The 56917-nt window shown below is 63.5% G+C and carries 51 protein-coding genes (1 of these 51 only partly in view); 16 read left to right on the top strand and 35 right to left on the bottom strand.

Annotation, left to right across the window (positions count from 1 at the left end; translation table 11 throughout):
* Window positions 1–10 precede the first annotated feature (10 nt).
* The 13 genes from AC56QX_RS17060 to AC56QX_RS17000 all read right to left on the bottom strand — a co-directional run bounded on the left by AC56QX_RS17060 (window position 11) and on the right by AC56QX_RS17000 (window position 17233).
* The gene (locus tag AC56QX_RS17060; RefSeq protein ID WP_497117556.1) at window positions 11–730 is read right to left on the bottom strand and encodes an outer membrane protein; all 720 of its coding nucleotides are present in this window, start codon (window positions 728–730) and stop codon (window positions 11–13) included.
* A 77-nt stretch (window positions 731–807) separates the two neighbouring features.
* Window positions 808–1512 (bottom strand): outer membrane protein, encoded by a 705-nt coding sequence (locus AC56QX_RS17055; protein WP_497117554.1) that lies wholly within the window; start codon window positions 1510–1512, stop codon window positions 808–810.
* Window positions 1513–1715: 203 nt separating this feature from the next.
* Complete coding sequence (locus AC56QX_RS17050) at window positions 1716–2675, bottom strand: AraC family transcriptional regulator (protein WP_497117553.1); 960 nt, start codon at window positions 2673–2675, stop codon at window positions 1716–1718.
* Between the two features lie 307 nt (window positions 2676–2982).
* Complete coding sequence (locus AC56QX_RS17045) at window positions 2983–3864, bottom strand: EamA family transporter (RefSeq protein WP_497117552.1); 882 nt, start codon at window positions 3862–3864, stop codon at window positions 2983–2985.
* A gap of 184 nt (window positions 3865–4048) precedes the next feature.
* Window positions 4049–5131 (bottom strand): sensor histidine kinase, encoded by a 1083-nt coding sequence (locus AC56QX_RS17040; RefSeq protein WP_497117551.1) that lies wholly within the window; start codon window positions 5129–5131, stop codon window positions 4049–4051.
* Between the two features lie 106 nt (window positions 5132–5237).
* On the bottom strand, window positions 5238–5924 hold the full coding sequence (locus AC56QX_RS17035) for an aspartyl/asparaginyl beta-hydroxylase domain-containing protein (protein ID WP_497117549.1): 687 nt from the start codon (window positions 5922–5924) through the stop codon (window positions 5238–5240).
* Between the two features lie 58 nt (window positions 5925–5982).
* Window positions 5983–7476 carry an efflux transporter outer membrane subunit gene (locus tag AC56QX_RS17030; protein WP_497117547.1) on the bottom strand — a complete coding sequence of 498 codons (1494 nt, stop codon included), beginning with the start codon at window positions 7474–7476 and terminating at the stop codon, window positions 5983–5985.
* 11 nt (window positions 7477–7487) lie between these two features.
* On the bottom strand, window positions 7488–10643 hold the full coding sequence (locus AC56QX_RS17025; protein ID WP_497117545.1) for an efflux RND transporter permease subunit: 3156 nt from the start codon (window positions 10641–10643) through the stop codon (window positions 7488–7490).
* 3 nt (window positions 10644–10646) lie between these two features.
* Window positions 10647–11930 carry an efflux RND transporter periplasmic adaptor subunit gene (locus AC56QX_RS17020; RefSeq protein WP_497117544.1) on the bottom strand — a complete coding sequence of 428 codons (1284 nt, stop codon included), beginning with the start codon at window positions 11928–11930 and terminating at the stop codon, window positions 10647–10649.
* Window positions 11914–15063: an efflux RND transporter permease subunit gene (locus tag AC56QX_RS17015; RefSeq protein WP_497117542.1), complete on the bottom strand. Its 3150-nt coding sequence runs from the start codon at window positions 15061–15063 to the stop codon at window positions 11914–11916. Before AC56QX_RS17015 ends, AC56QX_RS17020 begins: the two co-directional genes overlap by 17 nt.
* Complete coding sequence (locus AC56QX_RS17010; protein WP_497117540.1) at window positions 15060–16214, bottom strand: efflux RND transporter periplasmic adaptor subunit; 1155 nt, start codon at window positions 16212–16214, stop codon at window positions 15060–15062. The genes AC56QX_RS17015 and AC56QX_RS17010 overlap by 4 nt, the downstream gene beginning before the upstream one ends.
* Entirely contained in the window at window positions 16195–16407 is a 213-nt protein-coding gene (locus AC56QX_RS17005; RefSeq protein ID WP_497117539.1) for a hypothetical protein, read from the bottom strand. Before AC56QX_RS17005 ends, AC56QX_RS17010 begins: the two co-directional genes overlap by 20 nt.
* A 124-nt stretch (window positions 16408–16531) precedes the next feature.
* The gene (locus tag AC56QX_RS17000) at window positions 16532–17233 is read right to left on the bottom strand and encodes a hypothetical protein (protein ID WP_497117537.1); all 702 of its coding nucleotides are present in this window, start codon (window positions 17231–17233) and stop codon (window positions 16532–16534) included.
* A 208-nt stretch (window positions 17234–17441) separates the two neighbouring features.
* Here AC56QX_RS17000 and AC56QX_RS16995 point away from each other — a divergent pair, with 208 nt between their 5' ends.
* From AC56QX_RS16995 to AC56QX_RS16970, 6 genes are all read left to right on the top strand, one after another.
* Window positions 17442–18167, top strand: coding sequence for a response regulator (locus tag AC56QX_RS16995; RefSeq protein ID WP_497117536.1), 726 nt, complete (start codon window positions 17442–17444; stop codon window positions 18165–18167).
* Window positions 18164–19408, top strand: coding sequence for an ATP-binding protein (locus AC56QX_RS16990; RefSeq protein WP_497117534.1), 1245 nt, complete (start codon window positions 18164–18166; stop codon window positions 19406–19408). Before AC56QX_RS16995 ends, AC56QX_RS16990 begins: the two co-directional genes overlap by 4 nt.
* Before the next feature lie 578 nt (window positions 19409–19986).
* The gene (locus AC56QX_RS16985; RefSeq protein WP_497117532.1) at window positions 19987–21144 is read left to right on the top strand and encodes an acyltransferase family protein; all 1158 of its coding nucleotides are present in this window, start codon (window positions 19987–19989) and stop codon (window positions 21142–21144) included.
* Window positions 21141–22247: a glycosyltransferase family 2 protein gene (locus tag AC56QX_RS16980; RefSeq protein WP_497117530.1), complete on the top strand. Its 1107-nt coding sequence runs from the start codon at window positions 21141–21143 to the stop codon at window positions 22245–22247. The genes AC56QX_RS16985 and AC56QX_RS16980 overlap by 4 nt, the downstream gene beginning before the upstream one ends.
* Window positions 22248–22251: 4 nt before the next feature.
* Window positions 22252–23289 (top strand): glycosyltransferase family 2 protein, encoded by a 1038-nt coding sequence (locus AC56QX_RS16975; protein WP_497117529.1) that lies wholly within the window; start codon window positions 22252–22254, stop codon window positions 23287–23289.
* A complete protein-coding gene (locus AC56QX_RS16970; RefSeq protein ID WP_497117527.1) occupies window positions 23289–25073 on the top strand; it encodes an ABC transporter ATP-binding protein in 1785 nt (594 codons plus the stop codon). The genes AC56QX_RS16975 and AC56QX_RS16970 overlap by 1 nt, the downstream gene beginning before the upstream one ends.
* A 338-nt stretch (window positions 25074–25411) precedes the next feature.
* Here AC56QX_RS16970 and AC56QX_RS16965 read toward each other — a convergent pair whose 3' ends face one another.
* The 8 genes from AC56QX_RS16965 to AC56QX_RS16930 form a co-directional block, all read right to left on the bottom strand.
* Window positions 25412–26857 (bottom strand): coiled-coil domain-containing protein, encoded by a 1446-nt coding sequence (locus AC56QX_RS16965; RefSeq protein WP_497117526.1) that lies wholly within the window; start codon window positions 26855–26857, stop codon window positions 25412–25414.
* 331 nt (window positions 26858–27188) lie between these two features.
* Window positions 27189–27461 (bottom strand): cell division topological specificity factor MinE, encoded by a 273-nt coding sequence (gene minE, locus AC56QX_RS16960; RefSeq protein WP_497117525.1) that lies wholly within the window; start codon window positions 27459–27461, stop codon window positions 27189–27191.
* Window positions 27458–28273 (bottom strand): septum site-determining protein MinD, encoded by an 816-nt coding sequence (minD, locus tag AC56QX_RS16955; RefSeq protein WP_497117524.1) that lies wholly within the window; start codon window positions 28271–28273, stop codon window positions 27458–27460. The genes minE and minD overlap by 4 nt, the downstream gene beginning before the upstream one ends.
* Window positions 28274–28342: 69 nt before the next feature.
* Entirely contained in the window at window positions 28343–29176 is an 834-nt protein-coding gene (minC, locus tag AC56QX_RS16950) for a septum site-determining protein MinC (RefSeq protein WP_497117522.1), read from the bottom strand.
* Between the two features lie 202 nt (window positions 29177–29378).
* Window positions 29379–34535 (bottom strand): phosphorylase family protein, encoded by a 5157-nt coding sequence (locus tag AC56QX_RS16945; protein ID WP_497117521.1) that lies wholly within the window; start codon window positions 34533–34535, stop codon window positions 29379–29381.
* A gap of 80 nt (window positions 34536–34615) precedes the next feature.
* On the bottom strand, window positions 34616–35218 hold the full coding sequence (ribA, locus tag AC56QX_RS16940) for a GTP cyclohydrolase II RibA (RefSeq protein WP_497117518.1): 603 nt from the start codon (window positions 35216–35218) through the stop codon (window positions 34616–34618).
* Window positions 35205–35711, bottom strand: coding sequence for a DUF4231 domain-containing protein (locus AC56QX_RS16935; RefSeq protein WP_497117508.1), 507 nt, complete (start codon window positions 35709–35711; stop codon window positions 35205–35207). The genes ribA and AC56QX_RS16935 overlap by 14 nt, the downstream gene beginning before the upstream one ends.
* A 175-nt stretch (window positions 35712–35886) precedes the next feature.
* On the bottom strand, window positions 35887–36222 hold the full coding sequence (locus AC56QX_RS16930; protein ID WP_497117506.1) for a hypothetical protein: 336 nt from the start codon (window positions 36220–36222) through the stop codon (window positions 35887–35889).
* Between the two features lie 220 nt (window positions 36223–36442).
* Between AC56QX_RS16930 and AC56QX_RS16925 the strand changes: the two genes are divergently transcribed.
* The 4 genes from AC56QX_RS16925 to AC56QX_RS16910 all read left to right on the top strand — a co-directional run bounded on the left by AC56QX_RS16925 (window position 36443) and on the right by AC56QX_RS16910 (window position 38744).
* Window positions 36443–36883, top strand: a complete 441-nt coding sequence (locus AC56QX_RS16925; protein ID WP_497117504.1) for a VOC family protein — start codon at window positions 36443–36445, stop codon at window positions 36881–36883.
* A 262-nt stretch (window positions 36884–37145) separates the two neighbouring features.
* Window positions 37146–37670, top strand: a complete 525-nt coding sequence (locus tag AC56QX_RS16920) for a hypothetical protein (RefSeq protein ID WP_497117502.1) — start codon at window positions 37146–37148, stop codon at window positions 37668–37670.
* Window positions 37671–37684: 14 nt separating this feature from the next.
* Window positions 37685–38098 (top strand): phage holin family protein, encoded by a 414-nt coding sequence (locus AC56QX_RS16915; RefSeq protein WP_497117501.1) that lies wholly within the window; start codon window positions 37685–37687, stop codon window positions 38096–38098.
* Entirely contained in the window at window positions 38079–38744 is a 666-nt protein-coding gene (locus AC56QX_RS16910; protein ID WP_497117499.1) for a hypothetical protein, read from the top strand. The genes AC56QX_RS16915 and AC56QX_RS16910 overlap by 20 nt, the downstream gene beginning before the upstream one ends.
* 134 nt (window positions 38745–38878) lie before the next feature.
* On the opposite strand, the gene AC56QX_RS16905 is transcribed toward AC56QX_RS16910, so the two are convergent.
* A complete protein-coding gene (locus tag AC56QX_RS16905; protein ID WP_497117497.1) occupies window positions 38879–39643 on the bottom strand; it encodes a phytochelatin synthase family protein in 765 nt (254 codons plus the stop codon).
* Window positions 39644–39905: 262 nt separating this feature from the next.
* Between AC56QX_RS16905 and AC56QX_RS16900 the strand changes: the two genes are divergently transcribed.
* Window positions 39906–40859, top strand: coding sequence for a DMT family transporter (locus tag AC56QX_RS16900; RefSeq protein WP_497117495.1), 954 nt, complete (start codon window positions 39906–39908; stop codon window positions 40857–40859).
* Between the two features lie 91 nt (window positions 40860–40950).
* On the opposite strand, the gene AC56QX_RS16895 is transcribed toward AC56QX_RS16900, so the two are convergent.
* The 8 genes from AC56QX_RS16895 to AC56QX_RS16860 form a co-directional block, all read right to left on the bottom strand.
* The gene (locus AC56QX_RS16895) at window positions 40951–41100 is read right to left on the bottom strand and encodes a hypothetical protein (RefSeq protein WP_140708733.1); all 150 of its coding nucleotides are present in this window, start codon (window positions 41098–41100) and stop codon (window positions 40951–40953) included.
* 24 nt (window positions 41101–41124) lie between these two features.
* Entirely contained in the window at window positions 41125–41448 is a 324-nt protein-coding gene (locus tag AC56QX_RS16890) for a DUF2934 domain-containing protein (protein ID WP_497117493.1), read from the bottom strand.
* 110 nt (window positions 41449–41558) lie between these two features.
* The gene (locus AC56QX_RS16885; RefSeq protein ID WP_497117491.1) at window positions 41559–42158 is read right to left on the bottom strand and encodes a BA14K family protein; all 600 of its coding nucleotides are present in this window, start codon (window positions 42156–42158) and stop codon (window positions 41559–41561) included.
* A 126-nt stretch (window positions 42159–42284) separates the two neighbouring features.
* Entirely contained in the window at window positions 42285–42806 is a 522-nt protein-coding gene (locus AC56QX_RS16880) for a DoxX family protein (protein ID WP_497117489.1), read from the bottom strand.
* A 189-nt stretch (window positions 42807–42995) separates the two neighbouring features.
* Window positions 42996–43475, bottom strand: coding sequence for a tetratricopeptide repeat protein (locus AC56QX_RS16875; RefSeq protein WP_497117487.1), 480 nt, complete (start codon window positions 43473–43475; stop codon window positions 42996–42998).
* A gap of 31 nt (window positions 43476–43506) precedes the next feature.
* Window positions 43507–44478, bottom strand: a complete 972-nt coding sequence (locus tag AC56QX_RS16870) for an MBL fold metallo-hydrolase (RefSeq protein ID WP_497117485.1) — start codon at window positions 44476–44478, stop codon at window positions 43507–43509.
* A 142-nt stretch (window positions 44479–44620) separates the two neighbouring features.
* Complete coding sequence (locus AC56QX_RS16865) at window positions 44621–44842, bottom strand: DUF680 domain-containing protein (RefSeq protein ID WP_497117483.1); 222 nt, start codon at window positions 44840–44842, stop codon at window positions 44621–44623.
* A 48-nt stretch (window positions 44843–44890) separates the two neighbouring features.
* Entirely contained in the window at window positions 44891–45139 is a 249-nt protein-coding gene (locus AC56QX_RS16860; protein ID WP_497117481.1) for a DUF680 domain-containing protein, read from the bottom strand.
* Window positions 45140–45564: 425 nt separating this feature from the next.
* On the opposite strand from AC56QX_RS16860, the gene AC56QX_RS16855 reads away from it, so the two are divergent.
* From AC56QX_RS16855 to AC56QX_RS16845, 3 genes are read left to right on the top strand one after another with little or no spacing between them, the layout of a single operon-like run.
* Window positions 45565–49677, top strand: coding sequence for a Pls/PosA family non-ribosomal peptide synthetase (locus AC56QX_RS16855; protein WP_497117479.1), 4113 nt, complete (start codon window positions 45565–45567; stop codon window positions 49675–49677).
* Complete coding sequence (locus AC56QX_RS16850; protein WP_497117478.1) at window positions 49674–50135, top strand: GNAT family N-acetyltransferase; 462 nt, start codon at window positions 49674–49676, stop codon at window positions 50133–50135. The genes AC56QX_RS16855 and AC56QX_RS16850 overlap by 4 nt, the downstream gene beginning before the upstream one ends.
* Window positions 50132–50770: a 4'-phosphopantetheinyl transferase family protein gene (locus AC56QX_RS16845; RefSeq protein WP_497117476.1), complete on the top strand. Its 639-nt coding sequence runs from the start codon at window positions 50132–50134 to the stop codon at window positions 50768–50770. The genes AC56QX_RS16850 and AC56QX_RS16845 overlap by 4 nt, the downstream gene beginning before the upstream one ends.
* A 9-nt stretch (window positions 50771–50779) precedes the next feature.
* Here the strand turns inward: AC56QX_RS16845 and AC56QX_RS16840 are convergent, their stop codons facing one another.
* Both AC56QX_RS16840 and AC56QX_RS16835 read right to left on the bottom strand, forming a co-directional pair.
* The gene (locus AC56QX_RS16840; protein ID WP_497117474.1) at window positions 50780–51880 is read right to left on the bottom strand and encodes a KamA family radical SAM protein; all 1101 of its coding nucleotides are present in this window, start codon (window positions 51878–51880) and stop codon (window positions 50780–50782) included.
* Window positions 51881–52020: 140 nt separating this feature from the next.
* Window positions 52021–53067, bottom strand: a complete 1047-nt coding sequence (locus AC56QX_RS16835; protein ID WP_497117472.1) for an SDR family oxidoreductase — start codon at window positions 53065–53067, stop codon at window positions 52021–52023.
* A gap of 75 nt (window positions 53068–53142) precedes the next feature.
* Between AC56QX_RS16835 and AC56QX_RS16830 the strand changes: the two genes are divergently transcribed.
* The gene (locus tag AC56QX_RS16830) at window positions 53143–54138 is read left to right on the top strand and encodes an AraC family transcriptional regulator (protein WP_497117470.1); all 996 of its coding nucleotides are present in this window, start codon (window positions 53143–53145) and stop codon (window positions 54136–54138) included.
* A gap of 420 nt (window positions 54139–54558) precedes the next feature.
* On the opposite strand, the gene AC56QX_RS16825 is transcribed toward AC56QX_RS16830, so the two are convergent.
* From AC56QX_RS16825 to AC56QX_RS16815, 3 genes are read right to left on the bottom strand one after another with little or no spacing between them, the layout of a single operon-like run.
* Window positions 54559–54771, bottom strand: a complete 213-nt coding sequence (locus tag AC56QX_RS16825; RefSeq protein ID WP_497117468.1) for a tautomerase family protein — start codon at window positions 54769–54771, stop codon at window positions 54559–54561.
* A gap of 31 nt (window positions 54772–54802) precedes the next feature.
* Complete coding sequence (locus AC56QX_RS16820; RefSeq protein ID WP_497117787.1) at window positions 54803–55696, bottom strand: SDR family oxidoreductase; 894 nt, start codon at window positions 55694–55696, stop codon at window positions 54803–54805.
* Between the two features lie 8 nt (window positions 55697–55704).
* On the bottom strand, window positions 55705–56442 hold the full coding sequence (locus tag AC56QX_RS16815; RefSeq protein WP_497117466.1) for an SDR family oxidoreductase: 738 nt from the start codon (window positions 56440–56442) through the stop codon (window positions 55705–55707).
* Window positions 56443–56545: 103 nt separating this feature from the next.
* Here AC56QX_RS16815 and AC56QX_RS16810 point away from each other — a divergent pair, with 103 nt between their 5' ends.
* Window positions 56546–56917 carry the start of a LysR family transcriptional regulator gene (locus tag AC56QX_RS16810; protein ID WP_497117464.1) on the top strand. 522 nt of this gene lie beyond the right edge of the window, so the window shows 372 of its 894 coding nt (coding positions 1–372); it begins with the start codon at window positions 56546–56548; its stop codon lies beyond the right edge, outside the window.

The following is a 56917-nucleotide window of genomic DNA, read 5'->3' as shown; positions in this document are numbered from 1 at the left end:
GCTCAAACGGTCAGAACTTATAGGCGACACCGATCCGCAGATCATGCGTCGTCAGCTCGATCGCATCCGGATTGAGGGGGGCGCCATTGAAGGTCGCGTGGCGCAGCGAGGTGTGGCTGCCGAAATCGGCAAACCGGTATTCGCCGCGAACCACCCAATTGTCGGTGACGGCATATTCTGCGCCGGCCCCCAGCGTATAGCCCGTGACCGTGTCCTTGACGTCGGCGTAAGGTGTACTGCCGGGAAGATCGACCGTGGTGTGCTTGTAGGATGCCACCGCCAGGCCGCCGGTGACAAAGGGCAGCCACCGATCCATCGCGTAACCAGCTCTCAGGCGCAGCGAGCCGACCGAATCCAGCTTGAGCACACCGCCGACCGTGGGATCGTCGACCCCGAGCGCCTGATACAGCGTGGTGTCCTTCACGCTTGCAAAGACGTAGTCGCCCTCGATACCCAGAACCAGCCCGCTGTCGAACTGATGGTTGAAGCCGGCATACAGTCCGCCGAAGCCACCGGACGGACTGTAACCCCAGCCGTAATTGTCGAAGCTGTCCGGCGCAAAGGTCTGCCCGACCCTTGCATTTCCCCAGGCATATCCGGCCTGTGCGCCAATATAGGCGCCGGACCAGCTGTAGGTGGCGCCGACAGGCAAGACCGCATTGGTATCCGCCGCGCATGCCATGCCGACAGGTGCGAAAAAGACCGCCATGGCGAGAAGAATGGTTTTCATCGTTTGTCTGCTGCCTCGAAACATCGCGTTTCCCCGCGCGCAAAAGGCCAGCGCGGGGTATTGCTCGGCCTGGCGGATCAGAACTTGTAGCTGAGCCCGACCCGGACATCGTGCGTCTGGAGATCGACGCTCGTCTCCGTCGGCAGACCGGCTGCCAACGAGAGGTCCTGGCTGCCGAAATCGGAGTAGCGATATTCGGCCCGCGCGATCCATCTGTCGGTGAAGGCATGCTCGATGCCGGCTCCAACGGTCCAGCCGACATGGCTCTCGTCGTGGAACGGTATTTCACCGCCAGCGCCGGCGCTGATCGCGGTCACTTCATATTTGGCCGCGGCCACGCCGGCGGTGATGTAGGGCAAGGTCCGGTCGAACGCATAGCCCGCCCGCAGCCGTGCCGATCCCTGCCATTTGAGTTCGCTCTTGAGCAATGTGGTGACGCCACCGCCGCCCGTGTCGACAGGTGTCAGTCCGTCGGCATTGCTGTAGGCGATGTCAGCCTCGGCGCCGATCACAAAGCTGTTCGCCATCTGGTAATTGGCACCGATATGGATGCCGCCGACAAAACCGTCCGGATCAAGCGGCACGTTGAGGTCGGATCCGCCGCCAAAGCCGCCGCCGGCGATGAAGAGATTGGATTTTCCAGCCACGTAACCGACGTCGACGCCGGCATAGAGGCCGGACCAGTCGTAGCCGGAAACGGGCGATGCCTCAGTGATATCTGCCGCGCACGCCATGCCGATCGGCGCGAGGATGAAGGCCGTAGCGAGTAGGATCGTTTTCATTGTTTGTCTGCCGCCCCAAGGGTTGTGGTCCCCGCCGCGAAAATGCCCCGCGGCGATCGAGCACCCGGTGTTGCATTGTCAGCCGGTGACGTCTTGGGCCGGGCCGCACTGGAATTGTCCTGGACGGCGATACAGCGCTTTCCTGATCGGTGTGGCGATTCAGCCGCAGTTGATTTGGCGTTCGACGGCACTGGGGCGCGAGACTACCTGGCGCTACTCGGCGTCGAGCCGAAACGGCGGCGGAAGCAGCGATTGAAATAGGACACGTCGGAGAAGCCGCTGAGCAGCGCGATCTCGCTGATGCGCATCCGGTCGTTGCGCCTGTCGGAAAGCATCCGGTGCGCCCTCTGCAGGCGCAATTCGAGAATGCGCTCGGCAAAGCTCACCCCGGTTTCCTGCAGGAGATCGTGGACATAACGCACGGAGAGCCGCAATTGCGAGGCAACGCTCTGCGCCGAAATGCCGGGATCGGCGAAATTGTCCCGCATCTTTTGCAGGATGGCCTGCAGCCTTGCCGCGCGCAGGCCACGCAGGCCCGCGAGTTCCGCGGCCTCGCCCTTGGCGCCGGTCGCCAGGCCGATCAGGTCGACGATGGTTTCGGTGGCATGGCCGACAAGATCGGGTGAGACCAGCGCCGGGCCAGCTTCCAGGAAACTGCAATAGCGCTTGAGCATGGCGAGCGCCTCATTATCTGCTCCGATGGTCAGCGCCAAACGGTCCTCGACATGCGTGAAGGCATTCTCCAGCACGATGCGCGGGAGCACCACATTGGCCCAGACATTGTTGTCGCCACCCGTCATCTGCAATGCCTCCGAAGCCGAGACCAGCGCGGCCTCGCCCTTGCCCACACGATAGTCGCGGCCGATCTGGGTGCCGCTGAGCACCGTATCGCCATTGTTGACCAGCAGCAGATAGCCATCACGGCCGTCGGCGGCGATGTTGCTCGCCTTGCGGCTGGCATGCCTGATGGTCCCGGCCATCTGCCCGAGCACCAGCGGCCCGACGGCCGTGGCCTCGATCGCGGCCTCGAACGACAGTTTCTCGGAAATCGTATATTCGACCGACCAGATTTCGGCGACGTGGATGTCCTGCCAGAGCGCGAACCGTGTGTGGTGGTCCAGATGCGGCGGCAGGTCGACCGATGAGAAGACATTCTTTTGCAAGGAACAACCAGACCTTTTTCACGCGCGCATAGTCACTTTGTTGTGCACCGTATTGGAGCAGATAACGATCTGTCCAGAGCTGGAAATACTTATGCGCCGCGCGACAATTTCATTGCTGTTTTAGACAAGAATTCGCCTGACCCTCATCGACATGATCAGTCCAGAAATACTCCGAGACGTGCAAAAAGCGGCGACCTTCCCGGGGCTCGCCAATCGCCGGACCCGAGCTTCCATGCACAGCGTCGGCCCCGACCACGCCGTCGTCATGAGCGAGGCTCGCTCGGGAAACTGCGTGGTTCTGGAAAGCCTACTCCGGCGAAGGCACCGGCGGCTTCGAGGTCAGCGCGGTGCCGGCGGCCGCGACAATGACGGCGGCGATGCCGGCCAGTTGCGGCAGGGTCAGGCTCTCGTGCAGGAACAGGAAGCCGGCCAGCGCGCCGAGCCCCGGCTCCAGGCAGGTCAGCGTGCCATAGATGCGGGCCGGCATGCGGGTCAGCGCCACCATCTCCAGGAAGAACGGCAGCGCGCTGGAAAACAGGCCGACGAGCAAGGCGCTGACCAGGATCGAGGGCGCGAGCAGGCCCATGCCCGCTTGCGCCACGCCGAAGGGCAGCGCCAGCACGGCGGCGATCGCCATGCCATAGGCGGTGGTGCGGGTGCCGAGCTCCGCACCCGCCTTCTGCGCGAGCACGATGTAGAGTGCCCAGAAGCCGCCGGCCGCGAGCGCCAGCATCACGCCCACGGGGTCGAGCGGCTGCAAAGAATGGATGAACGGCGACAACAGCACGATGCCGGCGACCGCCAGCGCTATCCAGGCAAAGTCGATGGCGCGCCGCGAGGCCAGCGTCGCCACCAGCAGCGGCCCGGAAAACTCGAGCGCCACGGCGACGCCGAGCGGAATCCTGGCAAGGGCTGCATAGAACAGAAGGTTGAGCGCGGCGAGCGTCACGCCGTAGGCGACCAGCCACGGCAAGGTGGCGCGCGTCGGCCGCATCTGCCAGGGCCGCAGCACCGCGATCAGCATCAATGCGCCGACGACCAGCCGCAGCGTCGTCGTGCCCTGCGCCCCGATCAGTGGGAACAGCGTCTTGGCGAAGGTGGCGCCGATCTGGATCGACACCATGGCCCCCATCAGTGCCGCGACGGGCAAGGGCGCCGCTTCGCGATGGGCAATTGGCGTCGATTTCACTTCTGTTCATCCTTCCCTGCCGTGCCAGGCACCCGCGCGACCGGCGGCATGGCTGGCAGCTATGGCTTTCCCGGGCAGGCCTGTCGTGAGGCACGGGAAAACAGTCGGCTGGGGCAAGCGCTGGGCCGGAAGTCGGGGAACACCCTTCCGGCGGCCATTCACGGCATTGGTTGGGGCTGCCCGCCTAAGCCGCTGCGGCCGAGCGCTTGAAGACGATGGTGACCCGCGTGCCCTCGCTGGCGCTCGAATTCACGTCGAATTCCGCCTTGGCGTTCTCGGTCAGCGAACGCGCGATCAGCGCGCCGAGCTTGCCGGGTTTGGGCCAGGTCTCGCCCTCCGGCAGGCCGATGCCGTCGTCGGCGATGACGATACGGCAGCCGTCGCCGTTGACGATGCTATGCAGCGTGATCGTGCCGCCGTCGCGCCCTTTGAAGGCATGCTTGAGCGCATTGGTCAAAAGCTCGTTCACCACCAGCCCGGTCGGCATGGCGACGTTGACCGACACCGGATAGGTATCGACCTTCATGTCGAGGCGAATGCCCTCGACCGCATGCGAGTTCATCACGGCCGACGCGATCTGGCTGAGATAGACGCCGAGATCGATCTCGTCCTTGTGATCGTCGCCCGACAGCGTCTGGTAAAGGATCGCCAGCGCGTCGACGCGGCCGGCCAGCCTCTCGAAACGCTTCTGGTCCGGCTCCGTCGCGTTGCGCGTCTCCAGCCGGATCAGCGCGGTGATCATCTGCAGATTGTTCTTCACCCGGTGCTGCAATTCGCGCAGCAGCGTGTCCTTCTCGCGCACGCGTTCCTCGACGGAGCCTGCATCCTCGGTCTCGCCATGGGCCGAGACGTCGACCAGCGCCACCAGCCGGAAGCAGACCTTGCCATTGTCGTCCTCGATGACGTTGGAATAGGCGTCGACGATCGCCGGCGTGTCCTGCGCCCGCTCCAGTCGGAACGTGCCGACGAAATCGGCATCCTCGACCAACGCTTCGGACAGCGCGCGGTCCTTTTGCCGGTGCAGGCCGGTGCCGGAAAGTGCCGCCCACTGCCTCTGGGCCAGTCTGGCCGCCTTCAGGCCTGACAGTTTCTCGAATTCCGGATTGGCATAGACGACGCGCTCCTTCGCGCCGAGGTCCGAAACGGCAATGGCGATCGGCACCTGGTCGAGGAATTTCTTGAACTGTTCGCTCTCCAGCGCGCTGGCAAGGTCCGGCGTATCGAGCAATTGCTCGACCGCTTCGGCCTTGTGTGTGTCGGATGTCATCGGCGGCGCCTGTGCTGTGCGTGGGCACCATCAGTATCAGCGATAGGGTGCGCCTGCCATCTCCAATGCATGAGGAGGCATTTTCGCGCGCCGGTCATCCGTGCGTTCAGCCGCTGAACGACACGCCCCTGCGGCGCATTCCCGCCTGCACGCCGCGCACGATCAGCCGGGACAGCATTTCCATGTCCCAGGGCATTCCCGGCCGCCAGACATCCAGCAGCAAGGCGATCGGGGCTTCATCGGCGTTGTTCATCACCTCGTGCGGGTAGGTGTCGTCCCACAGCATGCCTTCGCCGTCGGTGATCCGTTTCTCCTGATGGTTGATCATCATGATCGTTGCCGGGCGGCCATCGGCCTGCCGCGGGATGACCAGGCCAAGGTGAAACCGCATGATGCCGCGGAAGGGTCCGCGATGACTGGGGATGTGCTTGCGCGGCGCCAGGAACGAAACCGCCGCCGATTTGACTTCCGGGCATTCGGCGAGCAGGCGGCTGAGAACCGGCATCCGCGCGAGGTTCTCCGGCACCGCCATGTCATAGGCCTTGAGCACGAACATGCGCCAGTCGAGCCCGTCATTGGCCGAGATATCAGCCTGCTCCGGCATGATGTCGTGGAAGCGCGGGACCTTGCCCAGATGCACGCCAAGCGCTTCGTCGCGGATTTCGCGCCAGGCATCGGTGAATTTCGCAGCGTTCGGAAATTCCCTGTCGGCATCGAGGATCGCCGGCGCGTCTATTCGCCTTTCATAGACACGCCGGATCACATCGGATGCAAGATCGTAGGTATGGGACATCGCATTGCCTCCGCCACATTATAGACGGACGGCTACCGGTTTTGCTTACACATTTTGTTCACTGTGCCGTCATCGCCGCCGCCAGCCTTGGCCCGGCCTTGACGTCGACGATCTCGGGCTTTGAGCTGTCGACCGTGCCGTCCCAGCCACCGCCGAGCGCCTTGTTGAGGGCGATGTAGTTGGTCGCCAGAAGGACGCGGCTTTGCAGCAGTGAATCCTCGGCCGAGTAGAGCGAGCGCTGCGCGTCGAGCACGTCGAGCAGGCTGGTTTCGCCGGCCTTGTAGAGCGTGCCCTCGAGGTTCGCCGCCTCGCCATAGGATTTCGCCGACGCGGCAAGCTTGCCGATCCGGATGCGCTCCTGCGCCATCAGCACCAGCGCATTCTCGACATCCTCGAGCGCGGTCAGCACCGAGGCGCGGTAGGCGATGAAATACTGGTCGCGCTGCGCGCGAGCGACATCGGCGGCCGCCTGCAACTGGCCGGCATTGAACAGCGGCACGCTCAGCGTCGGCCCGAACGACCAGCCGATCGACGAATTCTTGCCGAGATCGCCGAGATTGAGCGCCGCCGTGCTGATGTTTCCCGTCAGGCTGACCGAGGGATAGCGCGCCGCCTCGGCCTGGCCGACCTTGGCGGTGTATTGCGCGTATTGCCGCTCGGCCATGCGCACATCCGGGCGCGACAAAAGGATGTCGGCGGGAATCCCGGTCGGCATCGGCAGGCGCGGTGACGGGATCGGCTTGCTGCGCTTCAGCCGCTGGGCGAGTGCTGCCGGCGGCCGGCCGGTGAGCACCGACAGACGATGCACCGCCTCGGCATAGCTTGCCTCCAGTGTCGGCACCGAGGCCTCGGTGCTGGCCGCCTGTCCCATCGCCTTGGCGACGTCGGCCGCCGTTGCCGATCCTGCCAGCAACATGGTGCGGGTGAGTTCGGCGGTCTGCCGCTGCGATACGGCCGAACGCCGGGCCAGCGCGATGCGGGCCTGGTAACCGCGCGCCTGGGTGTAATAGGACGCGACATCGCCGACCAGGGTCAGCAGTGTCGAACGCAATTCCTCTTGCGCCGCGTCGACGCCGTAGCGAGCGGCTTCGACGCCCCTGCGGTTGGCGCCGAACAGGTCGAGTTCCCAACTGGCGTCTAAGCCGGACTGGTATTCTGCGTAGATGGAATTGGTGCCCGATGTGGTCGCGGCCGACTTGTTGCGGGTGACCGAGCCGGAACCGTCCACGGATGGCAGCAATGCGCCGGCGCTCTGGCGATAGCTGGCGCGCGCCTCGCGGATCTTGGCCTTGGCGGTGGCGACGTCGAGATTGCCGGCGACGGCTTCCTCGACAAGCGTGTTGAGCTGCGGATCGCGCAGGCGCTGCCACCATTGCGACAATTGCGCCGGCTGGACGGATTTCGTCGGTTTCTCACTGCTCCAGTTTGCCGGCATCGGCAGGATGGGCATCCGATAGTCGGGGCCGACGACGCATCCGCTGAGCAACACAGCCGTAATCATGGGCACAATGAGCCGCCCCGCGGCCACTGGGCCACGTTCAAAACCTGTCATGGAAAGTTTCCTTATTGCTGGTTGGCCGTCGCCGGCTTCTCGTCGCTGCCCTGCCCAGAATCTTGTTTGGCCGCGCCGCCCTTGAAGATGCGCCGCACCGTGACGAACAGCAGCGGTACCAGGAAGACGCCGATCACCGTCGCCGCGATCATGCCGCCCATGACGCCGATGCCGACCGAGTTCTGCGCGCCGGAGCCAGCGCCGCTGGCGATGGCGAGCGGCGTGACGCCGAGGATGAAGGCCAGCGACGTCATCAGGATCGGGCGCAATCGTTGTCGCGCCGCCTCCAGCGTCGCCTCGACCAGCCCCATGCCGGCGGCCTGCCGCTCGATGGCGAACTCGACGATCAGGATGGCGTTCTTCGAGGCCAGGCCGATCGTGGTCAGCAGGCCGACCTTGAAATAGACGTCGTTGGTCTGGCCGAAGAGTGTCGCCGCCGCCAGCGCGCCGAAGATGCCGATCGGCACCGACAGCATGACCGCGAACGGGATCGACCAGCTCTCATAAAGTGCCGCCAGGCACAGGAACACGACCAGCGCCGAAATCGCATAGAGCGACAGCGCCTGGTTGCCCGAAAGCCGTTCCTGGTGCGACAGGCCGGTCCATTCATGCGAATATCCGGCAGGCAGTTGCGCGACGAGCTTGTCGATCTCGTCCATCGCCGCACCGGAGCTCACGCCCGTGGCCGCCGCGCCCTGGATCTCGACCGCCGCCGAGCCATTGTAGCGTTCAAGCCGGGGCGAGCCGAATGTCCAGTGGCTGGAGGTGAAGGCCGAGAACGGCACCATGGCGCCGCTGGCATTGCGAACCTGCCATTTGTCCAGATCTTCCGGTTGCATGCGGAAGTTCGCGTCCGACTGCATATAGACCGGCTTCACCCGCCCGCGGTCGATGAAGTCGTTGACGTAGTCGCTGCCCCAGGCGCTCGACAGCGTGTTGTTGATGTCGGCGAGGCTGACGCCGAGCGCGCTGGCCTTTTCCTGGTCGATGTCGATCGAGAATTGCGGCTGGTCCTCCTGGCCGTTGGGGCGCGTGTTGGCGAGCAGCTTGCTCTGCGCGGCAAGACCCAGAAGCTGGTTGCGCGTCTGGATCAGCGCATCATGGCCGGCGCCGTTGACGTCCTGCAGGTAGAAATCGAAGCCGTTGGTGTTGCCAAAACCCTGGATCGCGGGCGGGGCAAGCGCGAAGACCTGCGCGTCCCTGATCTTGCGGAAGGCACCCATGGCACGGCCGGCGACCGCTTGCGCCGCCAGGGCCGGCGATGAGCGCTGGCTGAATTCCTTCAGCGGCACGAAAGCGATGCCGACATTCTGCCCGGCACCGCCGAAGCCGAAGCCGGAAGCGGTGAAGACGCCCTGGACAGCGTCCTTTTCCTCCTTGAGATAGTGGTCGGTCACCTCGGCCAGGACACGCTCGGTGCGGTCCTGCGTCGCGCCAACCGGCAGCGACACGCTGGTGATCAGGATGCCCTGGTCCTCTTCCGGCAGGAACGAGCTCGGCAGCCGGGCAAACATCCAGCCCATGGCGACGACGATGGCGAGGAACACGGCGAGAAAGCGCCAGGACCGGTTGATGATGCCGTGCGAGCCGTCGCGATAGGCCGTCGTGCCGCGGTCGAAGACGCGGTTGAACCAGCCGAACGGGCCGGTCTGCGTGGCATGATCCTTGGGCCGCCGCAGGATGGTGGCGCACAGCGCCGGCGTCAGCACAAGTGCTACCAGCACCGACAGCACCATGGCCGAGACGATGGTCACCGAAAACTGCCGGTAGATGATGCCGGTCGAGCCACCGAAGAAGGCCATCGGCACGAACACCGCCGACAGCACGGTGGCGATGCCGACCAGCGCGCCGGTGATCTCGTTCATCGATTTTCGCGTCGCCTCCTTCGGCGACAGATCTTCCTCCTGCATGACGCGTTCGACATTCTCGACGACGACGATAGCGTCGTCGACCAGCAGGCCGATGGCCAGCACCATGGCGAACATGGTCAGCGTGTTGACCGAATAGCCGAACAGCGACAACACGCCGAACGTGCCGAGCAGCACCACCGGCACGGCGATGGTCGGGATGATCGTTGCCCGCAGATTCTGCAGGAAGATGAACATCACCAGGAACACCAGCACGATCGCCTCGGCCAGCGTCTTGACCACCTCCTCGATCGACAGCCGCACGAAGGGCGAGGTGTCGTAGGGGTAGACGACCTCGACACCTTGCGGGAAGGTCGAGCTCAGCCGGTTGATCGTCGTGCGCACCGCTTCCGCCGTGCTGATGGCGTTGGCGCCGGTCGCCAGGTTGACGGCAACGCCGGCCGCCGGCTGGCCATTGTATCTGGCCTGCGTGGTGTAGCTTTCGGCACCGAGCTCGACGGTGGCGACGTCGTTGAGACGGACCAGCGAGCCGTCCGTCTGGCTCTTCAGGATGATGTTGCGGAACTGCTCGGCGGTCTGCAGCCGGCTCTTCGCCGTCACCGTGGCGTTGAGCTGCTGGCCCTTGCGTTGCGGCATGCCGCCGAGCTGGCCGGCCGAAACCTGCGTGTTCTGCGCCTCGATCGCCGAAGCCACGTCGCTCGGCATCAGCGTGTATTTGGCGAGCTTGTCGGGATCGAGCCAGATGCGCATGGCATAGCTGGAGCCGAACAGCTGCGTCGAGCCGACGCCTTCGACGCGCTTCAGCGTGTCGTTGATGGTCGAGTCGACATAGTCGGCAAGATCGGTCGAGTTCATCTTGCCGTCGCTGGAGACGAAGCCGATGACCATCAGGAAGCCGGTCGAGGATTTCGAGACGGTGATGCCGTTGCTCTGCACCACCTGCGGCAGTTGCGACTGGACCAGCTGCAGCTTGTTCTGCGTCTGCACCTGGGCGGTGTCGGGATCGGCCGCACTGGTGAAGGTCAGCGTGATCGTGGCCGCACCGGTCGAGGTCGAGGTCGCCGTCATGTAGTCGAGATTGTCGATGCCGGTCATGCCTTGCTCGATGACCTTGGTCACCGAGTTCTCGACCGTCGATGCATCGGCGCCCGGATAGTTGGCGCTGATGTTAACCGTGGTCGGCGCGATCTGCGGATATTGCGAGATCGGCAGCGTGCTGAGCGCCAAGAGTCCACCCAGCATGATCACGATGGCGATCACCCAGGCGAAGATCGGCCGGTTGATGAAGAATGCTGACATTGCTCAGTTCCCGGCCGAGGCGCCTTGCGCCGGTTTTTGGCCACTATCGGCCACCGCTGTGGAAGATGCGGACGAAGACGTTTGCGCCCGGTCCTTCACCTCGCCGGTCGTCTCGTCGATCGTCACTTCGACGCCGGTCGCATCGCCGCCGGGGCGGACCAGCTGCAGGCCCTCGACGATGACGCGGTCGCCGTCGCCGACGCCCGAATCCACCAGCCAGTTGTTGCCGACGCTGTTGCGCACGGTGAGCACACGCGTCTCGACCTTGCCCTGCGCGTTGATCACCATGGCGGTCGCCTCGCCCTTGGTGTTGCGGGTGACGCCGCGCTGCGGCACCAGGAAACTGTTCTGGGCGACGCCCTCCTCGACCAGCGCCCGCACATACATGCCCGGCAGAAGCAGCCGATCGGGATTGGGGAATTCGGCCCTCAGCGCGAAAGTACCCGTCGTCTGGTCGACATTGGCGCCGGCGAATTCCAACTTGCCGGTCTGCGTGTAGATGGTTCCGTTCTCGAGCTTCAGCTTGACGCTGACATTGGGGCCGCTGAACTTCAGCCGGCCCTCATTGATCGCCTGGCGCAGATTGAGCAAATTGGTGCTCGACTGCGTGACGTCGACATTGATCGGATCGAGCGAACGGATGGTGGTGAGCAAGGTGTCCTGATTGGCGGTAACCAGGGCGCCTGGCGTCAGCGATGACTTGTCGATGCGGCCGGCGATCGGCGCGGTGATCTTGGTGTAGTCGAGATTGATGCGCGCGGTTTCGACACTGGCCTTGGCGGATGCCACATCCGCATTGGCCTGCGCCAGTGTTGCCGCGGCATCGTCATAATCCTGTTTGGAAACAACGTTCTGCTTCAACAAGCCGGCATAGCGGTCGAACTTGGCCTGCGCCGTCGGCACCGCCGCTTCGGCCTTCTGCTGGGCTGCCTGCGCACTGTCATAAGATGCCTGGTAGCTCGCCGGATCGATGAGGTAGAGCGGCTGCCCGACCACCACCTCGCTGCCCTCCTTGAAGAGGCGCGCCTGGATGATGCCGTTGACCTGCGGGCGCACATCGGCGGTGAGCGAGGCTGACGTGCGTCCCGGCAGCTCGGCCGTGATCGCCACCGACTGCGGATGCAGCGTGACTATGCCTACTTCCGGCTTGCTTGCACCGGCCATGCCGGCGGGAGCTTTGCTCCCCTCCTGCGAACAGGCCGCCAGAATAACAGTGGCGGCAAGCGCTGCGGCCCAGGGCGCGGGCCGGCGTGCCGGCAGGGAAGACGGGCTAGACTGGATAGACATGGGCTGGATGATCTTTCGCTGGAGTTGCGGTCGCCGTCTGGCTGTCGGGATCGGATCGTTCCACCAGCAGCCGGGCGAGATGCCGGCCGAGGAAGCGCTGGATGTCGTCCATGAAGGTATAAACGACCGGAACGTAGACGAGGCTGAGCACGGTCGAGGAGATGAGCCCGCCGATCACGGCGATCGCCATCGGCGCCCGCGTCTCGGCGTCGGCGCCGATGCCGAGCGCGATCGGCAACATGCCGGCGCCCATGGCGATCGATGTCATGACGATGGGCCGTGCCCGCTTGCGGGCGGCGTCGAGCAGTGCGTCGAAGCGGCTCATGCCACGCTCCTTCTGCGCGACCAGTGCGTACTCGACAAGCAAGATCGAGTTCTTGGCCGCGATGCCCATCAGCATCAATATCCCGATCAGCGGCGATATGCCAAGCGCCTTGCCGGTAATCAGCATGAAGCCGAGCGCGCCGCCGACCGACAGCGGCAGCGCGACCAGGATGGTCACCGGCTGCACGAAGCCGCGGAACAGCAGCACCAGTGTCAGGTACATCAGGAGGATGCCGGCGGCGATCGCGGTGGCGAAGCCGGAAAACAGCTCCTGCATGCGCTGGGCGTCGCCGCGCGCCAGTTCTTGCACGCCTGCGGGCAGGTTGCGCATTGCCGGCAAGGCATGGATGGCCTCGGTCGCCTGGCCGAGCGTCAGGCCGGAAAGATCCGCCTCGACAGTGGCGCTGCGGCTGCGCCCCACCCTTGTGATGCTGTTTGGCCCGGCATTGAAGCCGATATCGGCGACGGAGCCGAGCGGCACGGTGCCCCTGCTACCTATCAGCGGCAGGACGGCCAGTTTCGCCGGATCGTCGATGGCGCCGTCAGGCAAGGTGACCACAACGGACACCTGGCGGTCGCCGAGATTGAACTTGGCCAGGCTGGTGTCCGTGTCGCCGATTGTGGCGATCTTGACCGTCGACGCGATCTCGGTCGGTGTCACGCCAAGCTCGGCCGCCCTGGCGCTGTCGGGGCGCACGATCAACTCCGGCTTGGTCGTCGCCGCCGTCGAGGTCGGGTTGATGAGGCCGGGCACCGACTTCATTCCATCGATCAGCATGTCGCTGGCCTTCTGCAGGGCATCGCCATCGTCGCCGACCAGCGTGATCGCCACCTTGGCGCCGGCAAAGCCGTCGGCGCCGAACTGGATGCGCGCGCCCGCAATATCGTTGAGCTTCGGTGACGCCTCGGCCTCGAACTGCTGCTGGCTGACATTGCGCTCGCCGCGCGGCTTCAGATTGACGGTGACGTTGGCGCTGCGCACCTCGGCGGAGGTCGACCCGCGGTTCGGTCCGCCGCCAGAGGCGGCCGCGGTGCCGATGGTGGCGAAGATGCTGTCGACGGCCGGCTCATCCTTGAGGCGCTTCGTGATGTCCTGGACGACGGCCGTCGTCTGTTCGATCGTCGACCCCGGCTGCAGCTCGACCGAGATCATCGAGCGGCCACGATCGGTCGCCGCCATGAATTCGGTCGGTAGTTTCGTCGCCAGCGCCAGCGAACCGGCGAAGAAGGCGATGCCGGCGACGAGCGTGATCCAGCGATGGTCGAGCGCCTTGCGCAGCAGCCAGAGATAGGTCGGTACCCAGGCCGGCAGATCGTCCTCGCTGTGGCCGCCAGCGCGCACCAGATAGGCGCCCATCAGCGGTGTCAGCATGCGCGCCACCAGCAGCGAAAACAGCACCGACACGCAGACGGCAACGGCAAACGAGAAGAAAAATTTCCCGGGAATGCCGGGCATGAAGGCGACCGGCAGGAACACCGCCACGATCGTCGCCGTGGTCGCCACCACGGCAAGCCCGATCTCGTCGGCGGCCTCGATCGCCGCCTGGTAGGCGCTGGCGCCGGTCTGGCGCATGTGGCGCACAATGTTCTCGATCTCGACTATGGCGTCGTCGACGAGGATGCCGACCACCAGCGACAAAGCAAGCAAGGTGATGTTGTTGAGCGAGATGTCGAACGCCGCCATGACAGCGAAGGTCGGGATCAAGGACAGCGGCATGGCGACCGCCGACACCAGCGTCGCCCTGATGTCGCGCAGGAACAGCCAGACGACGCCGATGGCGAGCAGCGCGCCGAGCCACAGCGCCTCGAATGCGGCGTCATAGCTTTCCTGCACGAAGCCGGAGGATGAGGTGACTTCAGTGAATTTCGCGGTGTCGGTCTTGGCGCTGATGCTCGCGATCGCAGATCGCGCAGACTTGACCACGTCGATCTCGCTCGACCCGACCGACCTGTAGACGTTGAAGGCAACGACCTGCCGGCCGTCGAGATAGGCGGCCTGGCGCGGCTTTTCCCAGCTGTCGACCACCCTGCCGAGATCCGAGAGCTTGACGCCGCCGGCGCCCGACAGCGCGATGCGGGTGTCGGCCAGCGCCTCGACGGTGCCGGCGCTGGCCAGCGTGCGCACCGACTGCTCCTGGCCACCGACGCTGGTGCGGCCGCCCGGCTGGTTGACATTGTTGGAGGCAAGCGTCTGGCTGACATCGCCGGCGCTGATGCCGAGTGCGGCCAGACGGTCCGGATCAAGTTCGACGCGGATGACCCGGTCGACGCCGCCCGAGCGGGTGATCTTGGAGACGCCGTCGACGCCGAGCAGCGCCTTGGCGACATCATTGTCGATGTACCAGCTCAGCGCGTCCGGCGACATCGAGGGCGCCTCGACGACATAGGTCAGCACCGAATTGCCGGTCGCGTTCATCTTGGCCACGACAGGCGTCTGCGCGGCCGCCGGCAGGCTCGATTGCACTTCGGACACGGCGTTGCGGACATCGTTGGTGGCGGTCTCGGGATCGGTGCCGAGGGTGAACTCGACCGTGGTGACGGACGAGCCCTCGCTGATCGAGGTCGAGACGTCGTCGACGCCTTCGAGCGTCGCCACGGCGTTCTCGACCACCCGCGCCACCTGCACTTCCATTTCTGAGGGTGCCGCGCCCGGCTGCGAGACGGTGACGGTGACCGTCGGCAGGTCGATGTCGGGCATGTTGTTGGTGCGCAGTTGCATGAAGCCGTAAAGGCCAGCAATGGTCAGCGACAGGAACAAAACGATGGTCGGCACCGGGTTGCGGATCGACCAGGAGGAAATGGCGTTCATCGCGCTGCCTCCGTCATCTTGCCGGCGGCGTCGGTGCCCGCTTGCGCGTCAGTGATACGCACCAGGTTGCCATCGCTGAGGAAGCCGGCGCCGGCGACAACGACGCTGTCGCCTTCCGACAGCCCGCTTTCGATGGCGACGCGGCCGTTCCGGTGCGCGCCGGTGGTGACCGCGCGTGCGGCGGCCTTGCCGGCGGCGTCGACCACGAAGACAACAGGCTTGCCGTCCTGCCAGACCAGAGCGGACTCGGCGACGCTGAGCCTTTGCGAGGCCGCTCCCGCGATAGACACACGAGCGAACATGCCCGGCTTCAGGCCCGAGCCTTCGCCGATCGCGACATAGACGGTGGCGAGCCGCGTCGTCGAGCTGACCGTCTCAGCGATCGAAGAGACGCTGCCGGCAAAAGTCCGGCCCGAGGCGTCGACGACGCTTGCCGCCTGCCCGATCGAGACCATTGGCAGGTCCTTTTCGGGGACAAGCACGCCGACCTCCAGCCTGCCGTCGCGGATGATCTTCATCAGCTCGGTGCCGGCCTGGACGATCGAGCCGGCAACCGCCGGCCGGCTGGAGACGATGCCGTCGAAGGGCGCTCGGATGGTCGCCTGGTCGAGCTCGGCCTGCAGCCTGTCAGCGGCGGCCCTGGCCTGCTCGAGCGAGGCCCGGCCGGTCTTGACGGCGGTCGCCTTGTCTTCCGCCGTCTCGGCGCTGATTGCCTTGCTGGCCAGCAGCCTGTCGGCGCGGCCGGCAGCGGATACGGCGCTGTCCAGCGTCGCCTGCGCCTGGTCGACCGCGGCCTTCTGCTCCGCCAGCTGTGCCTTGAGCACCGAGGCGTCGAGCCGGGCGACGACATCGCCGGCCCGCACATGGTCGCCTTCGCCAACCAGCACTTCGGTCAATTTGAGGCTGGAGGTCTCGGCGCCGACAGTCGCTTCCTGCCAGGCAGCGACGGTGCCGGTGGCGCTGATCGACGAGGCGACCGCCTCGGAGCGAACCTTTTCGACCGCAACCGTCAGGCTGGCCCGCAGCGCGGCAAGAGCCTGTGCGGCGGGCTCGACTGTCGAGCGGCCATAGGCGCTCAGCGCCGCCATGGCGACCAGGACGATCAGCACGCCGGCCAGCACAAGATAGGTCTTACGCGATCTTGCGGTCATGATGTCCGTGGCCGTTGGGGCGGTCCGAGACCGGCAGCGACAGGCGCCAGGCGACAAAGTGCAAGCGCACCGCGCCCTTCAGCGTGTCGGCGGGCAACGCCGCCGGCACGGCGGCATGGTTGGCACGCTGGCCGAGCGAGAGTGTTAGGCTCATCGATGCGATCAGCCGCAGCATCATCATGGCTTCCCACATTGCCGCGCTTCCATTTTGGATGATTGAACGGTGGGATGGCGGACATGGCCGCCATCCCTGAAAAAACCGGCCGGCCCGAGAACGGGTTGGACACCGGGCCGGCCGGCGCAGCCGAAGGGAGCTGTCAGCCATTCCCGGGCTGGGGTGGCGGAAGCTGTCCGCCCTGGTCGGGCGGACCTCCAGGTCCGGCTGCATCTTCCGGCGGGCCGCCCCAGGGACCGGGGGGTGGTCCGTGGGGGCGTTCCGCCGAAGCCAGGATTTCGAGCTGTTCGGGCGTGAGCTTGGTGCGCAGCTCGGCGATCGCGTCCTTCAGCTTGGCGGCCGAAGCCGCGCGAGCCGTGACGTCATCGGCCAGCCTTTCCTGGAAGGCGAAGGGATCAGGCTTGCCGCCCGGGCCGGCATCGGGGCCCTTGGCCTCGGGCTCACCAGGGCCGGGGCCACCAGTGCCACCGGGACCACGATCATGCCGTGGCGGCGAGAGCACCGCCTGCAATGCGCTGGTGTAGTCGCGCCAGGCGTCGAGCTGTTCGCTGCGGATGCCGACGCGCGTCTCCAGCGCCGCCAGCCGGGCAGCCAGCATGAACTCCGGTGGCGGTCCCATGCGGTGCGGGCCGAAGCCTTCCGGTCCCTGCGGACCAAAACCGTGCGGACCAGGCCGCATCGGCCCATGCGGCCCATTCTGGCCGAACCAGGGCATCGGGCCATGGTCCGGTCCATCCTGGGCGATGACCGGGGGCTCGCCGGCGCCGGCATCGGGCTGTGCCGCCAGCACGGGGTGGATTGCGGCGACGGAAAACAGGCCGAGCGCAAGAAGTCTGCTTCGCATGACGGTGTTCCTTTCTCTCATGCATCGGACAGCCATGAGGATAGGAAGCCTGTTTGTCTGCTTCGCGTCGGCATGTTGCCGAAGGTTTCCGCAAAGCGGCAATTTGTTTCCGAACGTTTCTGGCGGCCCGTTGGAAACATTGCGTTGCAATTTTCCATGCCGCTGGCGCGCGCGCTCCCTATAATTAGCGCCAAGCAAGGGCATCATCATGCAGGCACAACCCCACATCCTCGTCGTCGACGACGACCGCGAAATCCGCACACTGCTCGGCCGCTACCTCGACGGCCAGGGCTTTCGCGTCTCGGTGGCAGCCGACCGGCGCGAATGCGAGCAGAAGCTGGCCGCCGGCCAGTTCGACCTCGTCGTGCTCGACGTCATGCTGCCCGACGGCTCCGGCCTCGACATCTGCCGCGCCTTGCGCGATCGCAAGCCGCATGTCCCCGTCATTCTGCTGACGGCGCTGAAGGAAGATGTCGACCGCATCATCGGCCTGGAGCTCGGCGCCGACGACTATCTCGGCAAGCCCTTCAACCCGCGCGAACTCACCGCCCGCATCCGCGCCGTGCTGCGGCGCGCGGCACCGGAAGAGGCGCCCGCTCCCCGCGCGCGCATCTACCGCTTCGCCAGCTACCGGCTGGAACCGGACACCCGCAAGGTGACGGACGCGCGGGGCGAGCTCGTCGACCTCACCGGCGCCGAGTTCGACCTGTTGCAGGTGTTCCTCGACCGACCCGGCCGGCTGCTGTCGCGCGACCAGCTGCTTGATCTCACGCAAGGCCGCGAACGCGACCCGCTCGAACGCTCGGTCGACGTGCTGATGAGCCGGCTGCGCCGCAAATTCTCCGACACCGGCGACGGGCCGCTGTTCAAGACCGTGCGCAATGGCGGCTACCAGCTGACCGCGCGTGTCGAGGCGGTGGAGGCGCAGGCGTGAACTCGCTGCGCCGAAGGCTGATCATCCTGCTGGTGGCCTCCATCATCGGCGTCGTCGGCCTCGCCACGACCGTGGCGATCAAGGTGCTTGGCGGGCCGTCGCCGGAACTGATCATGGGACCGGTTGCCCGTCAGGTCCAATTCATGGTGCAGTTGGTTCCGGGCCATGTGCCTGGCGCGGGCGATGCTCCGCTGACCATCCGCGACCACCCCGCCGATGGCCCGGTGGACCGCAAGCACACGCGCGTGCTCAACGACATCCTGCGTGATGACGGCCTCGGCCTCTCGGCCGTCGTCAGCCGTACTCCGGGCACTCCCGGCATGGTCGCGTCGGTGGCGCTTCCCGACAAACGCTGGATGATCATCGACGTCCCCGACTTCGACCCGCCAAGGGATGTCTGGCTGGTTCTCGCCGGCTGGATCACGCTGATCGCGCTCGGCGCCACCGCCGTGTCGGTCTATTTCACCTCGGTGCTCGTGCGGCCGCTCGAAATGCTCGAGGCGGCCGTCTCGAAGATCGGCTCGGACGGGCTGCTGCCGCAGTTGCCGGAAGAGGGCTCGGCCGAGGTCAGGGCGACGGCGCATGCTTTGAACCAGCTGTCGTCGCGGCTGCGCACGGCCATGGAAAGCCGCATGCGGCTGGTAGCCGCCGCCGGCCATGATCTGCGCACGCCGATGACGCGCATGCGGCTGCGCGCCGAATTCCTCGACGAAGACCGCGACAAATGGCTTCACGACCTCGACGAGCTCGACCGCATCGCCGACAGCGCCATTCGCCTGGTGCGCGAGGAGGTCAACCAGGACGCCGTCGAGCCGCTGGACCTGCGCAAGATGGTAGGGGATATCGAAGCCGAGATGGTCGCGCTCGGCCATGCCGTCTCGATCGGCCATCTCGACAAGGTGTCGGTGCGCGCCGGCGCGCTCGGCCTGCGCCGGGCGCTGCGCAACCTGATCGTCAACGCCGCCACCCACGGCAAGGCCTGCAGCATCGACCTCGCCGCCGCCGACGGGCGCGCCGTGCTGACCATTTCCGACAAGGGCCCGGGCATCCCGCCCGACCTCATCAACAAGGCCTTCGAGCCCTTCTTCCGCGTCGACCCCGGCCGCCAGCAATTCATTCCCGGCGCCGGTCTCGGCCTCGCCATCGCCAAGGAAATCATCGAGCGCTATGGCGGCACCGTGACGCTGGAGAACCGCAGGGGCGGCGGGCTGGCGCAGACCGTGGTGTTTGCGGCGGTGTGAGGCGTCGGCGAGCCATGTGGCCAGTCGACGAAAAAGGCGGCTATGCCGCACCGCGAAAGGCCAATGATTCCAATTCATTCGCCGGGCTGATCGGGATGAACCCAAATAGATAAAATGTAGATTTATCAAATTTCGAGGTTTTTTTAAAAAAACTCGAACGATTCCTGCCTTCCCGAGCAGAAGTGTCCCCAATCAACCAAAGCGAGCAGATAGACATAACTCGAACCAGGAGGTTGAAATGCCATAGAAAATCGCAAGACGCCGGAAAATAGAGGCTTTTTGCCAATTTCTAGCCTTGCTCACATAAGTATTTCAGCTTGCTATTTTTTTTGTGTTGCACTGCACAATGCCGTAGCCGATCCATCCGCCGGGGGACTCGTTTGCGACTGGACGTACGCCGTGGAGGATTCCGCCAGCTTGACGAACTTGAGCTGTCCATCCGTCGAATTCGTTCTTGGCTCGGATGGACGCGCAAGGCTCGGGTCTGACGATACCGGACCAAGGACAGCCATCGTCCGTCCTCGCCCGCCGCTCGAAGCGGCGAGGCGGCACGGACATCACGCAGGCGGAAGCCGCTGATGGCAAATGCCCGCGACATCCAACTGGATGCACTGAGGGCCATCGCAGTGACGATGGTGATGTACTCCCATTTCTTCGCCGCGGGAGGATCTTCGTTTTGGGGCCATATCGGCGTGCGGCTGTTCTTCGTGCTGAGCGGCTTCCTGATCACCCGCCTGCTGCTGGAAGCGCGCGCGGCCGCCGCGTTTGAAACCGGCCCGGCGCTGCGATCCTTCTACGTCAGACGGGCGCTACGGATATTCCCTCCCTATTTTGCCGTGCTGGGTTTCGTCTGGCTGTTTGATCTGGAGCAGTCCAGGGGATCGCTGGTCTGGCATGCGCTTTACCTGTCGAATTTCTGGTATGCGCTTCACAACAACTGGAACCCCTGGGTGCTGTGCCATTTCTGGAGCCTGAGCATCGAGGAGCAGTTCTATCTCGCCTGGCCACTGGTCGTCCTTTTGGCCCCACGCCGGCGTTTCGAACAGATCTGCATCGGCGTCATCGCCCTGTCGCTGGCCTATCGCTTTTACTGGCCGCTCACCGCCAACACGGCGCTGGCGCGCGACCTGCTGCCACCGGCATCCATGGATGCGCTGGCGACGGGCGCGCTGCTTGCCTGCTGGCGGTCCAGAGGTGCGGCCCTGCCGCAATGGATGCGGCTTGGCTGGCCTGCCTTCGCGGCCGCATTCCTTGTCATCGAATGGTTCGTCCCGGCGCCTGCCGATCCGGTGCTGGAATGGGCCCATTGGCTGGTGCGGCAAGTCCTGCCCCTGGTGCCGCTGATGGCCATCGTCGCCGCCTGTTCGAGCGGCCTTGGCGGCACAATCGGCAAGCTTCTTGACCAGCCGCCGCTGCTTGGTCTCGGCCGCATCAGCTACGGCGTTTATCTCTATCATCCGATATTGCTGTCGCTCGCCGTCAAGTCGCAGCCCTGGATTCCGCTCAATGTCTCGCAGCAAGGGCCAGGACGGTTCCTGGTTGCGGGCACCGCCACGATCGTCCTGGCTTCGATCTCCTGGATGGTTTTCGAAAGGCCGCTCAACAGCCTCAAGCGCCACTTCCCCTATGTCCGGCGTGCCCCGGCCGGTCATGCCGGCTGGTTTGCGAGGCCGGTGGGATCGCCCGATGGCCGCACGCCATCCCTCGACCTTCCGCGAACGGATGCGAGACGATGACCGCCGCGCCGCTCGTCTCCGTCCTGCTGCCGGTCTACAATGCCGGGCCCTACCTCGCCGCGGCACTGGAAAGCATCCTGCGGCAGGACTACCGCCGGCTGGAGGTCATCGCCATCGATGACGGGTCGACCGACAATTCGCTCGAAATCCTCGAGCGATGCCGGAAGGCCGACAGCCGCATTTCGATCATCTCGCGCGAAAACCGCGGCCTCGTCGCAACGCTCAACGAAGGGCTGGCGGTCGCCCGGGGCGAGCTGGTCGCGCGGATGGATGCGGACGACATCGCCTATCCCTGGCGCCTGTCGCGCCAGGTGGCGCTGTTCGAGCGGCGGCCCGAGCTCGGCTTCTGCGGCGCCGGCGTCGACATGTTGATCCGCGGCCGCATCGCCAGGGGTAAGCCCGATCCGGTGTTCCAGTTCGGCCGCATCCCTGTTTTGGCGATGTTCTTCACGATCTTCATGCACCCGACGGTCGTCTACAACAGGAAGGTCATCGAGGACGCCGCTCTCAACTACGACCCGACCTACAGGCACGCCGAGGATTTCGATCTCTTCCGGCGGCTGGCCGCTCGTTACCCGGCAGCCATGATGCCCGAAAACCTGCTCGTCTACCGTACTCATCAGGGGAGCGTGACCCACCGGCACAGCAAGGAGATGCGCAGGACGCATTTGCGCATCGTGGCCGAGAACCTCGAGCGCGAGGGCCTCGCGGAAGCCACGCGGGATCTGCGCGACATCGGCGAAGCGGTCAGCCACGACACGGTTACCCGAGCGGCCGACTTCATTCTCGCGCTGGAGGAACGGATCTGCTCGCTGCCGGCCGAGACGCGGCCGAGCTTCGAAGCTGGCGCGCTCAACCTGTTCTATTTCCTTTACCAGCTCGTCGCCGACGAAAAGCAGCCCCCACTGACGCATGAATTGCTGACGCGGACCGCGAAGTGGAACGCCATCCGGCGGCGCGAGAAATATGCGCTGCGGCCGGGCGCCTGGGCGCCCTGGCTCAGCCGCGCCTCGCTGTCGGCCGGCAAGCAAGCGGACGCCGTGGAATACTTCTTCAAATCCGCGCCCGCCGCGGCGGTTCTGGCATCTCATCAGGTGGGCTAGAGGAATGACCGTCAAAGCCCACCAACCCTTGCGGCGCGATCGTTCGACGGCGCTTGGCGCCGTCTCGGTCGGTCCGCGAGCGGAGCGATCAGGCCCGGAAGTCAGCTTCATCATATGCACGCGCAACCGCGTCGCCGTGCTCGAGGCCTGCATCAAGTCGGTGCAGGCCGCGTGCCGTGCCCATGCCGGCTTCGCCGCCGAACTCGTGGTCGTCGACAACGGCTCGAGTGATCGCACGGCGGAACGCCTGGCCAGCATCGCCGCTATGTCGGACATCCCATTCACGCCCGTTTGCGAGCCACGCCCCGGACTGGCAGCTGCCCGCAACGCCGGCTTGAGGCGCGCGCGTGGCCGGGTGCTGGTCTTCGTCGATGATGATTGCGCGGTGCATCGCGACTATTTGCGGGATCTGGAGCGGCACTATGCGTCCGGCGAGCAATGGCTCATCCGAGGCGGCAGCGTCGAGCTTGGCGATCCCCGGGATTTGCCGTTCACGATCAAGCGATCGCGGGTACGCGAGCGGTTGACGCCGGATGTTCATCCCGGCGGCTTCGTGCTGGGCTGCAACATGACCATGCACCGAGACGTCGCGGCCCGCATCGGCTATTTCGACGAACGCTTCGGCGCCGGCGGGCCGTTGCGCTCGGCGGAGGATACCGATTACCTCGTGCGGGCGATGCTGCTCGGCATCGCGGTCGAGTACGTGCCTGATATGACGATATTCCATCATCACGGCCGACGCGATCGCAAAGCCATCGAAAAGCTCCATCGCGACTACAGCCTGGGCAATGGCGGGCTCTGCGTGAAGCATATTCGCCATGCGCCCTGGCTGCTTCGCCATTTCTACTGGGCCGCGAGAGCGGCTTTCCGGGAATGGATGGGCGGGCCGGCGTTCGATCGTGAACTGAGGCTGTCGCACTGGCCGATCGTCGGCATGAATGTGCTCGGCGCGGCCAGATTCGCGGTTCTCCTGCTGGCGAGACGGCCACAGGTCGAGCCGGTGCGGCAGGATCAACAAGCCAATGCCGAGGCACCGCTCTGATGGCATTGCTCCCGCCTAGCCTGCCGATGCTGTTCCGCGCGTTCGGAAAGCGGCAACTGCGCCTGCTTCCGGCCGTGGTGGTTCTCGGCCTGGTCGGCGCCGCCCTCGAAGGCTTCGGCATCGGCCTGATCATCCCGCTGCTGGGCATCATCATGGGACATGGGGATGCGGCGGGAATGGCTGGTTTCCCGGCAATCCTCCAGCACGTCGGAGCCAGCCTGAGCGAGCGCGACCGGCTTGTCGTCATTTCAGCCGCCATCCTCGGCTCGATCCTCCTGAAGAACCTTTTCGCCTTCGCCAACACGCTGCTGACGACCTTCATTTCCGGCAAGGCCAGTCATTCGATCCGCAGCGCCTTGTCGGAGCAGCTGTTGCGGGTCGGCTATCCCTTTTTCCTGCGACAGAGCCCCGGACGGCTGCTCAACATCATCTCCAACGAATCCTGGCGGGCATCGGATGCGATCCAGATCATGCTCTCGGCAATCGTCAGCGCATCGGCCGCCATCATCCTCCTGGCTTTCCTGCTCCTGCTTTCGTGGCGCATGACGCTGCTGGTTACGCTCGGACTGGCGCTCGTCCAGATCGCGCACGCCGTCCTCTCGGCCAATCTGAAGGAGCCGAGCCGCAGCGTCGCTTCGCGCAACGGCCACCTCGCCTCGCAGATGCTGCATCTGGTGCATGCCGGACGCCTCATCCGCATCTTCGGACAGGAGAACCGGGAGAAGGCTATTTTCGATGCAGCATCGGACGGGGTCCGCCGCGCCTCCTTCGTCCTGCAGGTCCGCCAGGGCGCGTTGCCGCCGCTGACGGAGGTTCTGCACGCCATGCTGTTCCTGGCGGTGGTGATTGGCGCCTGGCTGGCGCAAGTGAGTTTCCCGCTGATCATCGCCTTCGTCATCCTGCTCTACAGGCTGCAGCCGCATATGCGGGCCCTGCAAGGGTCGTGGAGCCAGTTGCAGGGCCTGAGCGGATCGCTGGAAGAGGTGACATGGATGCTGGACCCCACGGACAAGCCCAAGCCTCCGCAAGGCGACGGGCCGTTCCACGGTCTGGGCAAAGGCATCAAGTTCGATGACGTGACGTTCACCTATTCCGGCACGGACCAGCGTGAGGTCGTGCTGCATGCGGCGACGTTCGATATCCGCGGCGGTCGCTCGACGGCGCTGATCGGCCGCTCCGGCGCCGGCAAGACCACCATCGCCAATCTCCTGTGCCGCTTCGTGGAGCCGGATACTGGCCGAATCCTCGTCGATGGATCACCGCTCGACGGGATCGACGCCAGCCAGTGGCGGCGCCACATCGCGCTCGCCAGCCAGGAGTTGGAGCTGGTCGATGGCACCATTTTCGACAACATAACCTACGGCCAGGACGCGGCGACGATCGGCGATGCCGAGCGCGCCGCGAGACTGGCCGAAGCGCATGAATTCATCGAACGGCTGCCTCAGGGCTACGAGACGCTCGTTGGCTACAGGGGCGTCAATCTGTCGGCCGGACAGAGGCAGCGGATCGCACTGGCCAGGGCCCTGGTGCGCGATCCCGATCTGCTCATCCTCGACGAAGCCACCAATGCGGTGGACGGCTTGTCGGAAGCAGCCATCGTCGAGACCCTGAAGTCGAGGGCGGGACGGCGCACGACCATCGTCATCAGCCATCATCACAGCACCATCTCGTTCTGCGACGACGTGGTGATCCTGAGCGGTGGCCGGGTGAAGAAGCAGGCCCCTTTCGGCGCCCTGGCATCGCTCTCGATGGACGAGCTTTACCAGCATGAACCGCTTGACTGACATGGGTTCGGGCAGCGATTCTCGGTGCGGCCTCGGCCATCCGAATCACGAGACCCGGGAATTGCCGCAGGCACCCTGCGCGATCGCACCAATGCTATGCGGTGCCCGGACTCGCTACCGTTGTTTCGCGGCGGACCTGTCGATCCGCCCGGGCCGGTGCCCATTGGTTTACTCTCCAGATGCGGTGCCGGCCCCCCTCTTGGGCTCCTCGCCCCACAGAAATTGGGGAGCCGAAGGACGGGCGAGGCCCGTGGCTCCCGCAAGGTGGCTCGAGCGAAGCCCGGGACGGAGAGCGGGAGCGAAGCGACGTCGCGGCAGCCTTGGAAGGGTGAAGTCAGCTACGGCGCCACGCGGAGGTTCCTGGGGATGCGCCGCCTGCCCGCTGCACGTGCCTTTTCCGCCACCACGCCGGCAATCTCGACCACGCCGCCCTCGCGCGGTCTGCCGTTGGTGGCTTTGTGGAGCCGCTCGTAGGGCAGCAATTCCTTGATCCGGGCATTGAGTGACGCGATCTCGGCTTTGAGGTCGTCGCACTCCTGCCTCTGGACATCGAACTGTATCTGTTCCGATGCCTGTTGCAGCGTAAGCTGCGAGAGATTGGCATTCACTCTCGAAAGGCTCATCTTGTCGTTTTCGTTCTCGCGGGTGAGAGCGGACAATCTTTCGTCGGCGATTTTCTTTTCAGCCAGGGCGTCGTTCAATTCAGTCTTCAGCCTGGCGATTTCGCCGACGGCCTCGCTGTTCTCGTTCGACGCCTGCTCCAGCCGCGATTGCAGGTCCTCGATCTCCGAACGCAACCCGCGCATTTCCGCCTCGCCGCGAGCCAGCTCGGCTTCCCTGTCACCTTCCATCATGCGGGACGCTTCGGTTGTTTCCGACAGCTTCGCCTGTGCGGCCTCGAGTGACTTTTGCAGCCGCATCCCCTCTATCTCGCTCTTGCTGAGCGCGGCCTGCAGGTTCGCAAGCCGTGCTGCCTCGCTGGCATGGATCGCCGAGAGCTCGTCGAGCCTATGGCGCGCCTGGGATTCCCGCTTCAGCGCCTTGTCGAGATCGAGCGACAGGCTGACATGCTTTTCCCGCAGCATCTTGCTCTCGCGCAGGCGCCTGTTGGCCTGGACCGTTTTGGCAGTCACCTGCTTGGCGATTTCGCCGAACTCCGCGTCGCGTTTTGCGCTCGCATTGGCTGTCTCCACGAGTTCCAGCCTTACCGCGGCAAGCGCTGCGCGGAGCGCCTCCCGGTCCTGAACCAGGCTTGCCTCGCGCTGCTGCTGCAGGTCGAAAGCGCCTTCGCGCTCGCGCAGCTTTCTCACCGCGTCGTGCAGCTTTTCCGACAGCGTTCTTTGTTCCGCGGCCAGGTCGGCATTTGCGAGCTCCAGCTCATTGGCGCGAAGAATGTCGCTGTGCAGGATGTGGAGGTATTCGCGCGTCAAATGGTGCGAGGTCGCGATCTCCGACAGCTTTCCGGTGATCTCGTCCATATAGTCCCTGGCGTCATGAAAGAGGCCCTCGAAGGCACTCAGCGCAGCCAGGCGGGTCTGGGTGTGGGATGTCTGTCGACGCCCGGCCTCGGGACTGTCCGTATTGTCCGCACTGTCCGGATTTGCCGCTTCCGCCTCGGGCGGCGAGCCATCAGATCCTGCCGCCATATCCGAGACATCGCCGCTCTTTGGCGCCTCGTCCTCGGTGCCTAGATCCGATGCCAGCGCGTCCGCCAGATCGACCTGCAGCTCCTGGAATGCATTGTCTACGTCTTCAGCACGCTTGATCAAGCCCTTGAAGTTCATGTCCGAACTCCCTTTCCCAGCTCTCTACCCTGTACTTAACGAATTGCTAATATGACCTTACATCTGAGGGCTACGCAGGGGAAGCCCCCCTTGGCGGGAGACATTTTGGGGAGATCCGGGCGTTGGAATGCCGCCGGCAACCATGCCGAGAGCGTGGGAAAGCCTGGGTTCACGGATGTGGAGAGGTGGCTCGGGCGAAGCCCGAGACGGAGCGGGGGGATGGCGCGGCCTTAACGAATATCGAGGAAGCCCGCCAGCGGCGCAGCCCCTCTCCGACCGCTTCGCGGCCACCTCTCCCCCGCTTCGCGGGGGCGAGGAAATGGCGTCGGCGCTACCCAGCGATCGCCATCGGCACCGCGCTCTTGTTGGGGATCTGGATATCGATCTCCAGCGTCGACATGGTCTCGCCCCTGTCCATCGAGACCTGCAGGTAATCCTGGTCGATCTGCACATGCTTGGCGATGACGGCCATGATCTCCTCGCGCAGGATGGAGACGAGGTCGGGCTGGTTGCGGTTGCGGCGCTCATAGGCGAGCAGCACTTGCAGCCGCTCGCGCGCCACCGGCGCGCTGGAGCGCCGCTTGAAGATGTCGAGCAGGTTCATGCCGCCCTCCTTCCCAAAAGACGATCGAGGAAGCCCTTGCGCTCGAAGGGCACGATGACAGGCAATTGCTCGCCCTCAAGCCGCCTTGCGGCCTCGATGTAGGCCTTGGCGGCCGTGTTGAGCGGCTCCGACAGCGTCACCGGCGAGCCGAGGTTGGAGGCGCGCAGCACATCCTGGCTTTCCGGAATGATGCCGAGCAGCGGCACCGACAGGATTTCCAGCACATCGTCTATGCTGAGCATTTCGCCGCGCGCGGCCCGCCCCGCGTCATAGCGGGTGACCAGCACATGTTTGGCGATCTGCTCGCCCTGTTCGGCGCGCATGGTGCGGGCGTCGAGCAGGCCGATGATGCGGTCGGAATCGCGCACCGACGACACTTCCGGATTGGTGACGATGACCGCCTCGTCGGCAAAGCGCATGGCGAGCTGTGCGCCGCGCTCGATGCCGGCCGGGCTGTCGCAGAAGACGTAGTCGAACACCGAGCGCAGCTTGTCGATGACTTCGCCGACGCCTTCCTCGGTCAGCGCATCCTTGTCGCGCGTCTGCGAGGCCGGCAGCAGGAACAGCGTGTCGACCCGCTTGTCGCGGATCAGCGCCTGCGACAGCTTTGCCGTGCCCTGGATGACGTTGACGAGGTCGAACACGACGCGCCGTTCCGCGCCCATGATCAGGTCGAGATTGCGCAGCCCGACGTCGAAATCGACGAGCGCCACCTTCTTGCCGGTCTTGGCCACGGCCGCTCCAAGCGCAGCCGTCGAGGTGGTCTTGCCGACGCCCCCCTTGCCCGAAGTGACCACCACTACCTTGCCCATTGAAAAGCCTCCGTTGTTATCCGTTTATTGCTTGGCCGGCTTGCCGGCCTTTCTTCAGTCAGCGGTCAGTCAACTCAAAGTCTCGACGCGCAGGCCGTCGCCGTCGAGGAAGGCCTGCACCGGTTTTCCACGCGACACCCCTTCCATCTCCTCGGCGGTGATGTACCAGCCGTCGACCGACAAAAGCTCGGCCTCGTTGCGGCGGCAGAAGATGCGCGCGCTGGTGTTGCCCAGCGCACCCGCCGAAGCCCGCCCGCGCAGCGTGCCATAGACATGGATCGAGCCGGCGGCGACGATCTCCGAACCGGACGCGACCGAGCCGAGCACGATGACATCGCCATGCGGATGCATGATCGCCTGGCCGGAACGGATCGGCGCCTTGATCATCAGCGTGCCCGAATCGTAGTGCGAAACCTGCGGCTCGCTTTCCTCGGTCTTGCTTGCGCCAGCCTTGCCCTTCGCAACGCCGGCAGTATCCGTCCGCGCGTCCATGCGGTGGTCCGGCGCCCTGCCCTCGGCGGCCTTGCTGTCCGATGTGCCGGAACCCTCTTGCCCACCCTTGCGGCCAGGCAGCAGCCCATCCGTCGTCGCCTCCTTGGCGCCGACCAGCAAAGGCGGCAGCTCGGGGCCAAGCGAGGCCCCCTCGAGCTCGATGGCGTAGATGCGGATGCCCCGCGTACCAAGCTCCGCAACCAGCGCCGCGATCTCGCTCGGCGCGGGCTTGAGCACGTTCAAATCCAGCAACACCGGCCGCCCGGCAAAATAGCCCGGCGAGTTGCCGATCCAGTGATCCAGCCCCTGCAGCCACTCCGCCATGGGCGCTTCCGGGGTCAATGTGAAAGCGACGAAAGAACGGGCACGAAAGCGAATGGATTTGGCCTCGAGGGGAGCGGCAAAGGTCACGGCTGGCGAATCCTTACTGAGAGGTAAACGCTAGCGAGGGAATGGTTAACGAATGGTTAATGAGGGGGGAGGGGGGGAGGCTCCTGACGGATCCCACGAAAGCTAACAGGTTTACTAAACGTAAGGTGTGAATACTTGGCGCGACCGTTCAGCCCCAACGCTTATATGTCCAACATTGGAAGGATCGAAATTGGTCGCTTACTCAGGCCGCTGGCTTCACAGTTCGCCTTCCGATCCGCCGCCCCCTGCGAGGAAGCCGCCGCCGAGGACGTGAAGCACCGCGAAAACGATTGTCGATCTGACTGAGTGTCTCCGAAGCGGCATAAGCATTGGCATCAAGTAAGTCCTCAAAAATCTCAATGCCGACGTCACGTGTGTGGGGGCCGAGCCGATGCAAAGTAATGGCAATATCTACCAGTTCCGGCGCGGCTGCTGAGGTAGCGGTACGGAAATCTCCAAGATCCTGCCGCCATTTGGTAGTAAGCGCCTTAGCTATCTTAGCAACAAGCTGCGCTTGGTGGGGTAACAACGACTGTAGTCTGTCGACTACGAATGTGGACTCAAATGAAGACTGAAAAGGAATGCGATCGGCTATCGCCTCCAGCAACCGTACCCATTCAGGTTCCGATGAGATGTCGTCGACGAGGCGAAAGATGTCAATGACCGCAGACCATGTCGCATCATCGGCACTAGGGATGATGCGCTCCAATAGTTTGGATGCGCGATCCTTCTTTTCTGTCTCAGCCCAAACGTTTACGGCCGCATAAACAGCCCCAACGCGCGCGAATCCTGCCTCTTTATTCAGTATCTCCTCTATCATTACATTAGGCCAGTCAAGGTCTGGCTGCATAAGCCAAACAAGGGTGGCTAGTTCACCGAATGCCTGCTGAACAAGCATGGCCTTGTTGGACTTCCAAGCTGAAAGGATGGATTTAACGAAATCAGGGACTACCCAGTGCGCATAAGCCAGAAAGATCGCTGCTTCGCGAGTATGAGCAAGGCCAGGGTATTTCTCAAATAAATTTGTCAGAAAGGCTTCAAAGACGTGGGTATCCTTGGGTCGAATGTAAGCGAGCAAGCGCAACAAGGATGCCCACACCTTCTCATCCTCAGAGTGTTCAAGATGCCCCAATAGAAGAGAGAGAAGTCCATCGTAATCCTGCCTTTGCAGATGAATGCGAATTAACGCCTCGAGAATAGGAAAATTTCCATGCGGAAGAATTGAAATTCCACCCGTTCCCCACAGCACACTACCTGCATGATCGCTGGCTTTCTTCTGATCATTTGACAGAAGGACATCCTCAAGAGAGTTCTCATCGCCATCCTCTGGCGGGTCGTTATCCGCGTTCTGGAGAAGTATGCGCTTGTCATTATTCAGCCAACCCGCAAGCAAACTAAGTATTTCATTATCGATATTGACATCTCGCCTAATAAGGCGCTCAAGCGCTCGTGCCACGTTACCGTGATACTCTTCGCCAGAAAATCCCCTCGCCTCCAGCTGATGTATGAGGGCAAGAACTAACTTCGGCGACGCCTGCTCAGACATCGTATCTAAAGCGTATCCTGCCGCGCGAGTACCAATGTCAGGCGTCATCTTACTGAGGATAGCAACCGCCCGCTCCGGGCTTGCTTTAGCAAAATCAGAAAAGGCACGTGCTAGTTGTATATTGCCACCCTTCATAAAATCTTTGGGGTTGTCCCAACCGGTCGCGTCGGGCAACTGACGAAACGCATTGATCACATCCTCGTCCTTAGCCCGACCAAAGTCTTCGGCAGACATAGTAGGACCAATCCATTTGGCTTCTGAGAATACGACTCCAGAGGGCGGATCACCAAATCGGCGTCTTTGCTCTTCTACAAAATCAATCGCTTCTTTCGAAAGGCGCTGGCGAGGAAGCACTTCCATAAGTCGGAACTTTAGGCGATCGCGATAGCGTCTGAAATTGCGGCGTTGGTCTGCTGTATTGCGCCAAGCCGCGGGTCTCGGGGAGTACGCGAGTACTTCCTCGACGAACCTACCTAGTTGATCTTTATCCCAAAACGGGGCGCAAGCCTTCACCAACCGCTTCGTGGTGCCCTCGACGTCTTCTACTCCGCCAAGGTGGAGTCGTCGTTTATCGGAAAGCAGAAATTGAAGCGCGGTTGGAGAGAATTTTTCAGGGAAGACTGCCAGCGTGTGAGCGAATAGCCTCTGAGCAGGCGCAGCGTTTTCACTACCATTCTGTTCCAGCCATCCCAAAAAACCCTGAGGATCCGTCTCGGCTAAACCCTCCACCGCAATTCGTAGCGCACCTAAGAGAGCGTATTCTCCCAATCCAAGAGAGTGTTCGCCTTCGAACCTAAAGTCGAGTGAATACTGAAGTGGAAAACCTAAGTCAGATTCATTGTCCTCATAGGTTCTGAGAGCGGCGAAGACCTCTTTGAACCACGGCCAAAAGAGGGACACAAAACTCTTAGGGTCCTGCTTAGCTAGAGATTCAAGGCCTTCCCAGCCATCAGATTGTTCGACGACCTTCGTCAATGGCTCTTGTGGCGATCTGTCAAGATATCCGGCAAGGTAGCCCTCTTCCTTTCCTGATCTAGGAAGGCGTGCCCGCCGCCCGGCTTCAGCCAAAGCGTCCTTCCATAGCAGCAGCACTCTTGATAGCGCTAAGCGCATCGCCACGAGTGGTTGTTCAACGCCGAGCGTCATTATGGTTTGATCAAATGCAAAGGGGGCGATAGAGGTCCGCGACAAGATAGTGGAAGCCATATCGAGATGGGCATCGGACCACGCAGGCGCCTCTTCGAGGACGGTCCACGTGTACCCGTCGTAGTCTTTGTTGGGCAGCCAATACTTCTCCAGAAGCGCCGTAACCCTGTCCGACTTGGATGACCAGGCTCGGCGCAAGATGATTGCTGCGACATTGGCTTCGTCCGCTTTGATCATGGCCTCCGGTATGATGGTGCCGGCATACCGTGTGAACCATCCGGGACTACCAATTATTGCTTGCAAGCAGGCGCGGCGGTCAGCGGAATTGATCGACTGATCCATCAGGACCCCCTCGCCCTCCACGGGGCTGGATTGTTGCCCCATGAATTCGATCAGCAGATAACGCAGGTGTCGGCGAAGATTTTCATACGACCAGATTGCGGTTAGTTCCGTTAGATAGGCGGGCTGTTCAACCGCCCTAAGATAAGTGAGTGCTGCCCACAATTTGGGGCGAATGAAGAGTGATGACTCACGATCGAGAACGTAGCTCGACAATCTTCCCTCCTTTTGTGCGAAGGCACGCGCGAGTGCATACTCGAAGACGGTCTGATGAGAGAACCCGACGCTACCCGGCGTGCCGGGGTTAGTAAGAATTCCGTTGGCGAGCAGCTGCTCAAGGTCGGTCGCTTGGTCGTCGTACTTCGATGCTGCAATCCAAAGCGTTTCCCTTTCTGCCATGTCTTCGGCGATGCGACCCGCCAACCGTGCTACGCGACCGCCGTTCGGTTGGGAGATGATGCGCTCCTGCCAAAGTTTTTCGAGCATTGCCTGGTAGGTCAGAAACGGTTCTACTGTCGCCTTGTCGGCAAATAAGAGGAAAGTGGCGAGGGCCTGTGGCGATCGCATCACCTCCTGTGCATCATTCGGCCACCCGTCAGCTTTAATACCTTTGGATTCAAGTATCTTAAGGATGTGGCTCCAAGCGGGCAGTTCGAGGTTCAGACTGTCTGCCTGTACCGTCTTTAGGCGGGTATCGTGAGCAAATTCGAAAGCGCGTGCTGACAGCACGACGTGGATGTTTCGGCGCAGGCCGAGTTTACGAACCAAATTCAATAGTACGCTCAACCGTCCTGTGCGGAGGTCCACATATCCCGCAAGGGCGTCGAGCTGATCGATAACTAAGACCACAGGTCCCAGCAGACTAAGGCGCATAAGTATCGCGGCTGGGTTCTCCGAGAGATGAAGGTTCTTTCGCAGATCATCTTCTGTAGCGACCGCCGTGTCTAAAAGATCAGCCTTGATCGCCAGAAACGGTACACCTTGGTCTTTCAACGTATGCGCGAAACGAGCCAGGAGCGCAGTCTTACCTGATCCAGGATCACCAATAATAGCAATTGTAGATCCCACGTCACCATCAAGTATCTCTAGAAGCTTACTTAATTCTGGCCTGTCTATCCATGTTTTGTCGGGTAGAGTCTGCGGCCAATCCATAAGCGGACCGGACGCAGCAACCAGTGAGGATTGCGCATCGGATATCGCCCGATACTCCTCCTCAGTCATCACACCAATGAGTGTGGCTTGGAACTTATCCGTCAGAAAGTGGCGAACCTCCGGCGTGTCCAATTTAGTCACGTCTCCGTCCTCACCGCTGAGAATGAGTCGGAACGAACCCGCTTCGGTGCCTACGATTTCGAGCTTATCGTCACCGATTAGCTTCCGGAGCGCTGCCAAGATAGCGGCTTGGCGCTCCGGAGGAAAATCTACCTCAGATCCCTTAAAGTTCATTACAAATGTCGATGTAATAGATGACCTCTGCTCTAATGTTTCCTGCAAGGCAGATGTTTCAGGCCCGCGTGTCCTCGAGGGACTGGCAATTCTTGGTATAACGGGTTGACGCTCATAGGTCATTCCCCAGAGATCAACAACGGCAAACCCAAACGCCGCTGCATGGACCGCGGCTACAGGCTGATGGACAACATCCAATTCCGGCTGCTTGTTCTTGCGCTGGTCTGATATCCCCCGAATTACGATGCCCGGCGTTCTCTCGCGCTCAGCGACAAAGAGGAAACCGTACCCTTCCATCTCAACGGCGAAGGAGTCGTTGTAGTGTTTGGTTATCTGGGCCTCAAGCTCCGAGTCTGGATCTGCGGAGACCGCTTCAACGGAGATAATCGGGGCTATGAGCGCATTTGGTGGACGAGGCTTGGGATAGAGACCATCCTCTGGAAGTTGTCCTTTGAGCGGAGGCCGAATGCGGGTTTGCCACTCACCGTCCCTTTCGATCTTCTTGGCAATATTGACAAGACGGATGTCGACAGTTCGAACGTCGGGCCGACTGTTGAAGGCGCCCTCGGCCCACTTGCCTCCATACGCCATATAGACTTCACTGGAAGCCACGACGGCGCCGACGATGGCCTCAGGCTTGCGACCACCGGCGATACCCACAAACAAGGACAATTCAAAGGGACCGAACTCGGAGAATGCATTTTGCGCCACTCCTTGGGCCTCGTGTGTTCCAGCGCCGCTCTCTGCGAACATGACGAGCCAATCCACACCATTAGATGAAAAATGGCCGAGTTCCAAAAATGCGCCGTCGCGGGCTACAGCATGGCCAAGGTGCGTGACGTGCGCACGAACCGCTCTGGTCTCCAAGGCCAGGGCCGTCACAACGAGAACTCGGCGCCAACCTTTTGCATCGGCGTCTAGAAATATCTGAGCGGATCTTTGTTGCGACACCGCCGACCAGCCTATTCCGTACCAAACCGTTGCATCTTGTGGCCCAGCTTTCGAGCCTTTGAGCGCAGATAGTCCTCGTTGTCGGGGGTAGGTTCGCTTTCAAGAGAGCAGCGATCAACGCTAAGTCCCTCTCGCTCCAAACCTGCTACTTTACGGGGATTGTTGGTGAGTAAAATGCAATCGGTAACGCTAAAATAGCGAAGCACGAAGGCCGCTCGTTCATACGTGCGAGGGTCAAGGGGAGATCCAAGTTGTTCGTAGGCTTCTGCCGTGTCGATCCCCGTAGTAGCCGTCAAGTTCATCCCACGAATCTTTGTAAGGAGGCCTGCGCCGCGCCCATCACAAAGCATGTAAATAAAGATGCCTCCGGAGACGGCGATACGAGCAAGACTTGTCTCAAGTTGCCAATGGCAATCGCAATCGCGGCTTTCGAATATCTCGCCAGTGTAGCAGGCGCTTTGCACCCGAACTAATGGGCGCGTTTCCGGCCCCTCGGCTAGCAGAGCTAGCACGTTGTCCTGTTCGTTCTCCGACCAGGAAAATACGTAGAGACGAAAAGTGCCGTAGCGTGTCTTTAGAGGAGAACTAGCGATCTCCGGTTCAGCCAAGCTCATTGGTCACACCGGCAAGGCCCTTTGCCCCATTTGAAACGAGAGCGTCTGGTTCTGGAACAAGACCCTCCCATTGTTCATGCACTCTAAATGCAATGTCGGATACTTTTTGTGCCAGCAATTTCTCCGGATCCGCAGTCAACCCATAGTCGCCTAACTTGAAGTCAAAATAGGATTTTTCCCTTTCGAGTTCCCGCTGGCCGCGGCGATAAATTGACCAAAGTCGCTGAGGTTTTCGCAGCTGCAACCACGATGTTAGCCCGGCGGCTAACACGGATAGCGAGGCTGGTACAACTTTCGCCCATAAATCGTCGTGACCCAACGTCACAAATAGAGGCGTCATTAACGTGCAAGCGATGGTTAGACTAAAGCACCATTGGGATTCTGCTTTGTTATGGTCTGCCTTCTCACGCAAACCTCCACGTAACGCCGAATAGTAGTCTACAGCAGAGGTGAATCCTTCATTCGGCAGTGTATTATCTCGACGCCAGCCCACTTGTAAGCCCCCCTTCATTGGAGAATGGCATAGCAGAGACACTTCTGGCTCGCCATGCTCATATGCTAAAAATACAAGAAGAATTGGGGCGCCCTACACATCAATTGTGAGCGATCAGCGCTTTCCTTTCGAGAAATGCCCGATTAAGCCCTGCTGCAGAAGCGCTAGCCAGCGCCTAGCTTCGGTGCCGAGGCGCCATGCCGGGCTCAAGGTCGTGGTGGTGCAGCTGCCATAGCCCCTCGCCTCCCCATCTGGCTCTCCGCCGCCCGCATTGCTTGTCGCGCTGCCGCTGCTGAAGGTAATCGGCGCCGAGCCCATCCAGCGAGATCGCGCCGGTATCCGCGATTGCCAGCATGAACATACCGCCGACAATGGTCAAATCGAAATGCAGCAGTTCGTTCTGACTAGTGAGGCTAGAGGATTTGCCGTTGCCATACCGCCCCACCTGTCGCGTGCGGTTGGCGAGATTGCAACTTGCTGCAATGGCTTTGCGAACGGCACGTCCCTCCAAGGCCCACTCAATACCACTTGAAATACAGCACCTCCCGCTCTTCCTTCTCCGCCGCCTCCCTCGTCTCAAAAGTCCCCAGGCTCCGCCTTTTCCGGTCTTCTCGCCGTGCCGCTGCGCCAGCGATTCAAAAAAAATCGAGATGCGGTGTCGGATCTACGCCCAGTCAACCGTCTTACAGCAGGCGCCTGGACTGGCATCCCGACAACGAAAGGAACGATCGATGAGCAAGAAGATTTTCGTGAGCCTGCCGGTGAGCGACGTGAAGGTGTCCATGGCGTTCTATGAAGCTCTCGGGTTCAAGAACAATCCCGGGTTCACCAGCGAGACGGCCGCGGGGATGGTGTGGAGCGACCACATCAATTTCATGCTGCTCAGCCGTGAAAAATGGCAGACCATGACCACGCGCCCCATCCCGCCATCAACCTCCAGCGAGGTCATGCTGGCGCTGTCGCTCGACAGCCGCGAGGCGGTCGATGCGATGGCCACAGCCGCTGCCGCGAACGGTGGCACCGCCGACATCAATCCGATCGAGGATCATGGCTTCATGTATACACGCGACCTCGCTGATCCCGATGGCCACGCCGTGGGCGCGATGTGGATGGATTTTTCCGCAATGCCTTCCGGCGACAAGGCGGAGGAAGGGCGCAGCCTGCAGTCTTAGAGAATTGGCGGTGCGGCTGAACGCCAACTGCGTTCGCACCCGCAACACGCTGATTGTCTCGACAGGGCCCGAGAGCCCACCCTCCGCTTGAGGCGTACTGCCTGAGATCGCGGCGCCGGGCGCACTTCGTGTTCTGGCAGGGTATCCTGCCACACCCAGCTTACTTTGCCGAGATTCCGATCAGCTCAGGGATTTTTGCTAGCTGCCGGAACCGCTTGTTGATGGCGAAGTTCAACTCCTATCAACACAGGAGTGACTCGCCGTGAACACCTTAGATACAGACAACCTTTCGGGATCAGGAATCGCCAACGAGAACGGCTGGCAGGGCAATGCGGGCACTGAACGTGCCAGCGACAGCAAGGAAGCGCTCGGCAAGTTGAAGACGAGTGCGGCAGAAACCGCCGCGCATCTGAAAGATGCGGCGGCTTCAGTGTCGAGCGACGCCAGGGACTATGCCGGGTCTGTGGCATCCAATGCCGCCGGCGCCTTCAAGGACGCCGTCGAGTCCAACAAGACCGCAGGCGCCGATGCGATCGCCAATATCGCCCATTCCGTGAAGGACGCGGCCGACGGCATCGAGAAGCAGTCGCCCCAGGTTGCAAGCATGGTGCGCAATGCTGCCGAAGGCGTCGAGCGCATCTCGACCGATATCAGGGACCGCAATGTCGGCGAATTGCTCGATTCCGTCACCAAGTTCGCGCAGCGCCAGCCGGCCGCCTTTTTCGGCGTCGGCATCCTCGCCGGCGTGGTGCTGACGCGGATCATGCGAAGCTCCGATCGGTCCTGAGAAGGACCACGCGCATGGATGACGGAATGGATCACCGGCCATTCGGGAGCGTGCTCAGCGAAGCTGTAAGCCAATTTGCTTCGTTGATGCGCCTCGACCTTCGCCTGCTCGAAGCGGAGATGCGGGCCAAGACCACGACGATCGTGTCGTCGGGCGCATGCGGCGTGGCTGCCGCCATGTTCTTTGTCCTGGCAGCATTCGCCCTGGTTCAGTTCCTCATCCTTGCGATGATCCATTTTGGGGTCGGCGCGATGTTCGCCTGCCTGATCGTCGGCGCCGTTTTGATCGTCGCAGGGATGCTATCTCTGCATTTGGCCAGGCGCGCGCTGATCGGATGGACCATCACGCCCGTAGAAACCGTCAACCAGGTGCGGACAGACCTCGCAACCTTGAAGCAGGGGATACGCTATGGCTCAACCCAGCAATGAGATCCGGGATATACTGGTGCAAAGCCGCGCTGAACGGCAAGCGCTGTTTGGGCCGGTCAGCGAGTTGAGCCGCAGGCTCCAACCCAGGCATCTGGTGCAAGCCTCCACTCACTACGCCAAACAGAAGGTGATCGGGGTCCTTGGTGGCGTCTCCGATGCCGTCAAGGAGAATGGTGGCACCGCGGCCGCTGTGGCCCTGGGTGCCGTTGCTGTCTTCGATGCCGGCAGGAGAAGCGCTGGCGGCAATGTCGCCGCCGGACATGCGGGCGCGGACATTGAAACACTTGCCAGCGGCGGGCATGCCGATGCTGGACCAAGCCGGTACCACGCACTTCCGCGAAGTGGCCTGTCAAACCTCGAGCGAGCCAAGGTCATAGCCGGCTCCGCAGGAGGGCTATTTCTCGGCCATCTCATCGGCCGTGCATTTCAGCCAACAGCCAAAGAGCAGGCGCTGTTCGGCAAGGCAGCCGACGAAGTCCGGGACGTGGCGGCCCAGTTTGTCAGTGAGCACAAGCGCGGCGCTAAACTTGCGGCGGCCGAGGCCTTTGGCTTCGCGCGGTATAGCGCCGCCTTCTTGGCTGTCCTGGCGTTGGCGAGCGATTATTTCGTGCGTAATGAAGAGGTACGCAAGCCGCCCGACGCGTGATTGCCGGACAGCGTCAGGCGCACTTCTTGCGTTCAGCCCCCTCGAGCTTACCAGCGAGGCGACCGCGGTCATGGATACGGCACAAAGCAGTCGTTCGGCCCGCAGGTCGCGGCGGCACGAATGGGTCAGAGGCTCTATTGCCGGGCGACGACAACGAAACCGCGGGTCTTGTTGTCGTTGTCGCTGTCGGTGGTGTTCATGGCCGTGAAGAGGTCGCTCGCCGAGACCCAGACAGGTGGATATTTATAGCGCGCGACGTCCAGGATCAGGAATCGATCCGACTTGGAATCGTAGGCTGCAAGCGGCGATATATGACCGCCCTTTTCCTGGCCCATCGCCTTGCGCAGATAGTTGACGATGACGAAGCGCCCCTTGTCGCTGAGCGCCGCTCGCGCCATTTTCCGAAAATCGTCCAGCGACGTATCCGCGGCGTGATAGACGGAAGCCGAGACCCCCTTCGTGGCGAGGATGCCCCCAATCTGGTCGAGCGTCATGCCGATCATTGCCAGCGTGACTCGGGGCAGCACCGTGTCGGTCTTTTCATCCAAAACATTGTCCTGGGTGAAAGTGCGGTAGGGCTGGTATTCCGCCACCTCGGGCGCCGGCACGCCAAGCGAGTTGAGCACCATCACGATGCTCGCCACGCCACAGAACGACTGCGTTTTCTGGGTTAGGAAATTGCTGGCGAGAGCAAAATAGGCTTCGCGGGCGTCACTCTCAACGAGATAGGCTTCTCCTTGATCGGTGTCGAACCCGGTCAGGTTGTCGGGAAGCCGCAGCGTCTCAGCCGGCGCCGATGACAACGAAAGTGCAAAACAGCAAGCGGCAAGTGCATACCGGAGATGTCGCATGGAAGTGCTCCCAAACGGTGCACGATTATCGCACATTTCAGGGTGCAAGTGAACGCCGCGCGCCCCAAGGCAGTGCTCCGCTTGTGGTGCAGGGACCAACGACAGCGGAGGCCGAACGTCCGATGTATGATGTGTGATGCCGTGAGTTGACCCGTTCCGGTCGTCGCATCCCCTCACCGGCAAGAACGTCCTCGCTCAATCGAAGTGCGGCCGAGCGCAGATTCCCCACCCTTTCAAAACGGATGCACGACCCAACGACACAGGGTATGTTGCCCCGTCTGGCCAAGGTCATCGAAGGGGGAGGCATGACATGCAGGCAATGCCGATAGCGCATCAGGCCGCGCAACCCGTGGCCCGTCCCATATCCTCCTTGGCCGGCTATCCGGCCGCCGTCCTGTGCTGGCTGCTTTCGGCTGGCGTCTATATCGCGGCCAAATGGGTGGCGCCTGAAATGCCGCCCTGGGGCCTCTGCTTCTGGCGGCTGACGCTTGCCTGCGCCATCCTCCTGCCGATCGTGCACCGTCATCACGACGCGATGATCGGGCTTTTGCGAACGCGCGCCGTGGAGGTCGTCGCCGTGGGGGCGATCGGCCTCACGCTCTGCCAGGGTATGATCTACCATGGCCTCAACCACACTGACGCCACCACGGCCGGCATCATCATGGCGCTGTCGCCTGTCATGACGATGGTGCTCGCCCGTTTCGTGCTTGGCGAGCCGCTCGGGCTGTGGAAATCGCTTGGCGCGCTGGTCGCGCTTGCCGGGATGATTTTCATCGTTGCCCACGGCAACCTGACGGCGCTGCTGCAACTGAAGGTCAACGCCGGCGAGTTGTGGATCGTCGGCAGCGCGTTCTGCTGGGGCCTCTACACCGTGCTTTTGCGCCGTGCCAAATTCGGCATCGAAATGCTGCCGATGGTCGTGCTGCTGCTCGGCGCCGGTGCGCTGGTCGCCTTGCCTTTCCATTTGTGGGAATTGTTCAACGACGAACGCTCCGCCATGAACGTCCACAGCATTCTCGCGCTCGCCTATCTGGCAGGCCCCGGCGGCGCCTTGATGTACTACCTCTACAACAAAAGCGTGGAAACGCTCGGCGCGAGCCGGGCAAGCATGCTGCTCTACCTGCAGACGGTGTTCGTGGCCATTCTCGCCTATCTTCTGCTCGGCGAGGGCTTGCACGATTACGATCTGGTCGGTGCGGCCTTCATCGTCGCCGGCATCGTCCTCACCACCGTGGTAAGGCCAGCTCAACCACGCCTGGCGTAGACATCTTGCGAGCGACGGCAGGGCCGTGAGCTTGGCCAACCGATGTCGGCTTTTGGTGGTGCATCACCATCGCGACGTCCAGAGGCAAGCCTCAATGCCGCTTGAAATACTGCACCTCGCGCTCATGCTTCTCCGCCGCCTCGCGGTTATCGAACGTACCCAGGTTCCGCCGTTTCCCGGTCTTCTCGTCCTTCTTGCGCGAATAAAGCCGGTATTTTCCGTCCTTGAGTTTGCGGATCATCTCGCTCTCCCCAGTTAGGATCGATCAGGATTTCCGATTGGCCTTGAGGTTGCGCGCGGCCTGCTCAGTTGCGGCGCGGTCGCTGCCCAGGCGGTCGATCAGCGCCTGCGCCTCGTCGCCCGATATGCCGGTGCGCACGGCCAGCGCTTCGACCTCCAGCACGTCGGTGCTGGCGATCTCACGGGTTTGCGGCAGCGCGTCGTCGGCCGTCAGCGGCAAAGCGGCTTCCCGGTCGATCTCCATCGCGGCCTGGTGCCAGTGGCGATCATGGTCGCCATGGGCGCCGCCTTCGCGTTGCCAGATGGCGTAGGCGCGGTCGCGGATTTTTTCGTTGCGGTCATCGGTCATGTCGGTTTCTCCCTTGTGTGAGGGGTGAACGCCGGGCCGGTGCGAACGATCCAAAAAATTTGCGTGATCGAATGTCCAGGGATGGTGCGCGAGTCAAGCAGCCGCCGCCCCTACTCACACTGGCGCCTCGGCCCGCCGGAATATGGCTGGTAGCTGTTGTCTTCGGGGCGGTAGGAACGGTAGCGGCTGAAGCAGGACTGGACGTGGTCGTCCGAAAGGTCCGCTGCTGCAACCAGGGGCGCGGCGCCGCCTTCGACATAGCTGACTTCGGCGGGCTGCTGCGCGCTCTGGTCGGCGGCGGTGTCCAGATAGGGCGACACGCAGGGCCGCTGCTGTCCGCTATAGGACGTGTAGCTGTTGTCGTCGGCATTGTAGGAGCGGTAGCGGTCGGCGCACCAGCTGACATGGGCAGGTGGCAGCCTGGCTTGCTGCTCGCCCGGCGGCACCGCGCCCGTATTGGTCGGGTCGGGCGCCTGCATCCTGGCGGCGGCGTCGGGCGCCGCGGGTTGCGCGGCGGCCACGCGCTCCAGGCCTTGCGCCGCCTTGTCCACGGGCTGTGCGTCCTTGGTCCACAGCTGCGAGACACTGTCGGCGGGCTTCGCCTGATGCACGGGCTTGGCGACAATCAGCCAGGCCGCGAAAGCCAGCCCGCTGGCGAAGACCGCAAGCGTCAGCACGAAGCCGCCGACCAGTGCCAAAACCGCTTTCATCACACACTCCTTGAGTCCCTGCTAATAGAATGCGGAGCATCAAGACTGGTTCCAGCATGCGAGCATATGGCAAGGGTCGGCGACTCGAGCGGCCTGCCGCTGCGCAAGGCAGACCGCCTCGTCGCCTCAAACCGGCAGCCGCACATCCACCGTGAAGTCGTTCTCCACGGCCAGCAATGCCGCCACCATGTCCTTGTCGCGCTGCCGCTTCTGCAGATAGAGCCCCAACAGCCAATCCAGCGAGATCCGCCCGGCGCCGGCGACGGCCAGCACGAACATGCCGCCTGAAATCGCCAGATCCTTTTCGAAGTTCAAGAGCTCGGCCTGGCTGGCGAAGTTGGTGTGGAACAGCGTGGCCGTTGCCAGGCAGAACAGGCCGAGGCCGATGGCGCCCAGCCGCGTCAGCACGCCCGTCGCCACCGAGAGCCCTGCCCCCAGTTGCAAGGCGATGGTGGCGACAAACAACGGCAGGCCGACGCCCTGAGCGGCCATCGCCTTGGCGGCGCCGTCGAAATGGGTGGCCAGTGTGACGCCCTCATGCAGGAAGATGAAGGACATAAGCAGGCGGCCGACAAGCAGGGTCACGTCCCTGATGTGGTATTTCATGGCGAGGCCGGTGAGCTTCGCGGCGAGTTCGGTCGGGTTCATGGGGCAGCCTCCAATTTTGGGCACAGGCAGGCGCCGCGCCCGCCTGGGGATGCACGGGAATGTCGCCTGCCGGATATGAGTTCGAAAAGGCCGGAGCCGGCTCGAGGGAGAGCGCCGGCTCCGGCAATGGGCGCCAGCCACGAGCGCCCGAGCTGGGATTCACTAGGTTGAGGTTGGCGCCAGGGGAACTTACTGCGTCACCTTGGTGTCGATGGCTTTCTGCAGGTCGGAAAGCTCGTCGCAGCCGGCGGGGCAGAGTTTCTGCAGCGACGCCAACTGTTCCTTGGCCTTGGCCATGTCGCCGGTCTCGACATAGAGCTCACCCAGATATTCGCGGGCGGCCTTGTGGTCGGGCTTCAGCTCCAGCGCCTTGTTGTAGTAGGTCAGCGCGGTGGTGAAGTCGCCGGTCTTGCGCAGCGTGAAGCCGAGCAGATTGTAGACGTCGGCCTGCTGGTTGTCCTGCGCCAGGTCCCGCAGATCGGCCAGCGCGCCCTTGTAGTCCTTGGCGGCGATCTTGGCCTGGACGGCGGTGAGGTCGGGCGCGTCGGCACCCTCGATGTCATCGACCGCATAGGCCGGCATGATGGTGGCGACGGGAACCACGGTCAGCACGGCAATGGCGCCGAGCAGGCCGTAGAGGGCGTTTTTGCCCAGGAAGGATTGTATCATCGTCTTTCTCGCTTGGTTTGGGTTGCCGCGTTCAGACCTGCACGGGGGTGAAGCCATAGGCATTGCCGTCCTTGACGAAGACGCCGGTGCCGGGGAACGGGAAGTGCGAACCGGAAATGCGGATGTTGTCCGCGATCACCTGGTCGATGATCTTGTGGCGGGTGGTGATCGCCGTCGGCCCGTCCTGGTCGTAGGCGCCCTGCCACTCCGGATGCGGCGCCAGAAGGGCGGGCACATACATGGTGTCGGCCGAGATCATCAGCTGCTCCTTGCCGGAATTGGCGAGGTAGACCGAGTGGCCGGGCGTGTGGCCGGGGGCGGCGATGATCTGGATGCCGGGCGCGACTTCCGCACCGTCCTCGACCAGCTTCCAGTTCTTCCATTTCGGAAAATTTTCGGCGATGCGCTTGCCCGCCGGCTTGCGGCCTTCGGGCAGCTTGGCCAGGCGGCTGGGGTCGGTCCACCAATTGTATTCGGTGGCGTTGACGATCAGCTCGGCATTGGGGAACACCGGCGTGTTGGTGCCCTTCTCCATCAGGCCCCAGACGTGGTCGGGGTGGAAATGCGAGATCATGATGGTGTCGATCGCCTTGTAGTCGATGCCGGCGGCGGCCATGTTGGCCGGCAGGTGCGTGGCGTTGGCCTGCCACTGGCCGACGCCCGAGCCGGCATCCATCATGATCAGCTTGCCGCCCATCTTGAGCACGACGACGGTGAGCGGAATGGGCATGAAGTCGGTGGTCAGGCCCGCCTTGGCGAGCGCCGCCTTGGTGTCGTCGACGGAAACATCCTTGATGAAGGCCGGGTCGTGCGGCTTCTTCCAGATGCCGTCATAGATGGCGGTGACCTCGATGTCGCCGACCGTGTATTTGTAGAAGCCGACGGTCGGCTCCACCGGCGTTTGCGCGAAAGCAGGGCGGGTGAATTCAAGCTTGCCTGCAAGGCCGAAGGCAGCGGCAGCAGTGGCGGTTCCAAGCAGTGTGCGGCGTGTCATGCTGAACATGGGTTATCTCCTGTGGGGTTGCGTGGCGGTGGTAAAAGTCGGAAGGCGAGAAATTCCAGGAGTGACGGAGGGCCACGCCACATGGCCCCCCGTCCTGATTGCGGACCGGGTCGGGACCTCGAGGGTGTCCCAACCCCTGAACTCAGTTGCCCCAGATGCCCTGGCCGGGTTCATCCGCATCAGATTTCATCGTCGCCTGGGAACTGTGCCGGACCATGTCCGGCTTGCGCATCGAGGCGGTGTAGCTGTTGTCGATGGTGGCCGTCGTCGGGTTGACGGGGCGGTCGCCGAAATGGTCGCTGCCGGCAAAGGCGCCAGTGGTGGCAACGAGGATGGCAGCAGTGGTGAGAGCGATGTTTTTCATGACGATGGTTCCTGTTTGTTGAGAATTTGCTTGAAGGCCGGAGCGCGCTCAGCGGCCCCAGAGGCTTTCGTCGTTGTGCCGGTTGATGATGTCCTGCACCGAGCCCTGGCTCGGCCCGGTCGTCACCTTGGCGTCGACGCCGTTCTGCTGCGCCGTGTAGGGGATGGACGCGGTGGCATTGGTGTCGACGGAGGCGACAGGCTGGTTGGCGTTGTCGGCGCCGAAATGGTCGCTGCCGGCAAAGGCAGCACTCGAGGCAAGCAACATCGCAGCCACGCTGAGAGCGAGCTTGGTCATTTCTGATGAATCCTTGTTTCGTTTCTTCGCGTCGCGGGCCGGCAGATTGGCCCCGCTGTAGTGAAGACCCGGCAGGGCCGTGCTTTATTCCCGAGGGCGGTGAGATTTTTTGGAAGGGCCGGAATCAGGGCTCGGATGGTGCACTGGCGCCGTTTTGCAGCCAGAGGGTAAGTGAAGCGCGCTGCTCCATTCCCTCCCCGAAGAGCCAACAGGCGGGAGGGGGAAAACAGCCCCCCAGACACACTTCAGAAACAATATTCAACAGTTCGGAAAAACTGGCGAAAAGATCGGATGGCATAAGCGTCCGTCAACGGCCGGGAATCGGCTGCCGCACACGCACCAGATGCATCGGCAGTGCAGCCGGCAAGGCCTGTCAATTGCGGCGGCAGCCCGGCAATACGCAGTCAGGGCGAGAAAGTTTGGAAATGGATTACGGTATCGATATCGCCGCATTGGACAGGGACGCGGCAAGGCCGGGCAGAGAGCCCGAAATTGGCGACGCGCAGCCGAAAACCGGCTCCGCAATGGTCGCCCGCCCCCAGATCCTGACGGGCGCCGATTTCGCTATGGCGGGTCAGCCCGACGAGCGGCTGGACAAAGTCTTCGAGCAGCTCGCCCAGACATTCGCCACCTTGCCGGCGGTGATCTCCGACGGACGGAGCTGGACCTATGAGGAGCTGGATAGCCGCGCCAACCAGTTCGCCCGCGTGCTGATCAAGCGCGGCGTGCGGCCGGGCCACCGGGTCGGGCTCATTCTCGACCGGTCGGCGGAGACCTATGTCGCCGTGCTCGCCGTCGTGAAGGCAGGCGCCGCCTTCGTGCCGCTGGCCACCGCCTTTCCGCAAGAGCGCATGGCCCTGATCATCGAAGACGCCAGCGTCAGCCTGATCGTCACCATCGCCACCTATGCGTCGCGCGCCGATCAGCTGCCGGTTCCCCATGTGCTGATCGACAGCGCCGCCGCCGAGATCTCCAAACAGTCCGGCGCGCCGCTGAAGCCGCACAAGGCGCCGGCATCCAGTGCCGGCGAAGACATCTGCTACATCCTTTACACATCGGGCACGACCGGCAGGCCGAAGGGCGTCGCCGTCAGGCACCAGAGCTTCGTCAACTTCATCCGCGTCGCCGCCGCATCCTACGGCTACCGGCCGGGCGACCGCGTCTACCAGGGCATGACCATCGCCTTCGACTTTTCTTCCGAAGAGATCTGGGTGCCGTTCGTCGCCGGCGCGACCGTGGTGCCCGCACCCGGCCAGATGCCGCTCGTCGGCGAAGAGCTCGCCGATTTCCTGCGTCTTCACGACATCACCTGCATGGCCTGCAGCCCGACCCTTCTGTCGTCGATGACGTCTGACGTGCCCAGCCTGCGCACGCTGCTGGTCGGCGGCGAAGCCTGCCCGCACAATCTGGTGGTGCGTTGGTCCAAGCCCGGCCGGCAGATCCTCAACACCTACGGCCCGACAGAGGCGACCGTCACGGCAACGATGGGCGCGCTGACGCCCGACAAGCCCGTCACCATCGGCGCGCCGCTGCCCACCTATTCCATCGTCATCCTCGACCCTTCGCTGCCGGAACTGGCCGAGCCCAGTGAACTGGGCGAGATCGGCATCGCCGGCATCGGCCTCGCCGTCGGCTATCTCAACCGGCAGGACCTGACCGACCAGAAATTCATCGCCGATTTCCTCGGCCTGCCGAACAACCCGTCGCAGCGCATCTACCGCACGGGCGACCTTGGCCGGATCAACGAGGATGGCGAGATCGAGTATGCCGGGCGCATCGACACCCAGGTGAAGATCCGCGGCTATCGCATCGAACTCGGCGAGATCGAGGCGGTGCTGCTCGACCAGCCGGAGATCGCGCAAGCTGCCGTCACCACCTGGGAGATCGAGCCCGGCCGCGTCGAGCTCGTCGCCTATTACGCACGCAAGGCCGGCCAGCCGGCGCTCTCGCGCGCCGACATTGCCCAGACGATGAAGCGCCGCCTGCCGGATTACATGGTGCCCTCCTATCTGGAGGAACTGCCTGTCATCCCGATGACGGTCTCCAACAAGGTCGACCTGCGCCAGCTGCCGAAGCCGACAAGTGTGCGGCTTTCCGCCGACCGGGAGATGGTGGCGCCCGGCAATGACGACGAACGTTTCCTGGCCGAGGCGCTGGCCGCGGTGCTGAAATTCGAAGACGTGTCGGTCGAGGACAATTTCTTCGACGATCTCGGCGCCAATTCGCTGCTGATGGCGCATTTCTGCGCCCGCGTGCGCACCCGCAAGGAATGGGCGACGACGTCCATGCGCGACATCTATCTCTATCCGACGGTCGCGCGCCTGGCCAAACATTTGAGCGTGCCGGAAGAGATGACGACGGCCACCAACGAGCCTGTCCTCACCCGCCGGGCATCGAATTTTGCCTATTGGACCTGCGGCATGGCGCAGTTGCTGTTCTACGGGGTCTACAGCTATGTGGCGCTGTGGGCGATCAACATCGGCCTCAACTGGATGTATGACGCGCTCGACGATCCGCTGCAGCTCTACATCAGGTGCGTAGCGCTTTCGTCCGGCGTCTTCTTCGGCATGACGGGCTTTGCCGTGCTGGCGAAATGGGTGCTCGTCGGCCGCTGGAAGGCCGAGGCGTTCCCGATCTGGGGCCTGCGCTACTACCGCTTCTGGGTGGTCAAGACATTGATCCGCACCGCCCCGGTCGTGCTGTTCCGTGGCAGCCCGCTCTACAGCTTCTATCTGCAGCTGCTGGGAACCAGGATCGGCAAGAACGCCGTCATCGAATCCCGGTCCGTGCCCGTCTGCACGGATCTGATCTCGATTGGCGCCAACACCATCCTGCGCAAGGAATCGCTGATCCTCGGCTTTCGGGCGCAGTCCGGCTACATCCATATGGGTCCGCTGACCATCGGTCGCGATGCCTTCGTCGGCGTCGGCTCGACGCTCGACATCGACACGTCGATCGGCGACGGCGGCCAGCTCGGCCATTCGTCCTCGCTGCAGCGGGGGCAAAGCATTCCGGACGGCGAACACTGGCATGGGTCGCCGGCCGTGCCGACTACGGCGGACTATTGCAAGGTGCGCAACGAGAACCCGTCCGACATCCGACGCTTCCTCTTCGAAGCGGTGCAGTTGATCGGGCTGTTTGCCGTTGTCATCCCGCTGCCGCTGCTGTTCCACAGCTATTGGGAGAATGTCGGCGACGACTATCAGGAGACGATCGGCCTAGTCGCGATCGGCACCACGGTCACGCTTTTCGGCTATATCGCCGTGGCTTTTCTCGCCGCGACCCTGCTGCCGCGCCTGCTCAGCCTGGTGCTGAAGCCAGGCCGCACCTACGCGCTCTACGGTTTCCGCTACTGGCTGCAGGCGGCCACCGAATTCTCGAGCAATTCACGTGTGCTCGGGCTGCTGTTCGGTGACAGCTCGGCGATCGTCTATTACATGCGCGCTGTCGGCTGGAACCTCAACAAGGTGGTGCAGACCGGCTCCAATTTCGGCTCCAACCAGCAGCACGAAAACCCGCTCCTGTGCGAGATCGGCACCGAGACCATGGTGTCGGACGGCCTGTTCATGATCAACATGCACAAGTCGGCCTCCGCGTTCCGGCTCGAGCCGACGCGCATTGGCGAACGCAACTATCTGGGCAACAACATCTACTATCCGCCGGATGGACGCACGGGCGACAACGTCCTGCTCGGCACCAAGGTGATGATCCCCATCGATGGGCCGCTGCGCGAGAATGTCGGGCTCCTGGGTTCGCCTGCCTTTGAAATCCCGCGCATGGTCAACCGCGACAAGGAACTCATCGCCGGCGTCGACGAGGCCGACCGGCGCAAGCGCATCCCGTTCAAGAACCGCCACAATCTGGTGACGATCCTTCTGTTCTTGGCAACGCAATGGGTCATGCTGTTCGCCACGATCGCGATCTGGGACCGGGCGCTGAACTACTATACCGAATGGGCGGAGGTCGCTCTCTTCGTCGCCGTGCTCCTGACCTCGGCGATCACCATTCCGTTCTACATTTTTGTCGAGCGGGCAAGCCTTGGTTTTCGCAGGCTGAAGCCGCGGATAACGACGATCTACGACGTCGACTTCTGGCGTCACGAACGCCACTGGAAGCTGGCGGACTCGCCGATCGTGAACTTGTTTGGCGGCACGCCGTTCCGGCCGATGATCCTGCGCCTGCTCGGCGTCAAGGTCGGCAAGCGCGTCTATGACGGTGGAGCCAACCTCACCGAACGCTCGCTGGTCGAGATCGGCGATGACGCCACGCTCAACGAGGGCTGCGTCATCCAGGCTCACTCGCTGGAGGAAGGCGCGTTCAAGTCCGACTACATCCGCATCGGCAAGGGCTGCACGCTCGGACCGTCGGCCTTTGTCCATTACGGCGTCGTGATGGGTGAAGGATCGGTGGCCGATACCGATTCCTTCGTCATGAAGGGCGAAGAGCTGGAGCCCTACTCCATATGGCGCGGCAACCCGGCCAAGCTGCATCGCTTCGTGATCCCGGTCACGGAAGACGGCGCCAAGGCGCCGGCTTGAAGGCCGCAGAAGTCCGTCTCGCTCCCGTGACCGAGGCCAACCGGGCCTTGGTCGCGTCGTTGGAACTGGCCCCGGACCAGACGGATTTCGTCGCTGGCAATGCGGAGTCGCTGGAGGAGGCCGAAGCCGACGAGGACGCCCGGCCGCGTGTGGTGATGGCCGGGGATCGTGTCGTCGGTTTCCTGATGTACGACGCACCGGAAGATGACGACGAGGCGCGCATCTATCGTTTCATGATCGACCGCGCCAGCCAGGGCAAGGGCTATGGCAAGGCCGCGTTGCGCGAGGTGATGGACGAAATCCGAGGGCTCGGCCACATCAGGCACGTTTCGATCTGCTATGAACCCGAGAATGAAGCGGCGCGCCAGCTCTACCGCGCCGCCGGTTTCGTCGAAGAAGGGCTCGACGAGGATGGAGAAATGATCGCCGACCTCGCCCTGCCGAGGGATGACCGTTGACGCTGCCGCCCTCCCCTGAAGGCGCGTTGATCGAAGCGATGGCGGCAATTGCGCCCCCAGGTGTCCGGACCGGATGCCGGCTGATAGGCGACGCGGACGAGGCCCATCTGCTGCCCGAAGAGGCGCGTTCCATCTCCGCGCGCCAGCCGGCCATGCGGCGCGCCAGCGGTACCGCCCGCTGGATCGCGCACCGGCTGCTGGCCGATATCGGCATCGGCAACGTCGCCATCCCGCGCGCGCCGTCCGGTGCCCCGGTCTGGCCGGACGGGATAATCGGTTCGCTCGCCCATGACGACGACATGGCCGTGGCGGCGGTCGCGCCTGTCGGCCGCATCGTCTCGCTCGGCATCGATGTCGAGCCCGCCCAGCCCCTGCCGGATGATATTTTCGCGATCGTTGCAACCGGCGCGGACCGGACAGGCGCGGCCGACCGGCGGCTCGCCGGCCGCATCCTGTTTTGCGCCAAGGAAGCGGTCTACAAAGCGGCCTATCCGCTCGATCGCGAGGTGCTGGGCTACGAGGATATCGCCGTCGACCTCGATGCAGGGCGTGCGACGACGAAGACCGGCCGCAAGGTCAGGCTCGGATACTGCGTTGCCCCGCGCGTGGTCGTCCTGGCGTTTGTGGGCGAATAGTGCGCCGCCCTATTCGCTCACAATCTCCCGATAGTCCCTCACCGCGCCATCCAGCCCGCGAATGCGCCATGTCTCCCCGTCGCTTGCTTCGATAGGGCACGGCCCGAGCGGCACCTTGCCGCCGCCTTCGGGGAGGTCGAGCACGTAGACGGGGTTGCAGATGCCCGACAGCCGCGCCCTCAGTGCTTCCACCAGCGCTTGGCCCTCGGCGATCGTCGTGCGCCGGTGCGCCATGCCGCGCGCGAGGTCGCCGTGGTGGAGGTAGTAAGGCTTGACCCCGAGGCGATACATCAGCTCGCGGCAGAGCTCCTCCAGCACCTCGACGCTGTCATTGACGCCTTTAAGCAGAACGCTTTGGTTAAGCAGCACGAAGCCCGCTTGCCGCATCGTCCGGCAGGCTGCCTCGGTGGCGTCGGTGATCTCGCGCGCGTGGTTGAAATGGGTGACGACGGTCACCATCAGTCGGCCCTGCAGCGCCTCGACCAGCCCCGACGTGATGCGCGACGGCAGCACCACCGGCACGCGCGTGTGGATGCGCAGTAACCGCACATGCGGAATCGCCTCGATGCGCGCGACGATCTCGGCCAGGGCCTTGTCGGGCAGCGACAGCGGGTCGCCACCGGTCAGGATCACCTCGCGGATTTCGGGATGATCCGCGATATAGGCCAGCGCCGGCTCCAGCGCCTCACGCGTGTAACCGCGACCGATCGAGGTCAGCGATTCCTTGCGGAAGCAGAACCGGCAATAGACCGCGCATTGATAGGTCGGGAACAGCAGCACCCGGTCTGCATGGCGATGCGTCAACCGGGGCACCGGGCTGAAGTCGTGGTCGGCGATCGGATCGCCAAGCTCGCCCTCCGTCTCCACCAGTTCGTCCGGCGACGGGATGATTTGCGCGCGGATCGGATCGGCGGGGTCGTTCCAGTCGATCAGGTCGAGATAGGCTTTTGGCGCACGCACCTTGTGGAGCGCGGCGGCAGCTTGTGCCGCTGCGCGCTCGGCTAGCGACAGCGGCAGGGAGGCAAGATCGCGCACATGGCGCACGCCCTGGCGGACATCGTCCTGCCAGGCGGCGTCGGGGGTGCCGGTTGCATCTTTTAGGTCGGTCATTGGCGGTCTCGGAGTGGTCTCGCGGACCTATCGGCCGGATGGGCCGCGCGGTCAACCACTGTGGCAGCGCCAATGTGCCCGTCGCGCGCTGTCGAATACGCGGGCACGGCGTTGCCTCACCCTCACCCTTGTGGGGGTCTTCACCCGTGACCTCTCTTCCCGCCCACCAACCCCAGCCGCAGCAGGCTCTCGGCCGTGGCGACAATCGCCTCTTCGGCCGGGCGCGGCGTCCAGCCGAGCAGGCGCGTCGCCTTTTCGCCGGTGGCGTCCATCATCACGCCGAGATGCCTGGCCAGCATCTTCGTCGTCGGATCGCCGCGCAGCGCCAGCAGGCGGATCACCCAGTTGGGGATTTCCCGCCTCGGCACCTTGGTCGCGGCCGCGCCCATCCGCCGGCGCAGTACCTTTGCGACATCCGCCATCCACAGGCTGTGGCCCGAAATGCCGATGAAGCGCTCGCCCTTGGCCGCCGGGCTGGTCATCGCCAGCAGGTGCAGATCGGCAAGGTCGCGCACGTCGACATAGCCTGAGTTGACCTTGGGACAGCCGGGCATGCCGTCCATCAGCCGCTTGATCAGCCCGATCGAATGCGAGAAGTCGGCGGCGAGCACAGGGCCAAGCACGGCGACCGGGTTGACGACGGAGAGTTCAAGGCCGCCGCCCTCGCGAGCGATGAAATCCCAGGCAGCGCGCTCCGACAGCGTCTTCGATTTCTGGTAGGGCGCGACAGTGCCGCTGAGGTCGGTCCAGTCGGTCTCGTTGAACGGCCTGGTCTGCGGCGCATGCCCCATGGCGACCGCGCCGATGGCCGAAGTCAGCACCACGCGTTTCACGCCGGCATCGCGCGCGGCCTTGAGCACCCGCAGCACGCCGTCGACGGCGGGCCGCACCCAATCCTCCTCGCGCGTCTGGCTGCCGGAGGGCGTCGGCGAAGCGCCATGCATGACATAGGCGCAGCCGGCGGCCGCCTCGGCCCAGCCGGCGTCCGCGGTCAGGTCGGCGGCAACGAAGGACAGGCGGTCACCGGGTTCGGCGCCGCCTTCCCTCAGCATCGCGCGCACCTCCGCTTCGCGCTGGAGCGAACGCACCGTCGTGCGCACGCGGTAGCCGGCGTCTAGCAGCTTCAGCATGCAATGCGATGCAATGAAGCCTGAGCCGCCGGTCACCAGCACCAGTTCGTCGTTCATGTCGGCTCCTCTGTCGTCGCCGCTCGCGACGACGTTTGATCGCCCCTCAGCTATGCGCCCTCGCCCGGATTGTGAATGCTTGAAAATCCGCATAAGTTGCGCGAAAGTACAAAAATGACGAGCGACCCCTTCTCCGACATCCTCAAATTCACCAGCGCGCAAACCATGGTGACGGGCGGCTTCACCGCCGGCGGGCCATGGGCGCTGCGCTTTCCGGCGCCCGAAAAAATCAAATTCTTCGCCGTGGTGAAGGGTGATTGCTGGATCCGCCTGGAGGGCGAGGACGAGCCGGTGCAGGCGCAAACCGGCGACGTGTTGCTGCTGGCTTCGCGGCGCTCCTTCGTCCTCGCCAGCGACCTGTCCGTCCCGCCGCTCGACGCCATGGCGGTGTTTTCCGGCTGCAAGATCGCGCAGCTCGGCGACGGCGAGGATTTCGCCCATATTGGCGGCCATGTCCTGCTCGACCAGGCGAGCGGGCGGCTGCTGGCCGATGTCTTGCCACCCTGGATCCACATCCAGGCCTCGTCGCCACAAGCCACCATTCTGCGCTGGATCCTCGACCAGCTGGTGCGCGAGCAGGCGGATGGCCAGCCGGGCGCCAGCCTTGCCTCGGCGCAGCTGGCGCAGTTGCTGTTCATCCAGGTGTTGCGGGCGCATCTGCAGACGTCGAGCCTGATGCCTGCCGGCTGGCTGCGCGCGCTCGCCGATCCGCGCCTGGCGCCGGCGCTGCAGCTGATGCATGGCGACCCCGGCCGCGACTGGCATCTGGAAGAGCTCGCCAGGGCCGCCGCCATGTCGCGCACCAGTTTTGCCTTCCACTTCAGGCAGACCGCCGGCGTCGCGCCGCTGACCTATTTGACGCAATGGCGTATGCATCTGGCCGAGCGCGCTCTGCGCGAGGAGGATACGCCCGTGGCCGTGCTGGCCCGCTCGCTCGGCTACAGCTCGGAAAGCGCCTTCAGCAACGCCTTCAAGCGCGCCACCGGCACCGCCCCCAAGCGCTATCGGACCGCGGGGAAAGCCGAAAAGTCGGAGGATACGGAGGCGAAGTCGCTGAGCCTGGTGTCTTGAAACTTCGCGACGAGCCAAGCCTTGCAGCGCCGCGCTGACCCCCACCCCGCTGCTTCGCAGCGAACCTCCCAACAAGGGGGAGGGTGAGGAAGCGCCTTATCCACCCATGGAGCGGTGTTGTTGTGGAGACGCGAAAAAGCTGCGCTCCCCACCTCCCCCTTGTGGGGAGGTCGGACCGAAGGTCCGGGTGGGGGTGCTGGCGCAGACCTTGCAGAACTTGGTTCCCTACCCTGCGGACCGGAAGCAAGCACAAGCAAGACAGGTGGACAGCTCGGGGCTGTCCACCTGGCCCCCGCCTGATGCATGTCGCCCCAAAGGGGGCATCGGTTTTCAGGGAACCGACATGCAGGCCCGCGGACAGAGTGAACGTTGGCGTCCGCTGCGGCCAGTCGTCATATGACGGGTATCAGCTCAAAGCGGCTAGTCCTTGGCGCGATAGGCTTCCGGTATCACGAACACCTCGTCGGCGCGGCCATAGCCGCCGTCGGGGACTTCCTCCACCAGCACCATCGTGGTGGGGCGTACGACCTCGCCGAAAAAGTCGACGAACATGGCTGTGGTCCGGTGGATGAGGTCTTCCTTCTGTGCCTTGGAAAGTGCGGCCTGCGGTACTTTGATGTTGGCGAATGGCATGGTCGTATTCCTTTTCCGTTGAAGTTGGATTTCAGGCTTTGGGATGGAGCAGGTCGGCAAGGCCGATCCGCTCCAGCAGTTGCGCGCGCACGCGGTCGGCAACGCCGTTGACGATCACGGCGCCATCGTCCGAGGGGTCGATATGGACGCGAAACGGGCGGCTCCCGTGCGGCATGGCGACGAGGTCGACGATTGCCGCCGCGATCTCGGCCGGATCGGCATCCGCCGGCTCCAGCGACGCCAGCCCCTTCAGCGCCTGCTGATCGGCACCGGCATAGGGACCTGACCAATAGGCGTCGGCGCGCGCCGCGTCGGCTGGTGCCGCCGCATGGTGGAAATGCTCCGTGCCCTTGGTGAAAGCGCCCGGCACCACGATCGTCGTTTCGATGCCGAAGCGGGCGAGTTCCAGCGCATAGCTTTGCGCCAGCGCGTCCATGCCGGCCTTGGCGGCGAAGTAAGGCGCCAGGAAGGGCGGCGTGCCGCCGCGCGTGCTGCTCGAACCGACCCAGATCATCTGCGCCCGGCCGAGAGACCGCATATGCGGCAGGGCGGCGCGGTTGACACGCTGCGTGCCGACGACGTTGACGTCATAGAGCTGCGCCAGCTGTTCGGGCGAGAACGCCTCGGCCGGGCCGAACCCCATATGCCCGGCATTGTGGACCAGCACGTCGAGCTGGCCGGCCTCAGTGACGATCTGCTGGATCGCCGCCCGCGCCGAGGCATCGGAGGTGACGTCGAGCGCAATGGTCCTCAGCGCCACACCCTCGTCACGAGCGAAGTTTTCCATCGCGGCTACCGCAGCACTACGTGCCGAGGGGTCGCGCATCGAGGCATAGACATTGTGGCCCGCCCTTGCCAGCGCCCGCGCCGCCATCGCGCCGAAGCCTGAGGAAGCACCGGTGATCAAAATTGTCTGTTGCATGATCGTCTCCTTCAGATAACGCCGCCATTGGCGCGGATGATTTGTCCGTTGACCCAGCCGCTATCCGGCCCGGCGAGGAATGCGACGACGCCGGCAATGTCATCGGGCTGGCCGAGCCGGCCGAGCGGGATCATCTTGGCCGTAGCCTCGATCTGCGCCGCGCTCTTGCCGTCCGTGAACAGGGCGGTCTCGACCGGTCCGGGTGCCACGGCGTTGACGGTGACGCGGCGCGCGCCAAGCTCCTTGGCCAGGATGTGCGTCATCGCTTCGACAGCCGCCTTGGTGGCGGCATAGACGCCGTAGCCCGGCTGGTAGAGGCCGACGACGCTCGAGGAGAAATTGACGATGCGGCCGCCATCCCTCAGGCGTTTTGCCCCTTCGCGCATACCACGGAACACACCGCCGAGATTGATCGCCACCTGCGTGTCGAAGGTGGCGTCGTCGGTCGCCGCGATCGGCGAAAGCTTCATGATGCCGGCATTGTTGACGAGGATGTCGACGCCACCAAACGCCTTCTCGCCCGCGTCGAACAGCGAGGCGATGCCTGTGGGATCGGCGATATCGGCCTGCACGGCAATCGCCTTGCCGCCTTCGGCTTCGATCGCGCCGACGACCGCTTCGGCCTCGGCGCGGCCGCGTGCATAGTTGACGACAACAGCGACGCCGTCGCGGGCGAGCCGCTGTGCGATCGCCGCACCGATGCCCTTGGAGGCGCCGGTCACGATCGCGGTTCTGGTTGGATTTGTCATGGAAGCCTCTCCGTGTTGTCAGTGACACGGATATAGACGTCGCCATCCTCCGGATAATCAGTCGATCCTTGACATCACTATTCGGAAACTGCGAACAAAAGCGATGGATCGTCTGGACACGATGCGGCTCTTCGTCCGCGTTCTGGAACGGCGCAGCTTCACTGCTGCCGCCGCCGATCTCGGCCTGCCGCGCTCAACCGCGACGGAAGCGATCCGGCGGCTCGAAGAGCATCTCGGCGCCCGTCTGCTGGAACGGACGACGCGGCAGGTGAACGCCACGCAGGACGGCGAGGCCTATTACCAGCGCTGCCTGTCGATCCTGGCCGAGATCGAGGATGCCGAAGCCGCCTTCCGCAACGCCGAGCCCTTCGGCCTGCTGCGCATCGACGCCAGCACGCTGCTCACCCGCACCTTCCTGCTGCCGCGCCTGCCGGAGTTTTTGGCCCGCTATGTCAGGATCGACCTGCAGATCGGC

This window comes from Mesorhizobium sp. RCAM 06353, from assembly GCF_059683585.1.
Note: the sequence above shows the minus strand (reverse complement) of the source record. Positions and strands in the feature narration are given on the sequence as shown.

Bases quoted from the DNA above. Each gene is read 5' to 3' on its own strand.
- AC56QX_RS17060 (WP_497117556.1), bottom strand. From the start codon at position 730: ATGAAAACCATTCTTCTCGCCATGGCGGTCTTTTTCGCACCTGTCGGC.
- AC56QX_RS17055 (WP_497117554.1), bottom strand. From the start codon at position 1,512: ATGAAAACGATCCTACTCGCTACGGCCTTCATCCTCGCGCCGATCGGC.
- AC56QX_RS17040 (WP_497117551.1), bottom strand. From the start codon at position 5,131: ATGACATCCGACACACACAAGGCCGAAGCGGTCGAGCAATTGCTCGAT.
- AC56QX_RS17035 (WP_497117549.1), bottom strand. From the start codon at position 5,924: ATGTCCCATACCTACGATCTTGCATCCGATGTGATCCGGCGTGTCTAT.
- AC56QX_RS17030 (WP_497117547.1), bottom strand. From the start codon at position 7,476: ATGACAGGTTTTGAACGTGGCCCAGTGGCCGCGGGGCGGCTCATTGTG.
- AC56QX_RS17025 (WP_497117545.1), bottom strand. From the start codon at position 10,643: ATGTCAGCATTCTTCATCAACCGGCCGATCTTCGCCTGGGTGATCGCC.
- AC56QX_RS17020 (WP_497117544.1), bottom strand. From the start codon at position 11,930: ATGTCTATCCAGTCTAGCCCGTCTTCCCTGCCGGCACGCCGGCCCGCG.
- AC56QX_RS17015 (WP_497117542.1), bottom strand. From the start codon at position 15,063: ATGAACGCCATTTCCTCCTGGTCGATCCGCAACCCGGTGCCGACCATC.
- AC56QX_RS17010 (WP_497117540.1), bottom strand. From the start codon at position 16,214: ATGACCGCAAGATCGCGTAAGACCTATCTTGTGCTGGCCGGCGTGCTG.
- AC56QX_RS17005 (WP_497117539.1), bottom strand. From the start codon at position 16,407: ATGTGGGAAGCCATGATGATGCTGCGGCTGATCGCATCGATGAGCCTA.
- AC56QX_RS17000 (WP_497117537.1), bottom strand. From the start codon at position 17,233: ATGCGAAGCAGACTTCTTGCGCTCGGCCTGTTTTCCGTCGCCGCAATC.
- AC56QX_RS16995 (WP_497117536.1), top strand. From the start codon at position 17,442: ATGCAGGCACAACCCCACATCCTCGTCGTCGACGACGACCGCGAAATC.
- AC56QX_RS16985 (WP_497117532.1), top strand. From the start codon at position 19,987: ATGGCAAATGCCCGCGACATCCAACTGGATGCACTGAGGGCCATCGCA.
- AC56QX_RS16980 (WP_497117530.1), top strand. From the start codon at position 21,141: ATGACCGCCGCGCCGCTCGTCTCCGTCCTGCTGCCGGTCTACAATGCC.
- AC56QX_RS16975 (WP_497117529.1), top strand. From the start codon at position 22,252: ATGACCGTCAAAGCCCACCAACCCTTGCGGCGCGATCGTTCGACGGCG.
- AC56QX_RS16970 (WP_497117527.1), top strand. From the start codon at position 23,289: ATGGCATTGCTCCCGCCTAGCCTGCCGATGCTGTTCCGCGCGTTCGGA.
- AC56QX_RS16965 (WP_497117526.1), bottom strand. From the start codon at position 26,857: ATGAACTTCAAGGGCTTGATCAAGCGTGCTGAAGACGTAGACAATGCA.
- minE (WP_497117525.1), bottom strand. From the start codon at position 27,461: ATGAACCTGCTCGACATCTTCAAGCGGCGCTCCAGCGCGCCGGTGGCG.
- minD (WP_497117524.1), bottom strand. From the start codon at position 28,273: ATGGGCAAGGTAGTGGTGGTCACTTCGGGCAAGGGGGGCGTCGGCAAG.
- ribA (WP_497117518.1), bottom strand. From the start codon at position 35,218: ATGAGCTTGGCTGAACCGGAGATCGCTAGTTCTCCTCTAAAGACACGC.
- AC56QX_RS16925 (WP_497117504.1), top strand. From the start codon at position 36,443: ATGAGCAAGAAGATTTTCGTGAGCCTGCCGGTGAGCGACGTGAAGGTG.
- AC56QX_RS16915 (WP_497117501.1), top strand. From the start codon at position 37,685: ATGGATGACGGAATGGATCACCGGCCATTCGGGAGCGTGCTCAGCGAA.
- AC56QX_RS16910 (WP_497117499.1), top strand. From the start codon at position 38,079: ATGGCTCAACCCAGCAATGAGATCCGGGATATACTGGTGCAAAGCCGC.
- AC56QX_RS16900 (WP_497117495.1), top strand. From the start codon at position 39,906: ATGCAGGCAATGCCGATAGCGCATCAGGCCGCGCAACCCGTGGCCCGT.
- AC56QX_RS16895 (WP_140708733.1), bottom strand. From the start codon at position 41,100: ATGATCCGCAAACTCAAGGACGGAAAATACCGGCTTTATTCGCGCAAG.
- AC56QX_RS16890 (WP_497117493.1), bottom strand. From the start codon at position 41,448: ATGACCGATGACCGCAACGAAAAAATCCGCGACCGCGCCTACGCCATC.
- AC56QX_RS16885 (WP_497117491.1), bottom strand. From the start codon at position 42,158: ATGAAAGCGGTTTTGGCACTGGTCGGCGGCTTCGTGCTGACGCTTGCG.
- AC56QX_RS16880 (WP_497117489.1), bottom strand. From the start codon at position 42,806: ATGAACCCGACCGAACTCGCCGCGAAGCTCACCGGCCTCGCCATGAAA.
- AC56QX_RS16875 (WP_497117487.1), bottom strand. From the start codon at position 43,475: ATGATACAATCCTTCCTGGGCAAAAACGCCCTCTACGGCCTGCTCGGC.
- AC56QX_RS16870 (WP_497117485.1), bottom strand. From the start codon at position 44,478: ATGTTCAGCATGACACGCCGCACACTGCTTGGAACCGCCACTGCTGCC.
- AC56QX_RS16865 (WP_497117483.1), bottom strand. From the start codon at position 44,842: ATGAAAAACATCGCTCTCACCACTGCTGCCATCCTCGTTGCCACCACT.
- AC56QX_RS16860 (WP_497117481.1), bottom strand. From the start codon at position 45,139: ATGACCAAGCTCGCTCTCAGCGTGGCTGCGATGTTGCTTGCCTCGAGT.
- AC56QX_RS16855 (WP_497117479.1), top strand. From the start codon at position 45,565: ATGGATTACGGTATCGATATCGCCGCATTGGACAGGGACGCGGCAAGG.
- AC56QX_RS16840 (WP_497117474.1), bottom strand. From the start codon at position 51,880: ATGACCGACCTAAAAGATGCAACCGGCACCCCCGACGCCGCCTGGCAG.
- AC56QX_RS16835 (WP_497117472.1), bottom strand. From the start codon at position 53,067: ATGAACGACGAACTGGTGCTGGTGACCGGCGGCTCAGGCTTCATTGCA.
- AC56QX_RS16830 (WP_497117470.1), top strand. From the start codon at position 53,143: ATGCTTGAAAATCCGCATAAGTTGCGCGAAAGTACAAAAATGACGAGC.
- AC56QX_RS16825 (WP_497117468.1), bottom strand. From the start codon at position 54,771: ATGCCATTCGCCAACATCAAAGTACCGCAGGCCGCACTTTCCAAGGCA.
- AC56QX_RS16815 (WP_497117466.1), bottom strand. From the start codon at position 56,442: ATGACAAATCCAACCAGAACCGCGATCGTGACCGGCGCCTCCAAGGGC.